Genomic DNA, 57,671 nt, shown 5'->3' on the forward strand with positions numbered 1-57,671 from the left:
AATTGGTCACTGACTTCCCACGGTTTGGTTCGGGCCATCTTGGTTTCTCCTTTGCTTGGGGGATTCGTGTTCCTTTCCTTGTTCTTGATTCTATCATCTCCTTCCACGTTTTCGGATAAGTTCTAAAGGGTGGCTCCTACTAAAAGTCCGAGAGTTCTATCCTCGGCCCATACTCAAGCGTATGAATTAAGAGAACAATAAAAATAATAGCAGTGTCATGTTTTTATAACATGCTTTCTATCAGGCCTGTTATAGTACAAAAAAAAGGGCGAAAGAGGCTCATTGATGCATACCAAAAGAACCCGAATCAATAGATTTTCGCAATTCATGCGCTCATTCCGAGTGATCCGGCTGCTCCTATGGACGCTCTGGGTAATTTATCGCGAGCGACGTCGAGTTGTCCGAGCCCGCGAACAAGGTAATTACGAGGTTCAACCAAATGTTGATGTATTGATTGAAGTATTAGTAGCATTCCGTCAGACAGCAATCAAGCTGGGCGTATTGATGATCAAACTCGGTCAATTCCTCAGTACGCGTGCCGATCTGCTGCCTGAACGTGCCCTGGCAGTGTTGACCTCCTTGCAAGATGAGGTGCCAGCAGAGCCTTTTGAGCACGTGGTGAGCGTGCTTGAACAAGAATATAAAAAGCCCATTATGGAGCTTTTTACGAGCATTGAGACTGACTGCACGGCGGCAGCTTCACTGGGACAGGTGCATAAAGCAGTGCTGGCTACCACCGGAGATACCGTCGCGGTCAAAGTTCAGCGACCAAATATTGATCAGCTTGTGCGAATGGACTTAAATAGTTTGAGATTTGTCATCTGGGTTATTACGAAATTTTTTCACTCCGATTTCATCGATATGTGGGGATTCTATCGCGAATTCCGCCGTACGGTAATCGAAGAGACGGATTTTGTTACCGAGGCAACCAACGCAAAACGCTTTCAGGAGATGTTTAAAGATAACCATGCTGTCTATATCCCCAAAGTCTATGAGGATTATATTACCCGCCGTGTACTGATTCTGGAGTGGATTGATGGTATCAAATTAAATGATTACGCGGCGCTTGATGCCGCCCATATGAACCGTTTAGAGATTGCCAATCGCACTGTCAGTGCCTATTTTTATCAATTCTTTGAAGCTGGCTTTTTCCATGCAGACCCTCATCCAGGGAACATCTTCGTGAAAAAAGATTCAAGCCCTGATAATCCTATTGTGACCTTTCTGGACTTTGGTATGGTTGGCTCAATCACCAGGGGCATGAAACGTTCCATGCGCGATATCTTCCTGGGCTTTATCACACGCGACGCTCATGCGATTGTTGTTGCGCTCACGCAATTAGGCTTTATTGGTGCGGGGGCCAATGCTGTCTCAATTGAGAAGGCAATTGTGCTGATTCTGGAACAATATCATGGGGTAACGCTGGGACAAATGCGCAATCTTGAGATGGGTGAGGTGACGCGAGATATTGTGAATCTGCTCTATGGACAACCCTTCCAGATTCCAGCCCAATTTGCCTTTACTGGCCGCGCGATTGGCACCCTGGTTGGCGTCGCGACCGGGCTGGCCCCTGATTTCAATTTCATTGAGGTTGCGATTCCTTATGCCCGTAACTTCCTGGGCATGGATACCAATTCAACCCGCGAAACAATCCAGGAGTTAACTACGAAATTACTTGAGAATGGGAAAGTTCTTTTGAGCTTACCACGCTCAGTAGAAAGTCTGATCACACGTATCGATGCGGGACAAATGGAAGTCAAACTTGCAAACCTTCCACAAATGAGAGGTCGCCGTGGGCGAAATGGTGGCAGTGGAGGAGTGCCAATTACGATTGGTGGTAATGGCCGTACCTCGCTGGTCTTGATGTTCCTGGCCTCAATGGGAGGGGGTATCTATCTTTCCAATATCCATCTCGCCGGTCCTGGCTGGTTCTGCCTGGGATTGGCTGGTATAACCGCCCTCGGAGCGCTTCTCAGACGCTAAAAGACACGTCTCCCCATAACATCTGGAAACTGGGGCTCGCTTGTAAGCTGACGCACACGAGCCTGCAACCGTTTTTAGTATGTCTTGCAGAAAAAAGTTCTGTGGAATTTTTTCTGCAAGACATACTAAAAACATTTTTAAGCACCTCAGGTGCAAAAACTCATACGCGAAGATCACGAAGGCCATGGGGATCTGGCACAATTGTCCAATGTTCATCATCTGGACTATGAGCTTTGCCTTCGCGTGCTAGTTTGAGGAGATGGGCTTTGACAGATTGTGCAGCCATAACATGCAAGCGAGGATCGATATCGGTGTAGATTTGCTGCACAATTGAGGAAAGATCATCTCCCTGGGGATGTGCCTGTAGGACGGCGATGATTTGTTGCTCACGTTGCTGACGGTGTTCGATATAGGTCCGCAGGCGCTGCTGAGGATCAGTGATGATGGGGCCGTGCGCGGGGACGATTTCTTTGATGGGTAATTGCTGGAAGCGCCGCAGCGAGTCAAGATAGTCCAGCATGTCTCCTTCGGGCGGTATGATGACGACAGTGCCACTGCCAGCAAGCAGGTCACCAGCAAAGAGGATGTGGCGTTGCTCAAGCCAGAAGCTGAGATGATCAAAACGATGGCCGGGCGTATGGATGGCGCGTAATTGGTCATTTCCGGCTGGAAAGATCGTGCCATCAGCGATCTCTCTGTCAGCGCAAGGGACTCCCTGTCGGCTAAAGGCAGAGATAGGCACAGCTAGCCTTTGTCGTAACTCCTCGGCACCGCCCAGATGATCAGGATGTCCATGCGTGATGAGGATATGCCGGATACCCCCACGTTGCTCGCCGGCGCGTATAATCGCAGCCAGATGCTCCTCTTGCTCATCCCCTGGATCAATTACTAGTGCCCCCGCTTCACCACCTCCCAGGACGATCGTGTTGGTGCCTGCGCCAGTCATTATCGAGGCATTGGGTGCCAGAATGAATGTATAAGCTGTTCCATTTTCAGACATATCTTTACTCCTTCTGAATGAGCAATCGAGTTCTTGCATCAAATCTCATACGACTTATGCCGATTCTTCTGGCAAGACAAAATTGGATCGTCTGACCATAAAAATCTCAAATCCAGCGGCGCTATCCCATAACAACATCACCGCCGCCGAGGGCCGGGGCTGCACCAACATCCTTAAACCTTCTGCCTATCCCTCTCTGCTTTACGGCAGAGAGATATCCACAAAAACGCTTCACACACCTGTATATTACAATAGCTAACAATTTACAGGAGTGCCAGGAAATACCAATCCCTCTTCTCTCTCCCCTGCCACAGGCGGTATAAAAAAGATATGGAAAGCTCTGAAGCTACCACCGTTTCTGTGTTACAAAGAAATGTTTTCTGTTATAATTTGGAAGAAATATTAGTCGGGCGAATACAAGATCGCCTTCAACATACGATAGAAATTGGTGTATTAATGTCTATTGAGATACAGACAGGAAGGCAACCCTCACCGCAATTGCGTGTCGGACTGATCGGCGATCCGGTAGGGCATTCCTTTTCACCACGTTTTCAACAGCCAGCCTTTGATGCATTAGGAATTCCGGCTCGCTACGAACTCTGGCACACACCGGCGAAACAACTCATTGAACGTATTCGCTCGCTCTGTGAGCCAGATTGCCTTGGCGCAAATGTGACAATTCCGCATAAAGAGGCTGTGTTACCATTGCTCGATAAGATTGATCCGCTGGCGACCCGTATCGGCGCGGTCAATACAATTGTCCATCACGATGATTATTTGTACGGATATAATACTGATGCCATGGGACTCCTGCACGCGTTACATGAGCAGGGATTGGGCACAAAAGAGCAGAACAAGATCTCACTGCGAGGCTATAATGCTCTTTTATTAGGCGCTGGTGGCGCGGCCCGCGCTGCCGCATTCGCACTGGTGGACGCCGGCGTTGAGCAACTTATCATCCTCAATCGCCATCTAGAACGTGCTCAACACCTTGCAACAGATATTCAACAACATTATGATCGCCCCGTCTTTAGCTTAAATGATCCCTCGTTCTTAATCCCACGCGCCTCATCACTCATTATCAATGCCACATCGGTGGGTCTGCACGAGGATATCAGCCCGTTGCCAGCCAAAATATTAGCCCATTATGATCCTGATACCTTTGTATATGATATGATTTATAATCCGACACAGACCTATCTTCTGTGTCAGGCACGCCTGATGAACTTCCGGACAGCTAACGGCCTTTCAATGCTGCTCCATCAGGGCGCGCAATCCTTTAGTCTGTGGACGAACCAACCCGCTCCAATCGAGATTATGCGTAGATCATTAATGTAGTTTGATCAAACAAGATTTCGGCATTTCTCCATACAGATGTGATAAAATGGGTACGCAAGAAGTATCCCCGCTATCTTTTGTGCTCACTATTTTTTAATGCCGTGTTGAATTTCATCGCTGCACCGGGAGTGTTGCATACAGAGTTGTTCGCAACCGTTCTACACGCAATGTACTTCTTGTTCATCCAATAGCTTGTATACGAGCACTATAGGAGAAAGGAAGAATCGTGCGTCTATTGACACTGTTCGTGCTGCCAAGCAGTTATGCTTTCTGCCGTCTCCATCCCGACGGACACATTCCACACTGGGCTTTGTTAGGCAATGAGTTTATCTCTTTAACACGTACCGATGAAGAACTTTCCGTTGTTTGTTTAGAAGAAAATGTACCGGAAGACGCACAAGCGGAACGTGGTTGGCGCTGCATTAAAGTCGAGGGACCATTTGATTTTTCTGTTTCAGGGGTACATGCCTCGCTGGCACTTCCATTAGCTGAAGCCAATATTAGCGTGATGGGCATCGCTACCTATCAGACCGACTATTTATTGATGAAAGAACAAGATCTCGAGCCAGCTATTGCAGTCCTGAGCAAGGCAGGTCATACGATACGCCGTAGCTAACCAGACTTCCCTGAACGCATTCAATTGCAAACATTTCCATACAAGGCAGATTTTGTAAGTTGAGGGTAGAGGCACACTATGTATGCCTCTACCCTCAACTTACCTCTGTCCCTAACAAAGCGTTTGTTTCCCATGCTCTCGACGGTCTCTGTGCATGAGTTTTCGCACCTGCGGTGCTCAAACATCTTTTTAGTGTGTGGTGCAGGAAAGGTGCACAGCACCTTTCCTGCACCACACACTAAAAAGGGCGCAGGCGCGCACGCGCCTGTCAGCAGGTGAGCAGCAAGATCCCGCTGGTGATGGGAATCAAACACTTTGTAAAAAGACCGAGCCGGAATATTGTAAGATAGATGTATCGCTTTCACAAAGGAGAGATATTCACGTGAAACTCGTTAGTTTTTTCAATCAAGCCGATACAAATATCCGACCCGGACTCGTACAACACGATACAGTTATTGACATTGGCCAGGCTGGCGCACTGCTATCACTTGCCATGCCAACTTCAATCCAGCAGATCATCGAAAACTATGCAACCATCAAGCTCCCCCTGCAAGACATTGCGACAGCCAGTGAACAGGGCAAGCTCGCCGCAGCCAGCTATCCTCTCAAGCAGGTTACTCTGGTTGCTCCTATCCCCCAACCTCGCAAAAACATTATGTGCCTGGCCGTCAACTATAGCGAACATGCACAAGAGACTGCAGCCCATCGCGAACATGGTGGAAAGCCACCCACACAGCCCATTATATTCACCAAAGCTCCTACCACGGTTAATGCACCCAATGGAAAAATTGTGATTGATCCCGCTGTGTCGAGCGAGATGGATTGGGAAGTGGAACTGGGTGTTATCATCGGCACGGCCGGGAAAAATATTCATGAGACTGACGCCATGCAACATGTCTTCGGCTATACCATCCTCAACGATGTCACGGCACGTGATCTACAATCTCGTCATAAACAGTTCTTCAAGGGAAAAAGTCTGGATGGTTCCTGTCCAATTGGACCCTGGATTGTGACTGCCGATGAGATCAGCGATCCACATCATTTATCACTGCAATTGCGCGTCAATGGGACAATCAAGCAGTCAGGGAACACCCGACAGATGATTTTCTCGATTCCCGATATGATCGCAGTTCTTTCACAGGGCATGACCCTGGAGGCTGGTGATATCATCGCAACTGGCACTCCAAGTGGGGTCGGTTTCACCCGTCAACCACCTGAGTTCCTCAAACCGGGCGATATCATGGAATCTGAGATCGAGCAGATTGGCACCTTGCGTAATCCTATTGTCGGTGTCTAAGACGAAATCACCGCACGAAAACGGGCCCGTGTATGCTTTGCAATTCATACATGGTGCCCGCTTTCGGTTAGATACTTTGTCGTGTCTGTCTTTTCGTTATAAGCCACCGGGAGGAGAGAACGCGCTCTCTGGCTATACCTGCACGCCCTCGCGTATCCAGGCAGGCAAGGGACCCCAGAGGTTGAGCGCCGTCGCTCGCGTATGCCAGAGGCGAGGAGGAGCTGTCACATCATGATCATAATATTGTTGGATGCCCGCTGATAGCTCAACATGAATACCATCTGGATCAGCAAAGCGCAGGAAGAGATCGCCGCTTGCTCCGTGGCGACCCGGTCCCCATACTAATGGTACCTGATGCTGGCTTAAATGGTCAGCCCAATGGAACAATTCAGGTCCATCGGCGATACCAAACCCGAGATGATCAATTCCGGCCTGACCTTGAATAAACATGATCGTATGATGATTCTGGTTGCAGCGCAGCCAGGCGCGCTCACGCAAAAGCCAATCAGAGATATCAAAGCCCAGGGCTTCAGTATAAAACTCGACCATAGCTTCCAGATGCGGCGTATACAGAGCAATATGTTGAAGTGTCTGAGGATGCCAGAGGGAGCGCCGTCCGCGCGGTGTTATCAGCAGATCATCAGCTCTGGCAGAAATCTCAATGCGATTGCCATCTGGATCATTAAACCAGAGCGTATCCCCCATATCAGGATCGCCATCGCGTGCTTCAAGCATGAGATCAATGCCCGCCATTTTGAGGCGAGCCGCCAGAGCAGCTAGCTCGGCATCCGAATCAACCTCAAAAGACAAGTGGTGGAGAGGAGACCGCTGCACTGGACGTCGTCCATTGGTTGCCACCAGACGCGTATCCTCAAACAAGCCTACACTATGAGACACTTCATCCAGGGCCAGGAATATATTAGCCTCATCATCATCCACATTCCCAACTGCCGCGCGCGCATCTAACCCAAGGACCTGATGGTAGAAATGTGCTTGCGCCGACACATCAGTCGTCCATAAACCAACATGTGCCAGGCGCTTAACCTTGACCTTCTGTATCTGCTGGTTGCTCATTGGAGCCTCCTCAATTACCTATCTGCTGCTATGTGCATGAAACCTGCCTGTTATCATACGTCTCTCGCACAATCAGGTCAACAAATCACCCGAAGGTCATAGAGCAGGTGCGCTTATTCAGGACGTATCATGTTTTGACGCCGCTCACGCTTTACAATATCCCTGCTAATCGTCAACGAAGCATGAGGTTTGGTATCCAAAAAATGCTTGATATTAGTAGATGACAAATCAATGGTTTCCAGGACACGTATTAAAGGTGTTGCGGGAACAGGCATCGGCGTTTCAGGAAAAGGAAATGTCGCCGGTATCTGCGTCTGTGGCACGAAAGATTGCTCTAACTCCTGCGTGGCGGACACCGCTCGAGTTGCGGTCTGAGATATATAGATGCTACGGGCGACCTGTCCCAGATGCGATACGGGAATACCGGCAAATGAGGTTGGCCCGGGCTGCAGGATATGCTGCCGCTCAACCTGCTCACGCTTACTATCAGACCAGAGATGCCTGATGATCACTGCCATCAAAGCAGCCAGGATCACAAGAAGCAAGATCGTCAACCAGTGATGCAGCACTATTCCTCCATCATACAGGGTAGCCAGAACAAACGCAGTCCCGATGATTAACAGGGCGAAACTGACCTGTATTATGCGCTGCAAGGATAGATATCGCGCGAAAAGTTGCCGACTATAGAGACGCCACACACCCAGTGTTGCGATCCATCTGCAGCTTTTCATAATGAAAAGCCGCCGTTGCTGTGCCGCCAGATTGGTATGGACACAACAGCGCATGTCAGTCGGCCAGATGGCCTTACTCGCACCAGACAACACCTGTTTACGCAGGACCTGTTGCATGCGAAGCTGTTTAGGATTTTGAATATCCCTACTCACCACCGTATACCTCGATAAAAAATGACTGAAGCATAATACTGTTCTCCCCCACAATCCTCAAACCCACAGAAACAGAAATCGTAGGTGCACTTCTACTATACCCCGTTCATACCAGTTTACCGCACTTTCTGGCTTCCGTATGGGATGAAGTTCCTACTTCCTTAGCACGATCACAATTTCAGCGCTTTAAACGCTCTCTTTTTGCGACTCGCAAGAAAGAAATCACCCATGTTATAGCACACAACGCACAACAAAAGATAGAAAGCAACGGTAAAGCACTCAATCAGATACGCTGTTTAACAATATGGTATCTATTATATACTAATAGCAAATTTAATAAAGCAAAAAGTATAAAAATACCATTAAGAAATCATAAATAGCCATGAAACACACAGAACAGTAAAAAAGCCACAAAAGAATAGAACAGCTAAAAACAGAGGATAGCTAGCGGAGAGAGCAAGACGTGGAGCATCCCATAGAGAGCTGCTTCCACGTAGCTATTGCAGTACAAAACGGTTATCCCAGATCATCAATGCTGTCGTCAACGTGTACAGTCCCATGGATTACGTTGTTATTCGGGGTATACGCAGGTGGGTCCCATTCAAAGGTCACCTTCTCGCGTCGAATAGGCATATTAGCCAGCAGCTTTTCAGCGCCACCTTCATGTGACAGATTCACCTGGACTTGATTTTCATCAATGGCAAGACGACGCGAGACAACCGAAAGAATTTCTTCTCGAATAATTTCAAGCAATTCTGGATTCAGTTTCAAACGATCATGTGCCAGTACGACCTTCAAACGCTCCTTGGCAACCTCGCCAGGAGTTGGTTTTTTCTTTCCGGCCATAAATTCAAAAACACCCATTAGAGCCCCCTCTTAGGAAGTTTGAGAGCGCACAGGCGGCTTCTCATTCAATGCAGAGCCAAATCCCATCAAGCGGCGTAATCGTTCGAGCAGGGAGGTAGATTCTACAACATCTTCGAGCGGTATATTTTCACCCAGGATTCGTTGAGATGCATGCATAAATCCGCGCCCCGAGCGCGTGCGCCGATCATAGACAGCGGGCTCGCCACGATTGGTGGCGACGATAATGGCTTCATCTTCAGGAATCACGCCCAGCAACTCGATTCCCAGTACCTCCAACACATCCGTGACATCCATCATATCACCACGCTTGACCATTTCGGGACGGAGACGATTAAGGATCAAACGTGGTTCCGGCTTGCCAGCAGCTTCAACCAATCCTATAATGCGATCCGCATCACGCACCGAAGCCATTTCTGGATTAGCCACAATCACAATTTCATTCGCTCCCACAATGGCATTGCGGAATCCTTGCTCAATACCAGCCGGTGAATCGATCAACACAAAATCGAATTCCTGCCGTAGCTGTTGACAAAGCTGCTCCATTTGTATACTATTGACGGCATTTTTATCTCGTGTCTGAGCTGCTGGTAACAAATAAAGCTCTGGCTGACGTTTATCCTTAATAAGCGCCTGGCGCAAGCGGCATTGTCCTTCAACGACATCAACCAGATCATAAACGATCCGATTCTCTAACCCCAGCACGGCATCAAGATTGCGCAAACCAATATCCCCATCTAGAACCACGACCTTCTTACCCTGCATTGCCAGCGCTGTGCCAAGGTTGGCGGTTGTTGTCGTCTTTCCCACACCACCCTTTCCTGACGTAATGGTGATTACCCGGCTATCCATGCTATACTCCCTCTGAAGATTTTTTCAGGCTGCTGTAGGAGAACATTCTGTTCCTGATCCATACAGTCTTCCAGTATATCACGAACGTTTCGTCGTAATAGATCTGCATTATCCAAGTTTACCAATGCAGGAACGCTCGTTATTTGCGGGGTGATCGCCCACTCACCCAGGTCTCAACAATAATTTGACCCTGGCGAATGGTAGCAACTTCGGGACGGGGTTGCGCTTCAAAACCTTCGGGAGGACGAGAGAGTAAATGTGCAATGCGCAACTGGACGGGTGCTAATTGTAACGAACAGACCATGGCATTATCATTATCTGGATATCCCGCATGGACCATACCCCGTAAGACACCCCAGACGATAATATCCCCACCGGCGACAATTTCGGCGCCAGGATTGACATCACCGAGCACCACAATATTGCTCTTGTGGTGGATGGCCTGCCCCGACCGAATGGTGCGACGCAGAAAGAGCGTATCTTCTGAATCTCTGACATCTCGCTGTGCTGGCCCGTTTTCGTTAGCCGGTGAGCCGCTCTCTACCATAACGCTCTCTGGCAACGCCAGGTTGATAGTTTTAGCCACACGACGCTTCTCAAGCGCGGACTCAACTGACGTGACAGACATATGATACTGTGTCAGCAAGTCTTCGAGTTGTCCGCGCTCATTGTTTAACAATGAACGACGCGTCGTATCCACCGTCAGCGAGGCTCCACGAAAAAAAGAAGGCGATTCCGCCAGACGGTCAGCTAATGCCGTCAATAATTCACTAAAGGCAGTTTCTGGTTCTAATGTGAGCAGTAATCCGTTGCGAGTCCCTTTAATAGCAATGTGTCCTGTCACAGACTGATGCTCCTCCCTATGCAGTCCGTCTGTATCTATATATGACCGTGCCGTCGACGCTTCTTTACCCGAATTATTTCCCATACCTTTTGTCCCCATATATTCCCGGAAGCTGGACGTATCTCTTGATACAGTAATAACGATGAATGTTGTACATATGTGTGCATAGATAAGTACCTAATATCATACAGTATAAACACATGACCTTCAAAACACAATAGGTCCTACTCCACAATAACCAGAACTTTTCATAACGGGAATAATAAACAATTACAGGAATACAAAGATCTAAAAATTCTAGAGAAAGTCTCTTGATTTATATAGCGATAGCCATCTACCATGCTGAGAAACTGCCTGGCCACCTGCGGTGGAGGGGGAGAAGAAGGAAGATGGGGACTGCTGTCTTCTTGCATCCTCGGCTGCTGATTGGGGAAGCTCTGACTTCGAACATGGATGACTTGCGGTTATCTCTGGATGTGCGTACAATGCCAGCGTAGTAACCGTTTCGTATTTACGTTGCCAGCCAATTATTATTCTATACATTTGACTGGCGATGTTTTCATAGTGGAGACTCGTAGTATGACTTCAACACAATTTCCTATGCAGGGCGAAATCGTGCTTACGCATGGAAAGACAACTATTGGCGTACGGCCAGATGGCAATCTGGTTTCTCATTTTCAGGTTGAGAACTGGCCCGTGTTGTATCGTGCCGTCACCGGTAATTTAAAGCGCTGGGGCATGCCATTGATGATTCCGAACTTTTCACAACTCAAAGGTGGGATATTTCAGGAAAAAGGAACAACCTTATCCTCTCACGGCTTCGGTCGCGATCTTCCCTGGTCTATCCTGCAACAGGATCAAGCCAGCATTACGCTTCAGCTCACCAGCAATGAACAGACACGTCCGCATTATCCTTATGAGTTTGTGTTTACCGCACACATCGAGGCTGGCGACGGAACACTGGCCTATACCCTGACCATCGAGAATCCTAACGATGTTACACTGCCGATTGCCCCTGGCTTTCATCCCTATTTTACGGTCGCGCAACAGGATAAAGCGGATATCACAGTTGAGGGATTACCAGAAGTAGATCCTAAAGCAATTCAATGGGACAGTCAGCCACCCAATAATCCATATTCCTTTCCCCATCGGGTGACGCTACAGATCCCACAGGGCGGCGTATTGACCATTGCGGAAGAACCATGGGAAGGGCAGTATTCGCTGGCAACTATGCAGGTCTGGAGCGAACCAGCCATTGCAGATGATCACAATTTTGTCTGCTTTGAGCCAGTCGTCACCAGCGAAGATGGACTCAATCGGCCCGCCGACCGCCTGAACATTCCCGCCCATAGTAGCCATCAGATCATTCTGCGCTTAAGCGCCAAACCATTTTAAAGCCCCTTTCGAACCTGCCCATAGTATGGAGACCGCATCTTCATGCTATGGGCGAGATGCTCATAATCGAAGAACGAGAATCATGAACAAAAACGTAGAGGCTGTGCCAGGGCCGCAGCCGAGGTGCGCTTTCCTCTTCATCGTACGATCTGCTCGCCCGTAGGCCCATCCGTACCGTAACCTCCATGCCAGGAGACGTCATAGAGCGTTGGGAGCGGGATGGTGGTACGTGAACGGGAAAGCGCACCTCAGTTGCGACCTCGGCACGCACCTACACTTCTCCATCATCATTTTCGTTCTTTGAGCAGTATTGCACGTCAAGGATGGCTGCTACAGGGCTGTCATATATAGACGCATACTATTGCGCACAGAATAGTATTATACTAGTATAGCGCAGACGTACCGTTATCCTGGCATTGCTTGACGAAGAACGTGCCTTTCGCTACTATAAAACTATGATACGACACAAGTGTAGCGGGGTCTGGGAAATAGGTGAGGAGGGGTTGGACTACGATGATACCATCAGAACATCAAGCAGCACCACATGGACAATTTGTCGGGCGGATATTACATGATGGTGAATATCAGGTGAAACAGCTATTTGCGCAGGGGCCAGCCCACACTATCTATCTGGCAACCCATACGACCCTGTCGCTCTCACTGATGCTCAAGCAGATTCGGGCCGATCAACCATTACCGGAAAGTGTGGTTGCAGAACTCGACTATATGCTGCATGGCGGCGATATGACCCGACGTACCTCCCATAAACAGACGCAAGACACAGTATTTCCTTCCAGCGGTGGCGCTTACACAGATCGATTCTTACGGGAAGCCCTCTTATTGGTACGCCTGCAACATCCAGTCTTACCAACCCTCTACGATTATTTTTCGGAAGATGGCTACTGGTATCTAGTCATCAACTATATTCCAGGCACAACCTTGCGTCATCAAATGCAACAATATGGCTATCTTTCTCCACATACAGCCCTGGGCTATGCCATCCAGATCTGTGATGTGCTTGACTATCTGCACCGTCAGCAGCCAGCAGTAATCTTTGGTGCATTACAGCCAGACACAGTGATGGTGACACCTAGTAGCTCGATTCTCTTGATCGATTTTGGCTGTGCTCACCATCTGGATGGCAAGGAGCTTCCTCCAGAGCTCTGTGCTGAAAGCTCCCCCTATACAGCACCTGAAGAGGCCGGGGGACAGGTAGATATACGCACGGATTTATATAGTCTGGGTGTTCTGGTGCGGGAAATGATCCATGAGCCGCTTCAGCAAGAGGCTGGACCAGCCATCCATCCATCCTCATCCATCATGCTCAGAGGAATACTCAATCTTGCCACCCAGGCAGAAAAAGAAGAGCGCTTTCAATCCGCGCATACCTTTTTTCTGGCACTTGAACGGGCCTATCGAATTGAAGAACGTCTCAGTTATCAACGTTTGCTGCTCAATGAAGCTCATACACAAGCCAGAGTACATCAGACAGCACCCCGGGCTATCATGTTCGCCAATAATCCTACCGAGGAACATCCCAGTGTTCTGGATCTGGAGCAACGTCATCTGGCACGTGAGTCATTGCAGCGCATACGCCTTGAACGCATGGAGCAAGAACAAATAGAACAACAACTGGCCTCCTTTGATGCTAATCTGCAAAGGCGGTCCAGTATGTCATTATCACAACTCTCGCTATATTCACCAGAAATGCCGTCTGCATCTGTGAACAATCCCACCCCACGACCTGCATATCTATTTCACCGCTTTATTCAAATAAGCTTTATTCTGGCTCTAACGCTCTTTATTGTGATGGCGTCATTACTCATCAATGCACGTGTTATTCAACCAGAGAGCCAGCGCGAACGCAATCATCTTACATCCGAGTCCCTTACCAGAACAGCCAGCGCATCCTCAAACGCACCACCCGCCAATAGCTGGCTCAAATTGAATTCGTTGCCTGAGGCAGAAGCGGATCATGCCAGCGTCTATGTAGAGATCCAGGGACGCGCCTATATCTATATGAATGGTGGCTATCGAGGAGGAAGTGGACATCGTTCCTATGATCATCATCTCTATCGCTATGATATCGCCGCGACGCGCTGGGAGACAGTGGCTGGCAATCAATTTCCGGGCATGGTCAATGATACGGTCGTGGTTACAGAAAAGCAAACTCTCTTTTTTAATGCTGGCTATTCATCCGATAGCTATAATCTGCCCTCGTTACTCTACAGCTATCAACCAGCTACAGAGCAACTCACAAAAATTGTACCTCCTGCGCCATTTCGGCTCGGTTTCGCGGGTGCGCTTTTCGCTGATCAGCAGGGACATCTCTATCTAACGCAGGGCTTTCTACACGCGGGCAAGCCAGATACGTATGCGGGAAGCGACTGGTATCGCTATGACATCGCCACCAATCGCTGGCAACGCCTGGCAGATCTCCCTCGCAGGCTTGGCTACGTCGTACTTTCCAATGATGAGCAGGGACATATCTTGCTCTTTGGCGGTTCTGCGGACGCCGGACAAAAACGACAAAGCGCGGCCATTTATCGCTATGACATTGCTACTAACCACTGGTCAACGCTGGCGCAGCATCTACCGCAAACAATCAGTGGCGCTTCTGGCTGTCTGATCACACCCACAAAGCTAGTCATCGTCGGCGGTTATGAGCAATCCCGTCATGCCGGTAAGGACACCGCCTGGCTTACCGATCTATCCACCCTGCACATTCAATCCCTTAATCCTTTTCCTGCTGGGGGATCAGTGCTCGGAGCGATTGCCTGCGATGGGCAAGGCCATGCCTACATGGCACGCGGAGCAGACAATCCAGGCAACCCCACACGGGATTTCTGGGAACTGTCACTACCAGCAACCAGTGCTCCATCTTCATGATACTTGAGCGCGATCAGGAAAGAGGGCTCAGGTGTTATGTTCCTCAAAAACCAGGACATTCAGAGTGTTCAATCCGATACGGCGAGAGAGTGCGTTTATCAGCAGCAACAGAAAAAGGCATACGCTGGCGTTCACTAAAGGTAAACACTACCTGCGCCAGTTACGTGTAGCCATCCTCCATGCCAAAGATGATATACTTAGGATATGTTTGGGCAATGAAGTAGCCTCAAACCATCTATTCTAAATGGGTAGGAGTTCTCATGACTGACACTGTAGCACTACAGTTATATACTGTACGAGATGAAACTGCGAAAGATTTTAAAGGGACGCTGCGTGCTGTAGCAGAGATTGGTTATAAGGGAGTCGAGTTCGCAGGGTATGGCAATTTTACAGCTCAGGAACTTGCAAGTGTGCTGGCTGAGTATAAATTACATACGGTCGGTAGCCACGTAAGTCTGGTCGCACTCGAAAAAGACGTAAAGCACGAAATCGCCTATTGCCAGGAAATCGGTAGCCCTTATGTGATTGTTCCACATCTCAATAAAGAGATTCTACGACAGCCAGATTCATTTAAAAAGTTCGCGGAACAACTCAATGAATATGGACGACTTTGTCAGGCTCAGGGTTTAACTCTGGCCTATCATAATCATGATTTTGAGTTTGAAAAGATTGGTGAAGAGACCTTACTGGATCGTCTGGTTGCGGCTACCGATCCTGCACTGGTCAAATTTGAGTTGGATACCTATTGGGCAGCATTTGCTGGTATTGATCCTATCGCATTTCTACATAAATATCGCGGACGGATCGCGACAATCCATCTTAAAGATATGACACCTGAACGGACCTTTACAGAGGTGGGTGAGGGTACGCTCGATATTGCTGGTTACATTGAGGCTGGACAGGCCGCCGGTGCGACTGCGTATATTGTCGAGAACGATCAGCCAACCATTCCATCGCTGGAGAGTGCTCGTATTTCATTGCAGAATTTGCATCGCAGCTTAACCTAACAATCCCTATCAGATCAGGGAACAGGGATAAGGTAACATTTTCTATACGTATTATGTTGCCTTATCCTCTCCCTTATCGAGCGAGAAGAGCGCCATACTTACAGGCTACGGCTGACTTATAGGGATGATTGGTGCGATAGGGATGTCACGCTGATTCAGATATGTCTACACCCATGAGGAGGAGAGCTTAGCATGACTGATCTGACATCTGTGCCTGAGTTTGATGAAGTCACGGCCTTTATCAAAGCACGTGTTGAAGCGATGCATACACCTGCCAGTCAATGGGCCGATCTCGCCAGACTGGCTATCCAGGGCCTACCCCACGATGCCTATCGCCTGGCAGAACTGGAAGCTCGCATCAATGCTATCCGTACCGAGTTACGTCGTGTCGTACTGGCCGCCTCAGAACATTTTTCAGAAGAACAACTGAACGATCTCCGTAAACGTGTTGGGATGAGTAAAACAGCCTGGCGCGCCGCCAAAACCAAACGTGCAGTCACGCTTAAGCATGGCTTTTCCCTGGTCATTTATTAGCGCAAACTATCTTCATAGCATTGAAAGCGCCGCTGGCGCGAGGAAACAACGGCATGGAAATCGATGTCGAACGACAACAAAAGGCCCGCGAGTATGCACGCGTGAGCCGCCGCTTCTCCTATATCAACATGGGTATCGGAGTGCTGATGATCTTGATTGTGCTGGGTGCTCGTCTGGATGTCTGGTTCCGCAACATACTCCAGGCCGCTGCAAAGACGCTGCCTTTTCTAAACTGGCAACCGCACGCTGGCTGGTTTCCCTGGCAAATCGTCGCTTACAGTATCCTGGCCTTTTTGCTCTATGAAATTATTACTTTCCCACTTTCCTACTATACAGGTTTTGTGCTGCCACATCGCTACGGCATTGCAGTCCAAAATCTGAAGGTCTGGTATCGCGATCTGGGAATTAGCCTGCTCTTGAATCTGATTCTGGAAGCTGTCTTTATCTCGCTCATCTTCGCCTTGCTGGCCTTTCAACCGCAATGGTGGTGGCTGTGGACCGCCTTGCTGATCCTCTTCTTTTCCGTGGTGATGGCAAATCTTGCCCCGATCCTACTCTATCCCATTTTCTATAAATTCACTCCCCTACCGGAAGGCGAGTTAACACAACGCCTGTTGGCCCTGGTGGAGCGGGCTCATACCAGAGTACGCGGTGTCTACTCGATGAAAATGAGTAATAAGACGACTGGCACTAATGCCGCCCTGATGGGATTAGGCAATACGCGTCGCATTGTATTAGGTGATACGATGACAGACCGTTTTACCGTGGATGAGATTGAGGTGGTACTGGCTCATGAGTTGGGACACCATGTCCATCATGATATCTGGAAGTTAATCGTCAGTCAGAGCATCATCATGCTGATAGGACTCTATCTTGTGAATCTTGTGCTCCATTGGGCGGTTGATCAACAGCAATATTATCGTGCCCTGACTGATCCGGCGATCCTGCCCTTCTTCTTTGCGCTCCTTGGTCTTTTCAGCTTTATCATCATGCCACTCAGCAATGGCTATACCCGTATCATTGAATATCAAGCAGACGAATATGCCTTACAATCCACGGGCAAGATAGAAGATTTTAAGAGTGCCATGCGGCGGCTGGCCAACCAGAATCTGGCCGAGATTGAGCCAGCGCCGCTGATAGAGTTTCTCTTCCACTCCCATCCATCCATCAAAAAACGTCTTCTGCATGCCGACGAGTTTGCGGCCCGTCAGCAACATACACCGTTAGATTATCCTTCCAGCGCCTCTTTGAGCGCGGATAACTGAGCCGCCGTTTCATCCAGTGAGCCTGCGGGCATGGTGAGCAATGGTTCATCAACGCCCGCAGCGACCCAGCGTTTGATTTTAGCCGCACACTCCTGAGCCGTTCCGATAATCGCCGTATCCTCTAGCAAACGGGGACTGACTGACGCAAGAGCTGTTTTCATGCCCTGCTCCCAACCATGCAGTACCGCCTGCACATCCTCGCCATAGCCGTTGCGCGTCAACATCTGCGCATAGTACACGCCCATCTTTCCGATGTAATAGGCCAGGGGTGAGGCTGCCTGTAGCTCAGCGGCACGTATCACTTCAGGACTGGCATCCTCGGATAGGATCACGGTAGTGATATAGGGAGCAATCACAGCACTATGGGGAGGACGGTTGGCACTCTGCAAACCAGCATCTAATTGTGAACGCAGTGCATCCCATTTCGTCGCGGGCCAGTAGACCGGCAACACGCCATCGGCAATCGCGCCCGTCTGCTGGATATTTTTCGGTCCCATGGCCGCCACATAAATGGGTAGATCAGCACGAAGCGGTTTAAAGCGCAATTTGAAGCCGCGTTCCAGTTGAAAAAATTCTCCCTGATACAGCAATTTATCGCCACGCAGGATCATACGAATGATATCGATATACTCGCGTGTCCGCTGCAGCGGCTTCTCAAAAGGAACGCCATGCCAATGCTCAATCACCTGCGCCGCCGAAGGACCCAGACCCAATTGGATGCGTCCACCGGAACGTTCATCCAGCGTGGCTACCGTACTGGCAAGCAATGCAGGCGTACGCGAATAGATATTTGCGATACCCGCGCCAATCTTAATGCGTTTTGTAGCTCGCACCAGATCAGACATTGACGTAAACAACTCATAACCCCAGGATTCCCCGAGCCAGACCGCATCAAAACCCAGCTCATCCGCCAGGCGTACCTTTTCCAGCACCAGATCCCAGGCCGCAGGAAAGTTCGGCGCATCCGCGACCAGACCAACACGGACCTCCCGGGTGAAGGATTTCTGTTCGGCATCATTGCCTGTATCACCAGTCATCGTCATATGCAGCGTCCGTCCTTTTTTATTGTCTCCATTTACATATAAAACACATATATCGTTGTTTATTATAACCTATTCATTAAACCTGTTTGAAGGGAAGAAAGTTGCACCTATCCTATCAGAGACTGGCATAAATGATGACTCTGGAGATATACTCTTTAAGGAGAAATTAAGCGAGCAATCAACTATGGATAGTAGCCAGGCTAGTAATTGCCAGCTACGTTAGTCTACAAATGGTTCTATCTGAATAGATAGAAATCCATATATAAAAGCAGTACGAGACGGGAATAGAGACAGCGATGTAGCTCATTAGCGCCATCACAAGCTACACAATAAAAAGTAAATTGACACTTAAAATGTCTGGAAATCAACGCTATTGATGAGGCTTAAAGAAAAACTATATGCTATACTGGCTTGTAGAAAACAGTTGGTTATGGACAACGTGCTATACTGCAAGTAGAAGCATTTAATGTCTATCTGGCAAACAGATAGTAGACACAGTACCGATAGTAACGAACAACGGACAGGCATCGCAGCGGTGGTGATTTCCCAGTTGGGATCTGCACATCCTGCCAACACATAGCTCAGTGTTCCAGACATTGCGTTCTGCTGGCCTACATGTTCAACAAAAGTGTCTATGTTTCCCTTCTCAAGAATTACTAATAAAGAATGAGGATGACTGATCATGATGAAATTGGACGGAGCAATTTCCCCGGCGAATACACTATTTGTCCTGCTCTGTTTTGAGGGGCCTGATGTCTACTCTACAGCGGGTGGTCTGGGCACTCGCGTTTCCGAACTTAGTGAAGCGCTCGCAACACAGGGATACACGACACACCTTATTTATATCGGCGACCCCTATAAACCCGCTGTTGAGCACCGCGTCGAAGGGCGCCTGATCCTCAAACGCTGGTCACAATGGGTGAGTAAATATTATCCAAATGGCGTCTATGACGGCGAGGAACAGAAGCTCTACGATTATAATGAGAGCGTTCCTTATCATATCTACCATGAGATTGTGCAGCCTGCGGTAGCAGAAGGCAAGACGGTGGTAATTCTAGGGGAAGATTGGCATACAGCAGAGGTGATGTGCCGTACATCTGATCTATTGAACTGGTTTGGCGTGCGTCAGAAGACGTTGTTACTGTGGAATCTGAACAGTTTGATGTCCCTTAACCGCATCAATTGGGAACGTTTGAATTTTGTGACCACCCTTTGTACAGTAAGCAAGTACATGAAACATAAGATGTGGGAACTGGGAGTTAATCCTCTGGTGATTCCAAATGGCATTCCAACACGTCATCTCAATCCAGTGGATGCGGATGCTGTCCAACGCCTGCGTAGTATCGCACGCCAGGGTAATCCAAATCGTTTGTTCCTGTTTAAGATCGGACGCTTCGATCCAGATAAACGCTGGATTATGGCTATTGAGGCTGCGGCACGTTTGAAGGACGCAGGCCATCCTGTCACGCTCTTTGTACGCGGTGGCATTGAACCCCATGGCGCTGATGTCTTCGGACATGCGTATCGGCGTGGTTTGAAGATTCAGGATGTGGTGGCACAGCGCCCAAATCTTGAGCAATGTCTGGATGCGATCGAAAACGCAGGACCTGCAGATATTTATAATCTGCGTTTCTTTTTGCCCGAAGAGTTTGTGCGCACAACATACGCCGCTGCCGACGCAACCCTGGCGAATAGCGGACATGAGCCATTTGGTCTGGTCGCGCTCGAAGTGATGGCGGCTGAAGGTATTGCCGTCACGGGTTCCACCGGTGAGGATTATGCGGTCTCCTTCGAAAATGCGATTGTGACCGAAACCGATGATCCAGATGAGATTGTGGGCTATCTGCTCTATCTGCGCCGCCATCCTGAAGAACAGAAGCGTATGCGTATTGCCAGCCAGTATACCGCCCGCCAGTTTTTGTGGGACCGCGTTATCGAAAATATGGTTGGGAAACTAGAATTTCTCGCACGCAAACAAAATATCGTCTTGCCTTCTAGTTCCATTGATGTGGTGGCTGACGCTCCTGTACGCGCCGATATTGCGCAAGAGGTGGGCGTCACAATGAAGGCCACGAGTACCAAGTAAAACAGTATTGTCTGGTATAGCACTACATTTTCCAGGCATTCACTATCTCACTATAAAATGAATGCTTGCTCGCTCTTTTATTCTTCTGCCGCACTGTGCTTTGTCAGGAAGAATAAAAGGCGAGGTGGGTGTGTATTGCCAAAACACAGGTCGGTTGCATATGCGTCATATGCCAACTGGCGACAAAACGTTTGGAATAGCACCGTATTCCCCTTTACTTGACGCGCTGAAGATGGACTGTATGCCAATAGGATGAGAGGATGACGAAGTATGGTTAAGGATCTGGCAGTCTACACTGTTGTTCACCAACCTCGGCGCTTGAAACTGCCTGCACAACCCATTCCCCGTGGCGCGACTCCGGAGGAGATTGCGCATTGTCTCTTCGACGAGCGCATGAATGAGCGCTATTTTCGAAAAGTTGCACAGTATAGCTATTATCCCGCTACCCAGATGTTTTTAGATCTGGTACGCAAGGGAATGAAACTATCGATTGGCTTCTCGCTTTCGTTTATACGGCAGGCGGCGGCCTGGGATGAGACGTTACTGGATTTGTTCCGTGAATTGGTGGCCCATGAAAACGTTGAGCTGATTGGCGTTGAACCCTATCATAGCTTCCTCTTTCTCTTTGATATGCCAGCCTTTGTCACCTGGATGCAGGAGATGGCGAGTGATCTCGAATTGATCTTTGGGAAGCGGCCCGTGGTGACCGATACCACGGAAATGTGTATGTCCGCGACGCTCTACAATGCGCTGGATCAGGCTGGCTTTCAAGGCGCGGTGATGGATGGCCGTCCCTGGGTGATGGGCTGGCGTGAGAGCACCCATCTCTATCACAATGGCGATGAGGCTCCCTATGCCTTACCACTCGAAGTCAAACGCCGCCGCCCAACGCGTAAAGATGGCCTGGAAATGCCCTCTCATAGTCCTTACTTGCTGACACGCCATCTGGAATTAAGCGATGATGTTGGCTACCGCTTCTCTAATCAAAGCTGGGATAGCTATCCTCTTTACGCTGATACCTATGCGAACTGGATTTCCCAGGCCAGAGGGGAGATGCTCTTGCTGGGATGGGATTTTGAGACCTTTGGAGAACATCATCGCCAGGATAGCGGTATCTTTGATTTTATGCGGTCCTTACCTGATGAACTGCGACATCGTGGCGTGGACACCTATACCGCCAGTCAACTGATCGCACGCCATCAACAGCAATCTCATTATCTCCCCCTGCCTGTTTATCCCACGACATGGGCGGGCAGCGGTGGCATGGAATTTTTCCTGGGCAATGATGCACAAAAAACAATTCTGCAATTGATGGGGTACGTCTATGGCATGGCTCAGCTTTCAAACCATGAGGATTTGATCGATCTCGCGATCTGGCTTACCCAATCAGATAATCTTCATTTAATTCAATGGTATGGCCGTAGCGGCCCCGAAGCAGAAGTTTCAGCCTACTTCACTCCTTCGGAATGGTGGGCATTGGGTCCCAATCGGGTCATTTATGAGCAGCAACAGGTCTATATCAATGCGCTCCGCGCAATGGAATCCTACTTACCGGCCCGTCAATGGCGACAGCCTGAGCGTAAAGGGACCCGGCGCAGTCGAGAATTCATGGCAGAACGCCTACCAGAACTTAGCTACGTTGCACGTCGCGCCTGATACTACCAGTTCCAGAATACTTCCTCATACATAAAAAAACGGTCAGAAGGTCTTAATCTTCTGGCCGTTTTCTGCATTCCAGGTTAAGACTTCATAAATCTTCTTCTATGACTTTTGGCCTACGTCGTGCGTAATGCATTGACGCCCCTCTGTTTATTTAGTTAGACTCAAAGCTAGTGAGAATAGTACAGTATACAAAAACTTGGAATATGAGGTAGGCGCATGCCACAGCTTAACCGTCCACGGTCGCTCAATAGACAGGACGCACCATTTACTGGAGAGCATAATTTTAACCCGGCAGATATAGATGCCGTAATGGGCACGGAGGCCCCTCCCGTAGGGCAAACTGATCCCATACCTAGGTTCTCGAATACAGCCTATTCACGAGCAGTGCAGGTCAAACAAACCGAGGGGCACCAACCTGTTGTGTTCCAGAATGCTCAGACAACTCAGTCGCTGATCTTAGCACTACACTCAACAATGCAGCCACCAGCTAAAGGGGTACGTGCACCAATTATCATTCCAGGGGATCGCAATCGACAACGTCAGCGTCAGACTGCTGCATTATCACTGCAAGGAGGCCGTCCTGGACTTCATCCCCATGTACGCCATGGTCTGGTAATCCTGGCCTCTTTCTGCGTACTCTTATTTACGATGTTTTCCTTGACCCCTGTCGGTAGTGGTCAGAGCGGCATTCCGATCTTCGATGGTGCCGTAAAATGGGTACAAACACAGCCACTGGCCTGGAATATCGTTGGAAGGATGGATCCAGCGCCGCAAACAAAAGCACCGGCACAAACGAACGCACCGGCACAAACCACAACGACTACTACAACAGCGAACGATACGAATTTGCCGCAGAGTCAATATGTAGCGATAGCGCAGGCCGATGCTACCAAATATGGAATCAGCCCGGTCTATTTTGTACGCCAGATCCAACAGGAAAGCGGCTTTAATCCCTACGCATACTCGCCCGTAGGTGCGGTCGGCATTGCACAATTCTTGCCCTCAACTGCGGCCGGTCTGGGTGTCAATCCTTATGATCCCATCAGTGCATTAGACGGCGCTGCCCGTATGATGGCAAATCTTTCAAACCAGTATGGTGGCAATTATGCCAAAGCGCTGGCCGGTTATAACGCTGGTTCTGGCGCGGTCGATAATGCTGTTGCCATTGGGGGTGCTAACTGGCTCTCTTATATGCCTGCTGAAACGCAAAACTACGTCGCCATTATTATGGGCTAATATCCTGGCGGTCATCGCCCCTTGATCCCACTCGTACTCTTCCCACTACGAGGCTGTGAAATTGTTTAGAACACAGCCTCGTTTTTGTGTGCGCACCCAAAGAATGAATGTACCATGAGTTATGCTTGAATTTATTCCAATATACGGCTATACTTACCTATATTCAGTAGTTGTTCTGAACGCTGTTGAACGAATCTGAGTGAGAATTGCCCTCTTTTTTATCTTTGCGCTATTGCAAAACAGGGTGGCAAATTCATGTGAAGGATAACATACTCCATGCCGGATCTTCATGTCCGTCAACGCAATGGCATACTCTGGCTCATTCTTGATACACACCCACGCAATCACTTAACCACTGCCATGCTTGAACAACTCTCAACATCCCTACACAAAGCATGCCAGAAGCCTCCTCGTCTGATCGTTCTTACGGGAACAGGCGAAGAAGCCTTCGCAACTGGTATCGATCAAGACTCTACCTCTGAACAGCAACACCAGCATATTGTCGAGGCTGCACATCAGATCGAAGAGTCATTGGCAACCCTGCGTGCGCAGAACATCCCTACCGTCGCCGTCATCAAGGGACTGGCCCAGGGGGCGGGTTGCGAATTGGCGGTACTTTGCGAGACGATCTTTGCACGTGAAGATGCTGTGTTACGCTTGCCTTCGGCCAGTGATAGTATCTTTCCCGGTACTTTACTCAGGATACTACCCGCACTGCCAGGGAAGGGAACTATGGAACGCCTCGTAGAAAGCGCTGAGACGCTCAATGCGCGGCAAGCGCTACAACTTGGTCTGGTACACCAGGTTCTGCCAACCAGGCGCTTTCTACAGGATACAGAGGAGCTATTGACGATGCTCGTTGCATAGACGAGGAACGCCCCAACTGGAACGCTCCTGTCGTTTCTATTGCTTTGCGCTTGCTTGAAATTGCTGAAGAAGTTGAATGAATAGTCCCTGCCGCTATAAATATCCTGCGTGTTTCCATCAACTGTACAGCCAGCCAGTAATACAGTCATAGTTAATAATATGCCCATACAGATAGACAGCCATACCACGTGTTTTCGCTGCCGTTGAGCAGGAATAGCCAAACCCCATCTCATAAAGACCATCCTTTGGACAATTTTCTCTTCCCCAGCGTATTGTGGAACTTACAGCAATAAAAAAACCTATAGTACCTCACGTCGATTATGGCACGGCTTTTTTAAATTTATGTTATAGATTGATTAAATATTTGCTACTATCTATTAAAAAGACACAATGATTAACAGTGGAATAGCAAGTCAATAATTTTACCGCTGGCTGCTTTTCTGGCATGAGTTTACGATGGGAACTTTTTAGGGATAAAGGGCGTCCTAGTAGGGAGTAGTGATTACTATGGGCTCGGTTGATGACTGAAAAGGAGTTCAAGATGAAGAAAATTCGGATCTTTTTCGCAAAAATATATATGATGTTGCCTATGACAATTCTGATGGTAATGTTAGCCGGTTGTGGGTTTCATAATGGCACGAGTACTACGACGAATGCTGGCAGTCCAGCACCGACCACAACAGCTACTACGGCGGTCAGTACGACAAAACCGGGTGGTACTGCCAGCATAATGACAGCCCAGGGTTGCCCTAGCAATACAATTATGGGCAATGCACCCAGGGCCAATGTCACCGTACGATTATCTGGGAACAGAGACCAAACTGTTTCTGCTACTAATGGCGACATCATAGAGTTACGTTTCCCATTCGGCAAGAAATGGAGCGGGCCGACCACTACAAGCGGTCCTTTACAACTACAAACACCTGCTGGTTATGCGCTCCAGAGCGATAAATCCTGTGTCTGGCGCTTTAATACCAGAGGAACAGGGACAACAGAGCTTCATTTTTCCGCTCGCCCGCTGTGTAAGATGGGACAGATGTGCGCGCTGTTTATCCAGGATGTTCCGGTTACCGTTATCGTGAAATAAAACATACTCCTTCTTCCGGGCTCATAAGAGGTTGTGTCCGCAGCTTCCTCGCCGTTTTCCCCCGAACGGTGTGTGAGACCTCTCTTATGAGCCTTTTTATCATTCCTCACTACTTTCTGAAAGTGCGCTGCCCCTCCTGATCTCCACCATGAATTTTCGCAACTCTGACGCTCAAAAAGGTTGTTATGTAGCGCAAAGAGAGTAGGCGCATCAGCACCGGTATACAAGCGAGCAATAAGATTACTATAGACAAAACAACTACTGTTTTATGGTAAATATCGCTATGCTGGAGCGAAATGGTGGTACGTGAACGGGAAAGCGCACCTCGGTTGTGACCTTGACAGTGCACTACGTTTTTCATCATCATTCCTTTTACTGGTATAGTCTATACTTTTCCACTTTTTCTATCCAACGCATATCCTTATCACCCATTTGGGAAGGTAAAGAGGGACTTCTAGTGGGCGGTTAGAAAAACCATCTCATTATAGTGATCACAACTATTGACAGCTAACTTCCTTGTGGCTACAATCATTCGTAACTACAGTTACTTATTCGTAAACAACAACAGTAACGCATTGATTTGGGAGTTAGAAAACGATGAACACAACACACCATCATTCCGGGCAGCCACCCACGCACAAGGCATCCTTATGCCCCGGCATATCTATTTCCAGTACACCTCTTCTCTTCAACATCCTCATCCCCATGCCCATGTCAATGTGTTGTCCTCACTGTCGATAAAATTCGCTGCACGCCACAGATAAAAATCACACTCGCACCGCTATAGAAGCGTACCGCAGTCTCCCTTCACCTGGATACGATCAACGCGCCAGTTGAAGTAGATGAATAAAAAAACAGGCAGACTGCCCTATCTATAAGAAAATGTGCTTCACATAATGATGGAGAGACAGTCTCTTTTTATCCATAAAAAGCGCTTGCTTGCTTAATTTTCTGTGTCGTAAATCTCAGCGCTACCTCATACAGTTTTATGCCACGAGCTTTTTAAATCTGATCAATCCGCCCTTGAGTGAGAATGGAGCATGTATCCAATGTTACAACATACCTTACCAGTAGCTGCACAGAAATTAACATCACTGACACACAACCATACCATCAAAGCAGGGATTGATTTGATGGTACTTCGACACATGGCTCGCCAGCTCCGCCTGCACCTGTTAACAATGGAGTCTGTAGATAAGCTTCAGCAACCGGTTATTTATGAGTTGGCTGAACGTCATAATAGCATCCATCGTATCGTCTTCTACCGGCCAGAAGCACTGTTTACCAACGAGACACTCTCGTTTGTTGGCTTTGTCAGTGGTCGTCAGGCCACGCTCGACGATGCCATCGATGCCGAATTAGGCCAGGCAGACAAAAATATGCTGGTCGAATTGATGAATATTCCTGGTTTGTTAACCTACTCCTCCATGGAACTACGCCCCAAACACTGGTATAATCTGGTCATGTTACACGATTTAGAGACAAAATCTGATCTCAAACAGATCCAGTTACACCAGCATGCCGCCTATAAACTGGCACCACGGGCATATGACTGGATACGTATTCATAGTGGCATTTTCCCCGGTGGTCTGGCGCAGAATGTGCCTCAGATAGTACGCACCAAACATTATTCGTTTGCGACAGAACAATATAACTTCCAGATGCATGAGGTTGTGCATCCACAACCCATCACACAAGGAGCGCCCCATTCATGAAAGCAGTTGAGCCACCAGTGATCCACTTTGCTAATTTCCTTTCGCCGCTACTCCAGGAAACCTATGATGAACTGGCGACTTATGTGGGCAATAAGCTTACCCTTCCGGTTACATCAGGGGTCAGCGCCAATCTGGCTGAGTTGCAGAGCGGTCAGGCCGATATCGGTTTCCTCTGTGGTCTGTTATATACCAGAATACAGGCCACAGGAGAGCATCCTGTGGAATTGTTGGCGGCCCCTGTGCTGCAAGGAGCACGCTATCAAGAGCGTCCTATCTACTTTTCTGATGTCATCGTGAACCGCACCAGCCCATTCAAAAACTGGGCAGACCTGCGCAGAAGCACCTGGGCCTACAACGAAGAAGCCTCACATTCCGGCTATAATCTGGTGCAATATAGTTTGCTTGAGCGACAAGAAGATAATCATTACTTTGGCAAAACTATCAAATCGGGCGCACATCTGCAATCCTTGCAGATGGTTCTCACCGGACAGGCCGATGCCACCGCAATTGACTCCCACATCCTGGACGTAGTTCTGCACCGCGATCCACAAATAGCGGCACAGATCCGCATCATCGACCAATTCGGACCATCCTCTATCCCTCCGGTCGTCGCGGCGCGCCATCTACCACTGGAAATCAAACAGGCCATCCAGAATCTGCTCAGCACTGCCCATGAAGAGCCACGATTAGCGCAAAGTTTACAGGCAGCCAACATCCAACGCTTTGTCCCGGTGCGGGATAGCCAATATGACGATATCCGGCATATGTATGCGCGTGTCCAGGGCAGCGGACACCCTGACCACGCCATCCAAACGATCTGAAGAGACAAAACAACGCGAGAGCCAGGAGATCATGGAATAAGCCAGTAAGTATAAATAGAACATGTAGAAAAGGAAAACGCGTCCTTAATTGTTAAGGACGCGTTTTCCTTTTCTAGAGCCGATGAATCCAGATATGGCGATTAACCGCTGGTCGTAATTGGAATACCTCCACTGCCATTGCCAGTCACACCACCGGTTGTCTTTATAGATGTCGATGTAGATGTCGCTTGCGGCGTGGGGGATGGTGTCGACGTGGGGGATGGCGTCGGCGTGGGTGTCGGTGCTGGCTGCGTCGGTGTTGCTGTTGGCACCAATGGTTTGCTAGTTGGCGTTGTTGCTGGCGTATTTTGAGCCGCTGGTGTCGAGTTCGTTCCTGGAGTTGAGCCAACAGGAGGAGTCGTTCCCAGATTCGTCACATACAGAGTAATGGTCTGGTTAGGGCCCACCTTCGCATTCGCAGCCGGGTCTGTACGCGTCACAGTATTGGCATCGTAGTTACTATCAATAACATCTTTATCATTTTGCCGAATTTTATATTTGATGCCCAGATTATTCAGGTCGGCTGTAGCCGTATCCAACGTATCGCCGATCAGATTTGGCATATTCAAGCTTTTGTCAGACGTCGTCAGAACCACATGAATGGTGGTACCAGGGCTGGCATAGCTCGTGGCATCAGGAGTTTGTCCCTTCACTATACCTGTCGTATCAGCGCCGTCGGTAGTGATCCTGAAGCCTTTACCCTCGGCGATTCGTTTTGCCTGCAGATAAGGCATATTCTTCAGATCAGGTACCTGCACAACCTGGGGGGTCGGAGTAGAAACTGGAGTATTGTCACCGAATGAGAACGGTAAGAATTTTAGTTCGCTGGCAAGATAAATACTAAAAATAAGCAATAATACCGTAGCGACCAATATGAGCACAGTGACAATACCAGTAACACGCGACGTGCGTCGTTCAGGAACAACACCTGCACGTCCCAGGGAATCACGTTGAAATGGACGAGTTGCGCCAGCTTCCATCTCCCCCATCGTGCTATAGGGCACAGGGCGTGGTTGATCCATTGCGGTAGTGACATTATTCATTGGATCAGCAGAGACAGGAGCAAAAGGTTGCTCAGAGCGCAGAGCAGTTGCCGCACCATTATCTGGTGAGCTGGTAGGACCCAACGTGGACGGTCCCATCTGATGATTTGCACCAGAGGTAGTTATCCCGGGTTGCCCTCCACTATTGGAGAAAGCATTCTCTGTCGGGAAAGCTGCTACAGGAGCCGACCCATTGCCAGGCGCAATATTGGCCGCCTGCACGGTGACACTATCTTCCTCCCCAAGCAGTTCAAGGGCGCGCGCCAGCGTACTACCATCCCGGAAACGCATTTCTGGAATTTTTTCCAGACAGCGCAAGATGATTTCTTCGAGGGCTGGTGGAATATTGGGATTCAACTGACTGGGAGGTATGGGAGCATCTTGAATATGCTGCATGGCTACCGCAACTGGAGTGTCGCCATCAAAGGGAGGTCGTCCTGTCAGCATTTCATACATGACAATGCCCAGAGCATAAACATCAGCGGCGGGATTCACAATCTCACCCTGCGCTTGCTCTGGCGCATAGTATTGCACAGTACCCAGTGTCATGCCGGTTGTCGTGAGACGTTCGGCATTAATATCTTTATACACACTGGCGATACCAAAATCAACTAATTTGATAGACCCATCACGACCAACCAGAATATTCTGCGGCTTCACATCACGATGCACGATACTTCGACGATGGGCTGCTCCTAATCCAAGGGCAACGTCATGCGCAATAATGACAGCCCGGTCTATCGCGAGGACACCCCGTGAGCGCAAATAGCGACGTAAGTCAGTGCCTTCGATTAGCTCCATGACGATGAAATAATTACCATCGCTCTGACCGTAATCATAGACCTGCACAATATTGGGATGCTGCAATGCAGATGCAGCCTTCGCCTCTCGCTGAAAGCGCGTCACAAACTTTGGGTCGGTGCTATAAACTTCGCGCAGAACCTTAATAGCTACCGTTCGGTCCATCCGCATATCACGGCCCCGATAAATTGTAGCCATACCACCGCGGCCAATGGGATCTTGTAATTGATATCGCTCACCCAAAACTTCGATTTGCATAGCACTCCGCACTGTTGGGCGACTGTTGACAGTGCCCTTTCCTTGCCTGTTAGACAATCATTGTCACAGCATCTCGTCTATGGCCTGATCAGCTTACAGGATACCATACATAGATGCAGACTCAATTTCACCCCTGTCACAGTAACAAGCAAAGATCTTCTACGTCTATCTTTTGCCGAGACGCAACGTGACTCGCCAGCACTAGATTTATAGTAAATCTTCATGAGCAGAAGAGTGAGGGCAAAACGCATTGCGCCACTATTGTAACTTATTCTGTCTTAGAATGGAACACTCTACTGGAAAGTAGGAGTTCTTGTAACCGATACAAGCGTTTTGCCTCTACTTTCTATTTTCTACTCTCTACACTCGACCAACCTGCATAAAAGGATGACCTTGCTGCAAAGTTTGCCGCTTCCCTCTATGCATAACGTTGCGCCATGTTTGTGTTGAGTTGTACTGGATATATTAATGATGTACTAATGTACGTTCATCGCCCGAACGCCGAGTGATGTGCAGCATATCCATATGTTCAAGTAGAGGCACTATATATTTTCGTGTTGTTCCCAAAACATCGCGCGCTTCCGCAGCGGTTATTTTGCCATTTTCCTGCAGAAAGGCCACGAGTCTGGCAAGTGCTTCGGTATAAGTAACGCGCAAAAACAGGATACCATCACCCAGTTTCACCAGCGTTCCTTGCTCAAGCAAGGCATTCACTACTTCAGAACCGGCCACAGCATCAGCTTCACTTAAGACAGGAGGAACATATGGACTGGCTTGAAAAAGCTCTAGTAGCCGCGTCACCTGCTGCTGTTGAGCAGCTGTAAATTGCGCTTGGAAACCAGGTATCCGAATCAATCCACCACTGCGCATCTGTCCCGAGCCAGGTACGATTGGTGCCGCCTCTATTTGCTCCAGTTTACCAGTAGCCTGTAAAACTGAAAACACTTCAGCAGCCAATTTAGGAGTGAGATGCAGGCGTGTGCGCCATTCCTCCTTAGAGAGTCCACTGCGCAACGGATACAATTGGTGCCAGTCCTGTACCAGACGGAGAGCCTCATCAGCCAGCGTATCCCAGGCGGCCTGTGTAAACCAAAACACCCCAACCTTACACACCCTTCCTTCTGATAACAACGTCTCTAGTGTCTGTTGCGTCACATCATGAGCCAAATTAGACTGCTTCACTACTTCTTCAAGCGTATAGCCCACCAGTCCATGCGGCGTTTTCGCACTTCCTGTCCATTTTACCACCTGACGACGATCCAATGCAGCCAGGATAAACTCTTCAGGAGTTCCATGCATCAGACGCTCTAATGATTCTATTATAGGTTTTTGACGGCGACGATGATAACGTGGAGAAATATCAACCACTTCACCACCGCCGATGGTCAAACTGGGTGAAGGAATGCGAATAATAAAGCGGTCACGTCGCGTAACCACCGCCGGTTTTTGCAGGCGCAATTGCACCCAGGCACTTTGTCCCGGTTGTACTTCGTCACTCTCCAGCAAACGGACTTGAGCGGAAATTTCCTGAGAACCACTATAGAAATCCACGAACGTATTATGAGTCAGTGGATTGGTCGCCTCAGCAAGCACTTGTAAACGCGCATCAAGCAGCATAGTTGTGTGTAACTGTCCAGGCAAAGCCACAACGTTACCACGCACGAGATCCGAGCGTGCCACATTCGCCAGGTTCAATGCCACTCGACTTCCTGGCTGCGAACTGGCAACCTGTTGCTTATGCGTTTGTATGCCACGAATACGCGTCTTGAGTCCCTGCGGCAAAACCTCGACATCCAATCCTACCTTGAGCACTCCATCCAAGAGCGTCCCGGTCACAATTGTTCCAAAACCAGCCAGAGAAAAAACGCGATCAACTGGTAAACGAGGACGTGCGATATTTTTTTGTGCAGAGACATGCTGTAACAGATCATCCAGGGCGCTTAACAGTTCGAGAAGTCCCTGTCCCGTATATGCAGAAACCGGCACAATCGGGGCTTCGGCCAGGGTCGTTGGTTTGAGATATTTCGCGACCTCTTCACGCACCAGATTCAGCCACTCCTCATCCACCAGATCAACCTTGGTCAGGGCAACTACGCCACGTGACACCCGTAACAGATCCAGAATCGCCAGATGTTCACGGGTTTGAGGCATGATACCCTCATCCGCCGCAATCACCAACAGGGCTGCATCGATGCCCCCGACACCAGCCAGCATGTTTTTGATAAAGCTCTCATGCCCGGGGACATCTACCAGACTCACCTCGCGCCCACCCGGCAATGTCAGCCAGGCAAACCCCAGGTCAATCGTCATGCCGCGCTCTTTTTCTTCTGTCAGGCGATCTGGATCAATCCCGGTGAGCGCCTTCACCAGGGTGGATTTCCCATGATCCACATGCCCTGCCGTTCCAATGCAACTCATAGTTCTCAATTAATCGCTAAACTTTGTTGGATCACAATACTTTCAGTATACTCTACATCCACGGTTCTGGCTATAAAGAGGGGATAGCCACAGCAATTATCCTATTCAGAGTAGTGATCGGTTAAACGAATATCCCATCGACATGCACTTCACAAGGCAGTATAATAAAAGCAAAGAACGGCTCCAGAAGACATATACAGCTTGTTTCGCAAGGTTTTTTATAGATGAATGACAAAATCCAGTCCGTCCTGAACTCTCTCCCACATAAGCCTGGCATCTATCTGATGAAGGATGCTGAAGGAACGATTATCTATGTCGGGAAAGCTATCTCTCTCTTTAATCGCGTGCGCTCCTACTTCCAGGAATCAACGGATCATAGCCCGAAAAATCGGAGTATGGTCGCGAAAATTGATGATATCGAGTTCCTCGTGGTGCAAAATGAGGTTGAGGCACTGGTACTGGAAAGTAACTACATCAAACAGTATCGTCCCAAATATAATGTGCTGCTCCGCGACGATAAAAACTATCCCTATATCAAGGTCGCACTGACCGAGGATTTTCCACGCGTCTATCGCGTGCGCAGCTTTCATCATGACGGCAATCGCTATTTTGGTCCCTATACAAACTCTGGCGCAGTAGACGCAACGTTGGATGTACTGAATAAGTTGTTTGCGTTCCGCACCTGTCGCTATGATGCTAGCGCCTGGGCACCACCAGAGAAGGGCGAAACGCCCGCAAACTGGAAATTGAAGCTTCTATCCCGTCCCTGTACCCAATACTATATTCATCGCTGCACGGCCCCTTGTGTCGCGTATACGACACGCGCGGAATACAATGCCGTCATCCAACAGGTTATTTTGTTTCTCGAAGGCAAACACGATGAAGTTTTGAAGGGCCTGCAAGCACAAATGGAACAGGCAGCCGAGGAACTGCATTTTGAGGAGGCTGCACGGCTCCGGGACCGCATCCAGGCGGTCGAACGTATTTTAGAGAAACAACGCATCATCAATACCGAAGGACAGGATGATCAGGATGTGATTGCTCTGGCTCAGGGGGATGATGAGACGTGTGCGCAGGTCTTTTTCTTCCGCATGGGCAAACTGGTGGGACGCGAGTATTTTATTCTTCAGGGCACCCGCGATAGCAGTCCTGGCGAGATTATGAGCTCGTTTATGCAACAATTCTATGAAAGCTCGCCCCTGGTTCCTTCCGAAATCGTGGTAGAGGTTGAACCGGATGATCGCTCAATGCTGCAAAACTGGCTCAAGGAGAAACGCAAAGGTACGGCAACAATCGGTAATTCGACGGCAGTCACGATTACGGCTCCCAGGCGGGGTGATAAAGTACGTCTGGTTGAAATGGTGAAGCAGAACGCGCAGCAAGTCCTCGAACAACAACGCATCAAATGGCTTACCGATACTCAGAAAACACAACTGGCCTTGCAGGAAATCCAGGAAGCACTCCATCTGGCAGAATCCCCTAAACGCATCGAATGCTACGACATTTCTAATACTCAGGGCACCAATTCTGTAGGCGCAATGGTCGTCTTTGAAGGTGGCCGCCCCCAGAATAGCGAATATCGGCGCTTTCAGATCAAACAGGTAGAGGGTCCCAACGATTACGCCAGCCATCAAGAGGTACTGCGACGACGCTTCCGCAAGGCAGCGGCAGCCAATCAAACCTCTCTTTCCAGCGCACCTGATGAGGATATCAGCGCCCCCATCGGTGAAAGTGTCGCGGAAATTATGCGGGATGGAGAGATAGAAGAGATAGAAGGGACTGAAACTACGGCACAGGCTGCGCTGCACCACGATTGGGCCATGCCTGATCTGGTTATTATCGATGGTGGAAAAGGACAACTAAACGCAGCCCTCGCGGTTATGCAAGAATTGCGTATCGAGATCCCCACGATTGGTATCTCTAAAGAGGAAGGCTCACACACCAAACTCAGTACCGCCGAAGAAATCTGGCTTCCTGGCGCAGCGGAGCCGATCATGCTCCCTCGGAACTCACAGGGACTCTATATGCTGCAACGCATCCGGGATGAGGCCCATCGCTTCAGTATCAGCTACCATCGCAAATTGCGCTCCAATCGTACCTTCAAATCTGTGCTTGACGAGATCCCAGGAATTGGTCCCAAGCGTAAACAGGCACTTCTTAAACACTTTGGTTCGGTACGCGCTATCAGTAACGCCAGCCTCGAAGATCTCTCTGCTCTGGAAGGCATGACACGCGATGCCGCAGAAAAGGTGAAAGAATATATCGGCCGCATGGAATAATGTCCTGGTTACCTTCTGTTTATATCAGTAGAGCATATTTCAAAGTGAGTGCTAGCAGTCTCTCTGTGCGATTGACAACCCAGCAAATTCACGATACTATATTAACTGAACGGCTGCAATCAGGTCGTTCGGGCTCTATTATGGCTAATTAAAATGTGCATCATAACAAATACGGGCAGCCGTCTGTACCGCGGGTGAGCGGAAAAGCACCTCACCTGAGCATCTACAAATGTGTTGACCGGGATGATTGCGTTTAACTTAATCTAAGAGGTGATTGGTATATGCCTACGTACGAGTATCTTTGTCAAACCTGTAGCCACCGCTTCGAAACGTGGCAGAAAATGACCGATGAGCCTTTGACAGTCTGTCCAGAATGCGGTAACCACATCCGCCGCGTGCTCTTCCCCGCTGGAGTCGTCTTTAAAGGCTCAGGCTTCTACAAAACCGACCATAGTGGTAGCAGTATGCTTCCTCCCACCAATGGCGAGAAAAAAACCGAAAGCACGTCTGAAAGCGCACCAGCCAGTAGCTCATCAGAGAGCAGCAAAGCCGCTGATAGCACAGCTAGCGCAACTTCAACTACAACCCCGGCAGCCAGCAAGTAACCCGGGCAGGGATGCAGGGTGATGAAACCTTTAAAAGACAAAACCGTTTCTTTCCCTTCTGGAGAATTGAAATTATGGAAGAGTCAGGCATAGCCGCCCTGCAACGGCAGCAAATTGAGATTACCATTGGTGAACTCCTGCTCACCTCAGACTATTATATGCGTCAAGAAACCATTGAGCGCATTCGACATCTTATATCTCATGCCGACTATTCGCTGGACATCACCCGCTTCAGCGACATGGCACGCGAAGAATTATCAGAGCTCGGTCTCTTGCAATAGACGAAATGATACCCTCATAACGAAGGCCCGATCCTTGCGGTCGGGCTCTCTTGTTCGTGCCCTCAATTCCCCTTCAACACTCCTTCATTCATTCTCTGATACTGATGCGCAAACAGTAGTGACAAGTCAGTTGAAAGAAAGGAAAATCCAGCTTTTAAGCAGGGGAGTATCAAAACCTTTGTAAGGATAACAGGCTATTCTACAAAAAGAGGAGCGAATACGCATGTATAGCCCCAAAAGTCATAACTAACTTACCCAATATTCCTATCGGCTGGTCATTCGCAGTCATATGCACGTCGTACGAGTGTATACTGGTATTACACAATCCCTAAGAATGGCTAGAATTATGCCAGTTGCAAGGAGAATGGGGTCATGCAGCTTCAAAGCAAAAAAGCACAAGAACAGACACAAGAGCAGATTATAGAAGAACTACAGCGGCAGGTAGATGATTTAAAGGCGGAAAACCTTCTCTTGCACGATCAGCTGGCACAGAAAGAGCAAGCGACTGCGATGATCGCTCACGATCTCCGTGGACCACTTTCACCAATTATCAATTATGCGCAGATGATCAATCGACATACACAACCACCAAAAGAGGGTAGTCGCATATCTGGTAAGCAGGTTATGAAAAAATATACTGCGATTCAGCGCAATACCACTATTATTATCAGTCAGGCCAAACGTCTCAGCCGTCTTGTCAACGACCTGCTGGACTCATCCCATCTGGCATCCGGCAAATTCAAAATCCTGCGTGAAGACTGTAATATTACCCGGCTTGTTTGTGAGATGGTAGAACAGCTGCGTCCCGTAGCCCCCTACCATACACTGGTCGTCGCGGCTCCTGAGCAGCCTATTATCGGACAATGGGATAATGGACGCCTGCAACAGGCATTGGGAAATCTACTCGACAATGCCATCAAATATTCTGATGAGAATACAACGATCACAGTCACCATCAGTACATCCGAAAAAAATGTTCGTGTCAGTGTACACAATGAAGGTGCAGGTATCCCACCGGCTGAGATCAGTCAACTGTTCCATCCCTACACGCGTCTGGCTGCGGCCAACAACCGCCATGGCTCTGGACTGGGATTATTTATTACCAAATCGATCATTGAAGCCCATCAAGGTACCTTACAGCTTGAACCACATGGGGAAAACACACAAGAAGAAATCAAAGGGACTACCTTTAGCTTTGAGCTCCCGTTAGCTGCCTGATCCCATCGAGATTATACTGATTGCCCGCAGGCAGGAGCGTCAGCGCCTGCCTGCGGGCAATCAGTCCTTCCGGGTGTCTATGAGGGTGAAAGCGGGATGCAGGGTCTGCATCCCGCTTTCACCCTCATAGACACCCTCTAGAACTCTTCTAGAGCCGTCAGAAAGCCCGGTAGAGACTCAACGCTGTGGACAAGTACATCCGCACCGCGCTGGCGGTAGATATCGATCTCATCCTCTTTTACCACCATGGCAGCTACAAATATTGGCTCATCCGCGCTTTTGGTAGCTTTATAGCGACGCACCAGATCCAGATCATCCGCAGTATCCCCAATATAGAGTCCCCCCTGTGCTCCAACCCGGGCAATCGCGTAGCGGAGCGCCTGGGGATCAGGCTTGGTGTAGAGGGTTGATGACACAACGACATCCCACCAACGACCACCACAATATTTCTCCAGGCGCTCCAGGGCACTATCTACCTCAGGTCCGACGCGCCCGGTGATCATCCCCAGGCGCGTGATACCCGCCTGTTGCAGATCTGAGAAGAAATCCGGCTCGAATAACATCTTCTCATTATGGACAAAACCGGTAGCGTCAGGAAGATAGCGTGGCTCACGACCAAAGCGCCGCTGCAACTCCTCCACGCCCCAATAGCTCTCATTAAAAATATTCACAATCGTCTCATAATCCGTGCAGGCACTGGCGGGAAACGTTGCTTCAACCCAGGGCCGACCACCTTGTCCCTGTTCGGCAGCCTCATGTGCCAGTGCTCCCCATTCAACGGTACTGCGTTGAGCCAGCGAAGTGCCGCGCCATTCGCGCAAACGAGCGGTCTCCAGGGTGCTCAACAAATAACACATATCCCAATCATTATTGAAGCCGCCCGCTTGCTTAAAAATCCCAATATCCTCTAACGTGACCAGCTGGGCGCGTTCATTCTGACGCCACTCTAACTGATTCAATGTGCCAACTATATATTCAGTTACAGCAATATTTGCCGCACGAAACGATTTGCTAGTTTCAATCAAAACGCCATCCACATCAAAAAAAATGGTATCAAATGGATGAGGTAATGAGAGGTCTGGGTGTTGCCAGATTACTGGACTACGCATAAATAGAAAGTGCCTTTCAAAAGCATACAATAATAATCACAAAAGAACAGCTAATTGTTCCTCTGCTATTGTATATCAAAAGCACGCCATCTGGAGATCTGAGGGGAGGGGGGAGCGCCAAACATTCGCCAGCTTTTGGGGAACCGCAAATGAAGCCCCCCTCTTACCTACACGTTTAGTACAGACCCAGAGGAGACCTCATATACCCTTTTTATATCTGGCGCAGATAATTTTGCGCCAGATATAAAAAGGGTATATGAGTTTTTTTATGAGTTTTCGCACGCGAGGTGCTCAAGATATTTTTGTTATGTGGTGCAGACAAGGTGCTGCGCACCTTGTCTGCACCACATAACAAAAAATAATAATAAGGGGCAAAAATAAAAAATAGGTGCAAGTGCGGGGGGGAAGTGCGCGAGGGAATTAGGATGCGGGGGGGTGAGGAAAAAAGGCGCAGGCGCGTGAGCGCCTGCTTGCGAGCGGACAGTGGGATTGAGATTTCAGTCTGGCACTTGCTATAAGACGCGGCTCAAGAAGCTACGGGTACGTTCGTTCTGAGCTTCATTGAAGATCTGTTGTGGCGAGCCCTGTTCTACGATTTGTGCTTTGTCCATAAAAATGACATGGTCGGCTACGTCGCGTGCAAAGCCCATTTCATGCGTTACGACGACCATAGTCATGCCTTCTTCTGCGAGCTGACGCATCACTTTCAGGACTTCTCCGACCAGTTCGGGATCAAGGGCTGAAGTGGCTTCATCAAAAAGCATCAATTTGGGATTCATAGCCAGGGCGCGGGCGATGGCGACGCGTTGCTGTTGTCCACCTGAGAGGCGATGGGGATAGGCATCTTCTTTATTCGCCAAACCAACTTTATCCAGCAGCACGCGGGCACGCTCGATGACCTCATCTTTCGGCTGTCGCAATACATGTATGGGGGCTTCGATAATATTTTCGAGGGCGGTCATGTGCGCAAAAAGATTGAAGCGCTGGAAGACAAATCCTACCTGCGCACGCATACGTGCGATATTCTTCTCGCTGTCCTCGACAATTTTCCCGTTTTGCTCGCGATAGCCAACCATCTGTCCATCGATAAAGATACGACCGCTATCAATCTTCTCCAGATGGTTGATGCAGCGCAGGAGCGTTGTCTTGCCAGAGCCGCTGGGACCAATGATCACAACCGTCTGGCCGCGATCCACCGTGAAATCTACACCATTTAATACCAGATTGGAACCAAAGCGCTTGACCAGTTGCTCGGTACGGACCATGGGACCATTGCTGGCATTCTGAGGACTGTTATCTAATTTTTCAAGAGTCAATTTCTATTCCTCCTCACCATTAACTAGCGGATTTAACCACCAAAGCCAGCTACACGCTGTGAAAAGCTCTTTTGCATCACTTCATCCACCGCAACATTGGTCCGACCTGGATCAAAACGCCTCTCAATCCAGCGCTGTATAAATTCCCAAATGGTTGTTAACAAGAGATAGTAGACTGTCGCGACAATTAATAACTCGAATGTGATAAAAATTTGCGCTCCATACACCTGGGCCGTACCGGCTAACTCCATCAGGCCAATCACTGAAGCAATCGATGTTGTCTTCATCATATTATTAAATTCATTGCCCAAGGGTGGAATAATCACACGCATGGCTTGAGGAATGATAATACGACGCATCGCCAGACCATAAGGCATACCGAGGGCTTTGGCAGCTTCCATCTGTCCAGAATCGACAGAACCCAGGGCGGCGCGGATAATTTCAGACATATAGGCTCCCTCGTTTAAAGAGAAAGCGATCAACACACAGGCCCATTGTGGTAATAATGCCATGGGAATAACCTTGGGCAATCCTGTCCATAGCAACAGAACCTGCACCAGTAGCGGGCTACCACGAAAAAACCATGTATAGGCACCAGCAATCCATCTGAATGGAGAAAACTTCGCGGTACGCATCAGCGCCAGTATGAGTCCCAGAACCACACCAATGGCTTGCGCCACCACTGAAATCCAGAGTGTAATCCAGGCTGCCTGCAGAAACGTGAAGTTGGGATCTTGAAAAAGATAATACCAGACCTGGTCCCAACGGAACATAGTCAACCTCCTAATAGTATAAGACATATGCGAGTTGCCCTTGCTCGTCGATAAACAAGGGCAACCCTGCGCGTCATGTCGTACACAGTAACGGCTGGCACCGTGGCGCATCCACAGCACAATCTTTACGCTACTGCCTATCCAAAACAGTCAATACTAGAAACTATGACTGCTTTTGCTGTGCTGAGAAATTCCATGTCTTAAAGAGGTTATCATAAGTACCGTCAGCTTTAACAGCTGCAAATGCTTTCTGCATAGCAGTCAACATCGCCGTATCGCCTTTGCGCACCGCAATACCGTAGGGTGCGCTGTTCACCACTGAACCACCTACCTCAAACTGTCCGGGATTGATCTTATTGTAGTAGTCGGTAACGGGGGAATCCTGATAGGTTGCCACAACACGATTTGTTGCCAATAACTGTACCACATCTGTCTGAGATTGCAAAACTGTCTCGTTGATGGCCGACTTACCAGCGGCTTTACAGGCCTTGCTGCCAGTATCCAGGTCGCTTTTTTCCACGGTACCAGTCTGGACACCAACGTTGAGACCACACAGATCGCTCACGCTCTTCAGATTCTTTGGATTGCCCTTCTGTACCAGCAGAGACTCACCTGCATTAAAATACGGCACGAAGTCTAGAACTTTCTTACGGTCATCATTGATGGTGACAGAAGAGATAACCACATCAAAGCGTTTGTTCCTCAGGTCATCAAAAATAGTGTCGAAACCCGTCTTCTGGATCTCCGCTTTCAGGCCCATATGCGCTGCCATGGCTGTGATCAAATCAACATCAAAGCCTATATAATTGCTGGATTTGGTATCCACAAATTCCATCGGGGTATAGGTGGTGTCGCTACCAATAACCAGAGTTCCAGCTTTCATAATATCGCCAGGGGCTGTGACATTAGGAGTTGCTTTCGTGGTGGGAATTCCAGTGGATGGGGTGCTAACCGGTGCATTGCCACAGGCAGAGATGAAAAGAGAGAAAAGTGCTGCGATCAAAAGGCCCTGGAAGGGAAGGCGTTTGATGCGCTCGATAATAAGGGATGTCTTCAACTAGAAACCTCCGTGCTGTAATATGCTTGTGTCACACAAATGCAATCTGGACAGTTTCAACCGTTATGCCACACGTCTCGTAGCGGCGCTGCTGGATGAGGAACGAGAGATCTCGCACTATCGAGTGAGAGCCTCAGCAAAAGGCGAATTTATCCGTATCACTTACTCTACGTCCTATTTCGCTGAAAATCTCACAAACAAGCAAACCATATTTTATTCTGGCATACCTTGAAGCACTATGAAGCACTCTTGCGACGGAGAAAGAGTGTCAATCCCTCTCATTGACATACACGGTAATTATCGATGTATCATACCCCATAAACTAAGCCATTGCTATACAGGTGTCCCCCAAATAACAGCATGAGAAGGAAACTTACCAGGAGGCGAGGCGATTGACGGTCGGGATAATCCAGTTTTCGGGATAGATGATGTAAGCGGTACCAGCGGAGGCGGCGAGCCAGACATGTTGCAGGTTGGCACGCCAATAAATAATCTGGACATCCACATTGTTGGCGGCGGCTGGATCATTGGTAATCACATCGCCGGTCCTGGTGAAACCGCGAATGACGAGGAGGTGTCCATCTGAGCTTGGAATAGGTGAGTTGAGCAATTCACCACGCCCATAGGCAATACTGATGATGATCGGCACACCGGCTTTAATCCACGGCTCGATCTGGCTCAATGAATACATTCTGGTCACAAAGGACTTCAAGCCGTAGCTGCCAGCATGGGCAGTATTAAAAGGCCAGTTGCCTGTCCCCTCATAGGTATAATCGTATGTGCTGCGAGCGGTGTAGGGCACGGTCTGATTGAGCGCGGGGCTCTTGAGAATAGTGGACCAGTAGTCCATGACCATGCTGGTAGAGGTAGGACTGCACCAGGCTTCACCACCGCCGCCAAATCCCAGACCCCTATAGGCTGGGAGCATCTGTGAGCGTTGTGGCACCGCCAGTTGGCTTCCCCAGGCAGCGCGATCAGCTCGGATAACGGGTATATGATCCCCATCAGTATCATAGGATGCAATAGCGCTGAAGCGCTTGAGATGGGCGCTGATGCTGGCAGTGGTACTGAAAAGGGTCATACTGAACTGATAGGCGGTGGCTGGCTTGCCCCGGGTGCGAAAGGTATCCGTATCGACGTTGCCGGTCGCGTCATCCTGTCCCGCGATACTATGGCGAGTAATCGTCTGATTGGAACTGGCCCAGATGGGTAAGGCATACCAGTGTGTCCAGTTCACATCCCGGCGAACACGGATATGGATCTCCAGCCAGGTGCCGACTGGCGTAGAGGCATTCCAGGAAGCAATCAAAGCCGTGACTGGTCGTTTGGGGATATGAACGGGCGAGACCAGGGTTCCAAAGTAGAAGGAGCCACCATTGTAGTAATTGAGCTTCCCGTGATACATGTGTGCCTTATAGGGATCTCTGCCAGCACAGAGCCGTACCAGGCGCGCATAACTGGCCTCTCCGCCGTCAATATCGGTTACAGAACAGTTTAATTTGTTGGCAGGCTCAAGTTGTACATTCACATGCGTGCCCCAATTTTGCACCTGTACACCGTTGAGAAACCAGCGCTGAAAATCCTGACGGCTCTGCTGCTGCCAGAATTCATCATATTGCTGACTGGCACTGGCATGCATATGGACCGGAGAAGGTTGCGTGTACATGTGGATAAAGAGAAGTGTCAGAATGACAAGACAGCCGGAGGTAACACGCCAGGCACTGGAATGGTGTTGTCTGGAGAACAAGCATGTCATAAAAGGTCTCCTCTTCAGCAGTAAACCCTTGCAATTGAAAACAGTATTTTGAAATAAAAAATAAATATATTATGTAAGCAGCTTAAGAGATAAAAATCGGACAGAGAAATTTCTTCTGATTTTTCACAATCTCTTACACTAATTATAAAAATAAGGGCAAAATATACTATTCAACAGATGAGTTATTGGTGCGGGGTGGTAGACTGTGCTTGTTGTCTTGTGAGGATAAGGATATGTTGATGATGGTCCATCAACACTAGCAAGCAAACAAGGGGGTATGTACCACATGAAGAATATATCTGCGCACGATGCGCAGCGCATTGTGTTGCCAGAACGAACATTGATTGTACTCTGCGGTCCTGCCGGGGCAGGCAAGAGCACCTTTGCACGCACCACAATTGATCAACAAAAACAGCAAGGATATCGCGCTACCGGGATTGTCTCTTCTGATTATTGCCGGGCTTTAGTCTGTGACGATGAGACCAATCAGCAAGCCAATAAAGACGCCTTTGATCTTTTCTATTACATTATCCATAAACGGATGTTTCAAGGCCGTTTGACGATTGCGGATAGCACGGCCTTGCAGGCTGATGCCCGCAAAAAACTCCGTGAACTGGCGTCACGCCATCAGTATTTTACCTGCCTGTTCCTCTTCAATATGTCATTAGAAACCTGCTTACGCTATGATCAACATCAGGCCCGCGGCCGCATTGTAGGTGAGCAGGTCATCCAATATCATCTCAATCTGTTCCAGTTGGCGATGAAAGATGTGGAGCATGAAGCCTGGAACGTTATCCATGTCCTGGATGAGCAACATCCTTATCCTGAGATTACACTCAAAACAACGCCAGCATAACCTTCTCTCCAGTCACAAACTTATCTATATATTTGGATAACTATCTCCTCCAGGCAGGGCCAGATCTATTTCTGAGCCCCTTTTTCAGTTACCATCAGAACTCACTGTGACAAGATGCTCGTGCGCGACGTGGAAGTAAGCAGACAGTGTCTCGTTTTTAGTGGAGGTCAGTAACGTATGCTCAAGGTACGCGCAAGTAAAATCCGAGGCCGAATCAGTTATCTTTTGTGTATAGTAGCCCTGCTTTGTTCGGCTTGTGGTGGTTCAACATCGGATAACAGTGCCAGCACATTGCCAACGCCTGCCGCTACAGTGGCCGCGCCAACCCACTTGGTCTCCAGCGGTACCCTGACGGTTGGGACCGATCCATCCTATATTCCAATGGAATATGTCAATACTGCGACCAATCACTTCAACGGCTTTGATATTGATCTGGCTACGACCCTGGCACAGCACATGGGACTCAAGGTAAATATCCAACGCACCGGCTTTGATACCCTGCTCGATGATCTTGCCAATAAACGCTTTGATATTGTACTGGCGGCCGTCACGATTGATGATGCCCGCAAAGCTAAATTTGACTTTGTTCCCTATTTCCGGGCCGGGGAATCCTTACTGGTGCCTAAAGGTAATCCACTCAACTTGAAAAGCACCGCCGATCTGTGTGGACGTAGAGTAGGCGTCCAGACCGGGACCGTCGAAAATCAAAGCCTTAATACCGCCAGCGTCACCTGTCAACAGAATGGCAAGCCAGCGATTATCCAGACTGTCTTACAATCACAAACGGATGTCATTCAATTGCTTGTCAATCGGCGCGTCGATGCCACATTCCAGGATTCACCAGTCACCGATTACTACAACAAGATTAATCCAGGCCAATTTGAGATTGGTGGTTCAATTACCAATTCTGTCCCTTATGGTATCGTGATCCGCAAAGGCGATAGCAATACCTTACAAGCCGTCCAGAACGCCTTCCAGGTCATCAAAAGGGATGGGATCTATGACAAGTTGTTCACGAAATGGGGTTTTTCGAGTCAACAAAAGATATCGTGAACACAGATCGTTTCCCTACCACTTGAAAAAAATTAGTCGAACGCATCATAGGCATCCATTAAAGATGATGCAGCGTAACGCTCGCCTTTACGATAAGGGAACCCGTGACGCGTACTGCCAGAATATCGCGAGAAAAGTACTGCTTTGCACGCTTTCGTGACTATACGCAACACACGTGCGTTATTATAAAATGTAGAACATGTGAAACCGCTGCAATACTGTAGACATTTTGGCCCATAAATTGATATACTAGCCTGTGTATAGCGCTCGGAGGATTACGCTCAGATGTATCCCCTTTTTTCAGTAAAGATCCATCTATGAACCCGTTCAGCCATCACGGATACAATGCTCATAGAGCGCATAAAAGTATACATAACCTATGGAATGCTATCCTTAAACACATTCCATTCATCATATACCCATTACCGAGGAGGATGCTGTGTCTGTTGATACGACCCTGACAGGAACCGAAATACGAGCGCGTTTCCTGGACTTTTACGCCAGTAAAGGCCATGTGAAGGTACCAAGTTCATCGCTCGTGCCGCATAATGACCCGACTGTATTGTTGACCACCGCTGGTATGCAGCAGATGATCCCGTACTTCCTGGGTCGTGAGACAGCACCTGCGGCACGCATGACCTCTTCACAAAAATGTTTCCGCACGACGGATATCGATAAAGTTGGCAATCAGCGCACCCTGACATTCTTTGAGATGTTAGGCAATTTTTCGGTTGGCGATTACTTTAAACGCGAGGCGATTACCTTCGCCTGGGAGTTCCTGACCAAGGTTGTGAATCTTCCGCCAGAGCGCCTGCATCCGACTGTTCATCCTGAGGATGATGAGGCTCCCCGCTACTGGCAAGAGATTGCTGGTTATGCCGATGAGGCTATTGTACGTCTGGATGAGAACTGGTGGGGACCTCCGGGAGCCTCTGGCCCTTGCGGTCCTGACTCTGAGATCTACTATGATCGTGGCGTTGAATATGGCTGCGGTGAGGCTGATTGCAAGCCTGGCTGCGAATGCGAGCGCTTCTTAGAGATCTGGAATCTGGTCTTTATGCAGTTCTTCCAGGATCTCCAGGGAGTACGTACCCCGCTCCCACGCCGCAATATCGATACCGGCATGGGCCTGGAGCGCCTGACGATGGTGTTGCAGGGCAAAGAGTCTGTCTTTGAGACCGATCTGCTACGTACCATCATTGATCGCTTCGCCCTGATTACCAATACGCCCTATGGTCAGAATAACAAAAGCGATACGTCATTGCGCGTGATCGCTGATCATGGTCGCGCCCTGGTCTTCCTGGCGGCGGATGGCGTGCTGCCCAGCAATGAAGGTCGTGGCTATATCTTCCGCCGTATCCTGCGTCGGGCAGTTCGCCATGGCAAGCTGCTTGGTCTGGACAAACCATTCCTGGCTGAGGCTGCCAATACAGTTATTGATCTGATGGGCGGCTACTATAGCGAACTGGAAACGCAGCGTGAGCGCATTATTGAAGTGTTGAGCCTGGAAGAGAAGAAGTTCAGTCAGACGCTCGATACTGGTTTGAGCCTGCTGAATGAGTTACTGCTGGATTTAAAACAAAAACAACAGACTACCATTCCTGGCGCTGAGGTGTTCCGCCTCTATGATACCCATGGCTTTCCTGTTGAGTTGACGCAAGAGATTGCCAGCGAGCAAGGCTTTAAGATTGATGACGCCGGGTTTGAGGAAGCGATGCAACGCCAGCAGGAGCGCAGCCGCGCCGGGGCCAGTAACACGTTTGCGCAGGCGGCAGATGATGTTGCCCTGACGGAGATTCTGAAGCGCGAGGGCACTACCATGTTCCTGGGCTATAGCGGCCTGACAGGATCTGGTAAGGTGGTCGCGCTGGTGGTAGATGGTAATGAAGTGGAGAGCATCAGTGCTCCACAACAGGCCCTGGTTATCCTTGATCAGACACCATTCTATGCCGAGAGTGGCGGTCAGATCGGCGATCATGGCGATATCATCGGTCCCATGGGAATTTTCCAGGTACAGGATACCCGCAAACCCATCAAGGGACAGTATGTCCACTATGGTCATCTGACCGAGGGACATCTGCGTGTCGGTGATGCAATTCAGGCGACTGTAATTGAGAATCGCCGTGCCGATACCATGCGTAACCATAGCGCCACCCATCTGCTGCATAAAGCTTTGCGCGATCTGCTTGGCCCACAGGTTCAACAGCGTGGCTCATTAGTCGAGCCAGAACGCTTGCGTTTCGACTTCGCCAGTCCTCGGCCACTCACCAGCGCGGATCTGGCACAGATTGATGCCCAGATTAACCGTTGGATTCGTGCGGATTATCCCGTCAAGACAACTCTCATGCCGATTCAGGAGGCGCTGCAAACAGGAGCCATGGCTCTGTTCGGCGAGAAATATGATGACACGGTACGGGTAGTTTCCATGGGACAGAGTGTTGAACTTTGTGGTGGTACGCACTGCGCGACCACCGGTCAAATTGGTAGCTATATTACGATTCAGGAGACCAGTGTCGCCGCCGGTATTCGCCGTATCGAAGCCCTGACCGGACGCGCCGCTGAAGCATATTTGCGCCAGCGTCGTGAGGTGGTTGATCGTATTGCCTCGACGCTGCAAGTTCAGACAGACCAGGTCGAGTCCCGCATTGAACAACTGGTTCAGGAACTCGCGGCTGCTCGGCGCCAAATTGTCCAATATCAGCGCAATGAGGCTCAAGCACAGGTGCAACAACTTGTCCTGGCCGCGGAAGAGATTGCTGGCGTGCCAGTTGTAGCGGCCAGCGTCCAGGCCCCTGATGCCAAACTCTTACGCGATATGGGCGAGAATATTCGTACCCATTTAAAGCAAGGTGTCGTGGTTCTGGCCAGTGATCTGGGCGAACGCATCGCCCTCCAGGTCAATATTGACCCGGCATTAACCAAACGTGGGCTGCATGCTGGCAAACTTGCTGGCGCGGTCGGAGAGCGTTTGGGGGGCAAAGGTGGTGGTCGCCCTGACGCCGCGCAGGGTGGAGGCAAGGACAAAACGGCTATACAACCGGCTCTGGAACTTGCAAAAGCCTTCGTTCGTGATAATCTCAAGTAGGCTTGCTGCCGCAGCGGAGGCGATGGGTGTCATCGCCTCCCCTCTCGCTCTGAGCGCGACAGGCTTTTCACTGCAAAGTTAAAAGACATTTCTTTATTCTTAATCTGTCTTATCACTTACATAAAAAATAAGGACGAATTGTACGCAGTTCATCGGAGCGTTCATTATTGACGATTGAGCGGTACTTTGATTTCCTTCAGGTGACGCGGAATGAGTACGGGCACGCTGCTGTTTCCTGATATGACAGCTTGATGGGCAAGCCGACAATCATTTCCACGGGTTTCTCTACAAAAGTCGCATCAGTCTATTTTGAAAGAAACCATTTTTGCCAATAATGCAATTTTTGTGCTATAAAATAACAGATGCAGTTGATGGCCCAATACACGAGGAAGCTGCTCAAGTAGAGCTGGCAGAGAGTGGAGCAATAATTTTGGGATGGATACATGAAAAATCTCTTGCAACGTCTGTTTGATCGTTTAAGAGGGTCAAATGCAGATGGATACTATCCTGACCTGGATCATGGCTATGACTATGAAGATGATGAATACGAAAATGAGAATGAGAATCCAGAGGACATAGACAGCCAGCGTCAGCTCTTCACCGCACTCGATATTGGTACTGCCTTTGCCAAAGCAATGATTGTTGAAGTGCGCGGCGATCATGCCGAAGTTTTGGGCGTGGGGCGTCATCCGCAGAGTTATGCGCATATGTCGGATGGCATTGTTACGGATATCCCTGGCGTCATCGCCAATTGCAATGAGGCCCTGCTTAAAGCTGAACAGGCGGCAGGCGGCGTGATTGCGCCTTCAGCCGTGATTGGTATCGCGGGCGAACTGGTTAAAGGGAGCTCAACCACGGTCAGTAAACAACGCGCACAACCAACCAAACAGATTACGGCAGAAGAATTAGAGTCCTTGATTACTGCCGCTCAAGAACGTCTGCTGAAAATGGCGAAAGAGCGCATCGCGGCAGAGACGGGTTATGGCAATATCGATGTTCGTTTAACCAACGCCGCCGTGATCTCCGTGCGTATTGATGGACAACTGGTGACGAATCCGATTGGATTTCGAGGCCGCCATTTTGCCCTGACACTCTTTAGTGCGTTCGCGCCCCTGACACAACTAGGAGCGATTGAGACAGTTGCCCAGGGGCTCGATCTGACCCTGGTGACGATTGTGGCAGAGCCTTATGCGCTGGCCCGCTGTCTGAGTAGTAATGCCAGCGCCGATAGTGGAGCAATCTTTATCGATGTAGGCGGTGGTACCACCGATATTGCTCTGGTTCGTCAGGGCGGCATTGAGGAGACACGCGTTTTCGCCCTGGGCGGCCGTGCTTTTACACGCCGCATTGCCACCAGTAAGGGTATCCCGATTAAAGAGGCAGAACGGCTCAAAATCAATTATAGTACCGGGGAGCTATCTGGTAGCGCGCAGGATGAGATACAGAGTATTCTGGCTCCCGAGTGCCAGACCTGGATGGATAGCGTTGAATTGCTCATCGAAGAGCTCTCTAAGGGTGAGTTGTTGCCACCGGCCATCTATATCGTCGGTGGCGGATCGGCCCTGATTGATCTCCATCAACGTCTGGAGGCTTTTCCCTGGACTGAGCGCCTGCCATTCTCACGCCAACCGATCATTCGCGCCGTCCAACCAGAAATGGTTGGCAGTATCCTGGATACTGAAGGACAACTGGTGAGTGGGCAAGACATTACTCCTATGGCTCTCGCTTATCAGGCGGTAGAGTTAAATAATGATAATAATGTTTTGGAAAGAGCTCTTGATCGCGTTATTAATGCTATGCATATTTAAAAATCCTCTCCGTTTCATAGCGGAGACAAAATTTGCAGTGCTTTGTTGATTATCTCCAGCAAGCACGAAAAATAGAACCAGGATAACACCACACCTGAAAAAAATATACGTTGACCAATACAACAGGCAAGTAAATGGTACACAATCAGTAACGCCGCGCAAACACGCGGCGACTGATTGTTGATCAGAATTAACGCGCACAAACTGGCCTGTCAAGCGTCTAACGTGCAAAAGCATGATGCCATGAGGGGGAAACAGGGCTTATGAGTGATGAACAAACAATTTATATTAGCCCGGAAGATGATCTGACGACCGTGCGTGAGCGTTTGGAGCAGCTTCAAACACGTAAAGTGACTCTGGTAATACCAGCCCATACACAGCTGCGCAGTCATGTAGCCTGGAAATTACTCTATGCTCGTGCGCGCGAATTAGGGAAGGACGTCCTGATTGTGAGCTCGGACCCCCAGGTACGTTCTGTGGCCCATGCCGTAAAATTTAATGTGGCCCATTCACTTGAGTCTTCACAACAGGGACGCTCACGACCAACCGCGCCAGCACGTCCTGCGCGTAGTGTACCCACAAACCGGCCTCGCTCCACCAATCTCAGTCAACGCAGCACATCGACACGCACAAACACGACCCGTAGCACAAACAACCTGCGTCCACGCCCGCAGGAGATACGCTCCTGGCAGGGATCATCCGCCGAGGCCAACAAAGAGGCAGACCAACGCGAACAGCATGGTTATCAAGATGCTGACGCTCACATTGACGAAGTGCCCGATAATCGATTAGCATCAACCTTTCAATTACCGGAACAGGATTACTCGACACGATCCTACGATTACCAGATTAACGCGACGCCACCGATTCGTCCTCTTTCATCCGATCAAATTGAAGATCCAGATCTTTTATTTGAGGATTATAATCAGGCTCGCGTTATCCGGCAGGCCGCTGAAGAAAAACCAGAGCCATCCAAACAACAGCCAGCGCCACCTGCCACGCCACGTATCACGTCCGAAAAGAAATCCCGCACACCCAGATCACATGCCCCATACGAACCACTCGATGTGGATGAAGAAGATCCATTCACCTATATGGAAGATAAGCAATTTTCTGCATCAATCGAGCAACACGGCAATGCGCTATTAGATGAGGATGATCACTATGAGCATGTAATCCAGGATGTCGCAGATGCACCAACCAGCATTATTGGTCAGCACACTATCTATGGGGATGATCAGGACGAACTGAACTCGCCAGCACCAGCACCCCGAACAGGACGTGGCAACAACAAAAACGCTTCCTATCCTGATCCTGATACAGCCAGAGCACGCAAACGTGAGAACACACAAACAAAAAGCCAGCGTCCAGCGTCACGGCGTTCAGGACAGATCGGTCCCCGATCCGCATCGACCATTTCGCCCATCTCGCGCCTACGTCAAGAGGATCTCGATGATGCGGATCTGTTGCCGGTAGAAGACCGCCCGACCCGTGTGCAGCAGCACAACGAAATTATTGAAGAGCAGCCCTCACGCTCCAATCGCCGGGACCCAGAGGCAGTACCGCTGGCATGGAGCGGACAAAATAGACCAAATCCGCGCCATAGTCCCACCCAGCGCCCAACAGCGCAGGTTCAGACAGGTGCAGGAAGCCGTGGCACAGGCTCGTTACGACCATCAACTGCAACGCTACGGGGAGAGCGAGCATCCCAGGACTTGCGCCAACGCAAACCTACGCCATTGCCAGTTAAACGCAATGCAGGCCAGAAGCGCAGTCGGCGTGGTATGTGGATCGCGTTAGTAATAATTGTGTGTTTGCTGATTGGACTGGTCTTTGGTATCTATGCCATTCCGCAGACAACAGTCAAACTGACCTTTTCCACACGCAACTATACGCATCCCGTCAGCCTGACCGCCAGCCCGAACGCACAGGCAGGAACGGTTCCAGCGCAACTGGTGGAGCATACTTTTTCACAAACTGGCAATGGGAAAGCAACTGGTAGCCGCGAAGTCGGGACCGCGAAAGCCCTGGGAGAGGTCTGCTTTAGCAATGCCAGCAATATAGTCGTCACCGTGCCCACAGGCAGCATTGTCACTGCCGCAGGTGGGAATGGGACCCAATTTATCACCACAGCGGAAGTCTCGCTGGATAAACAGTCATCCTGCGCCAATAATCCGCCAGTTCCGGTTCAGGCCGTCAATCCCGGCGAGAGCGGCAACCTGCTCGCCCAGAGCGTTACCGTCGTTCCGCCCAGCACGCTGGATACTATTGCCAAATACAATAACACAACCGCAGCCCAACTCAAACTGACAGTCAGGAATAATGCTCCGATGAGTGGGGGCGGCATGCAGCCTGTACCCGCAATCACAGCAAACGATCTGACAAATGTGAAAACGGCGCTGCAAGGCCAGCTAAAAAACGCCATCACAGCCTGGACCAAAAGTCTGCCCCAGGACGGCGTTTACGGAAATTTGAACACGACTGATACACTGATTAATACACCTGCGGTAAACTCCACTATCACAACCGGCCAGACATTCCCGGCCGAGTTACAGGTCAAGGCGACCCTTATCTATGTCAAAAACAGTACCATCCAACAGGCAGCCAAAACACAGTTAAATACGGCCCTCAAGCTGGATAAAGCCTTCGCCAATGATGTGATCTTGAATGATACACCGCAGCCGATTACCATCACAAAGCTCAAACAAACGAATACCGTAGCCAACATACTCAAACTGGATTTCACAGCCACCGCTCACACGGCTGGCACCTTTGATCCTGATAAAATCAAAAGTGAGATTATCGGTCACTCGCCTGCGGACGCCCAGCATATCCTGGAAACACAGATCGTCGGCCTCAAACAGGTCAACATTCATCCTGATTTCTTTCCCTGGGTAAGCTGGAACAAGGATAACATTACAATCACTGTGGTTTCAGATACAGCCATAGCAACCAGATAATGCTACCTTAGCAGTACTAACTGGACAGAATAAACAGTGCTTCGCTACAATGCACTATGTTGGTGCAATATATATACCAACAGAGTGTATGCAAAAAGCATGCACAATATCATTAGAAAGAAATAGTATCTATCGATGAGAGGCCTATAACAGGGAATAGGGAATGTGGAGGGCCGCAATCCCTCTGCGGGGTGTGGGGCCATCCCATACTTTTTCTCTTCTCTTTCCTGCCAAAGGCGACAAAAGAGAAGGCCTCTCTGTTGCCCATCAAAGATAAAACACTACAGGTCAGGAAATAGGAATTTATATGGCTCGCTTGATAGCATTGGATGTAGGGGATGCACGCATTGGAGTAGCATCCTGCGATTCAACAGGTTTTTTGGCCTCACCGCATAGCACCATCCACGTCACACGCAACGAACAACAAACCTGGGAGTCGATCCAAGCCGTCATCGAAGACATTGAGGCTGAAGGGATGATCGTGGGGTTGCCAATCAGTCTGGATGGGCAGATTCATGGGCAAGGGCAAAAGGTTCAAGCCTTTGTGGAACGCTTAAAAGCCCATATCTCTATTCCCGTCACCTTCTGGGATGAGCGCCTCTCAACAGTTGAAGCCCAACGCCTTCTTTCACAACGCACCCAGGGTAAAGGGGAGAAACATGCCCAACGCGGTGGTCGGCAACGCGCCCAGGGGAAAAAACGTCGCAGTAGTCAGGAAATTGATGCGCTGGCCGCAGCAGTGATTCTGCAAGACTACCTGGATCATCTGGGAAATTAACACATAAGGGATAATGACGCATGAGACGACGACCTAATTCACGAGCAGCTATTCTCTCAGTCCTGGTTGTAGGATTGATTGTTTTTATTGGAGTCATTCAGGTCTGGAATATTGCTTCGGATATTTTTCAACCCGCCAGTTCGAACGCCAAAAATGTCTCTATCAATATCCGGCCTGGAGAGACCACGACCGAAATCGCCAATGATCTGCAACAAAAAGGGATCATTCGCAACGCTCTCGCCTTTACAATCTGGACACGCATTAAGGGCACTAACCTGGAAGCGGGCGTCTATAAAAAGATCAATGCCAGCATGACCATCAGCAATATTATCGATACCCTGCAAAATGGACAGCCTGATGAGCTATTGGTAACGATACCCGAAGGTAAGCGGCTGGAAGAAATTGCCAGGATTGCGGCTGCTTCAAATCTGCCAAATTTCAAAAAGGCAGACTTTTTGAACTATACCCGCAATATCAAAAACTTTCCCGATGCCAGTAAGTATCCTTTGCTTCTCAGCAGCGTGCCCGCTGGCAAAAGCATGGAAGGACTGCTCTTCCCCGATACCTATGAATTGTTACCCACAACGACTGCACGCGGCCTCATCAACGTCATGCTGACAGAGATGACAACCAGTATTACTACCAATCATCTTGCCCAGCAAGCTAAACAGCACAATATGGATCTGTATAGTTTCTTGACGCTGGCCTCAATCGTGGAGCGTGAAGCAGGCAAGCACGACGATAAAACAAAAATTGCCAGTGTCTATTGGAATCGACTCTATACTGATGTAGGACAAGCAGCAACCAGAAATCTTCTTCAGGCTGATCCAACTGTGCAATATGCCCGTGACACAGAAAGTCCTCCCACTGGCGCATACTGGCAACCGTTAGCGAATTCCGGTGGCAATATTGCAAAGGATAGTCCCTGGAATACCTATGTTGCAACAGGACTGCCCCCGACCCCCATCTGTAGCCCTGGCCTTAAGAGCTTAATGGGTGCCGCAGATCCTGCGCCAACTCATGATCTCTATTTCTTTGCCGCCAATGATGATGGGAAAACCTATTACTTCTCGGACCTGAATGCTTTCAACGCAGCTTTGCATCAACATGGCAACAACTAAGAGCACTCGATCAAATATTAAAGAGAGAAACATAGAATGGACTTAATGAAAATCATCCAGACGCTGGTGCTGGCACTCCTGCAAGGGGTGACCGAGCTCTTTCCCATTAGTAGTCTGGGTCACACGGTGATTCTACCTGACTTAATCGGTTGGGGTGATTTGACGGGGGGTACGGCCTGCGGCGGAAAAAGTTGTTTCTTGCCGGTGGTCGTGGCCCTGCATCTGGGCACCAGCATCGCGCTGATCATCTATTTCTGGCGCGACTGGCTTCAGGTCATCAGGACTTTACTCACGACTGCACGCACACGCAAGGTTAGCAAAGGGACCAATGAGTGGGTCAGTTGGATGATCATTATCGGTACCCTGCCCGCTGGCATCTTGGGAGTACTGCTCAAAAGCAAGCTTGAGGCGTTATTTTCCTCACCCCTGCTTGTTTCTGCCTTCCTGATCATGAATGGCTCGCTTCTCTTCATTGGCGAGGCCCTGCGCCGGCGTGCTGAAGCCAACTTGCTTACGTTTTCAGCCAAAGAGCGCGAATCAAAATTCCGTTCACTCTCCTCACTCTCAATTAAAGAGGCTTTACTGATCGGTCTGGCCCAATCAGTAGCCTTGATTCCTGGCTTCTCACGCTCCGGCTCAACGATTGTGGCTGGCCTGGCTGTCCGTCTGACACATGAGGATGCTGCTCGCTACTCATTCTTGTTAGGCACACCGATCATTTTGGCTGCCGCCGTACTCGAAGTGCCCGCTCTCTTTCATCAGACCGCATTTCCATTCTGGCTGATCATCCTGGGTATGGTCGTTTCGGGCATTGCAGCCTATGTGAGTACCGCTTTCCTGACCAAATATTTTGAGAAGGGACGCCTCGATCCATTCGCATACTACTGCTGGATCGCCGGTATTATTTCCATCGTTCTCTTCCTGACAGTACGTGCTTAATTACTAGCTTCCGATCCTCCAAAAGACCAGGAAGGCCATCAATGCATGATCACATTGATGGCCTTCCTGGTCTTTTCACCTATTTGAATACTCTAGCTATGAAAATTTCTGCTAGGGTTGAAACCCTATTCCAGAACATCGCCGACAATCTGGCCGTGCCCGCGCAGAAACTCTTCGGCATTGAGCGCCTTTTTGCCTTCGAGTTGGAGCTGCTTGATGAGCAAAACCCCTGAGCCGGTGGCGACGGATAGATAGCGATGCCCACCATCTTCACGTGCCCCGGTTGAGCCGGGTCGAATCGAGGCATCCAACTCGACGCTCAGGGGACGCGCCGCGATGATCTTGAGCAATTTGCCGCGCCAGTGGGTATAGGTTCCAGGCCAGGGCTGGTAGGCACGCACTTTACGGGCCAGCACCGCCGCCGGGCGCGACCAATCAATGATGCCATCCTCTTTATGGAGCATATGAGTGTGAGTAGCGCTGCCATCTTCCTGAGGCTCCGGGGTAATCTTGCCGGCAATCCACTGTGGTATGGTTTCGACCAGGGCCTGCGCGCCTAGCTCAGCCAGTTTGACGGTCAGGGTACCAGTCGTGTCATCAGGAGTGATGGGAATGCTCTTGCGCGCCAGCACAGGGCCAGTATCAATCCCTGCATCCAGTAGCATAATCGAGACGCCCGTCTCGCGGTTCCCCTGCACAATGGACTCGGTGATAGGATCTGGCCCACGATATTTGGGTAGCAGTGAAGCATGAATATTCAAGGTACCATAGCGCGGCTGATCCAGGACTTTTTGTGGCAAGATTTGTCCAAAGGCGGCCACAATATACAGATCGGCTTGATAGGCGGCCAGGGCATCGCTATTCTCAGCCTTCTTGAGTGAGCCCGGCTGCCAGACTGGTATACCATGCTCAAGTGCTACTTGCTTTACAGGCGCAAAGGCCACACCGCGGCCACGGCCAGAGGGCTTATCCGGGCGCGTAATCACAGTTACAATTTCATATCCCGCAGGCACGATAGCCCCTGGTGCAGCCCCATCAATTAAGGCCTTTAAAGCCGGCACCGCAAACTGCGGCGTTCCCATATAAATAATCCGTAACATACGCTATCCCCTCAACTTCAATAGACATCTCTACAAAAAGGCTCAACTTACACTAGCACTTTCTGGCTATTTTATCACCTCAAGCCATAATTCGGTTATGCTATAGTTGCATTTATCTGTTTATCAGAAGGAGTTTCTTATGCAGCGGGGGGATCAACCAGGCAATCACTCTGCCGAGCCAATCGCGAGCTCACAAGCAACACCATTACCCTTGGCACAGGGCAATACAAGTGGCGTCAACAACTACAACAATAATTACAATACCCATAGTGCTTATAATACATACAACACGGTTCTTTCGCCAACGCCCATAGCAGTTGAGCCAGCGCGGGATCAATCAGCTCGGGTTGCTTTTGGTATTAACGCGACAACGCCACCGCTGGCGAACCCCCAGACGACAATGCAGCGTGCTGATGAGATTAATACAATTCAAAGGATGTTTGGAGATGTCCATACGAGCGCGGTCTTCTTGATTGGCACGCCGGGCACCGGCAAGTCAACGCTCGCCGCGTTACTCTATCAACGTTTACAGCTAGCAAAACGTACCGGTATGTCCGCGCCAAAGTATATGGTCTGGCTGACCATCGGAACCTATACAACCCTACCAGATATTATCGCGGCCATTCTCGAAGGGCTGGGCGTACCAGATAATGGACTCT

At 49.4% G+C, this 57,671-nt stretch carries 44 protein-coding genes (1 of these 44 running past the window's edge); 29 read left to right on the forward strand and 15 right to left on the reverse strand.

Annotation, left to right across the window (positions count from 1 at the left end; genetic code table 11):
- Positions 1-285: 285 nt before the first annotated feature.
- Positions 286-1,983, forward strand: a complete 1,698-nt coding sequence (locus F1593_RS04905; protein WP_149400435.1) for an ABC1 kinase family protein — start codon at positions 286-288, stop codon at positions 1,981-1,983.
- Between the two features lie 160 nt (positions 1,984-2,143).
- On the opposite strand, the gene F1593_RS04910 is transcribed toward F1593_RS04905, so the two are convergent.
- Entirely contained in the window at positions 2,144-2,983 is an 840-nt protein-coding gene (locus F1593_RS04910) for an MBL fold metallo-hydrolase (protein WP_172631867.1), read from the reverse strand.
- 456 nt (positions 2,984-3,439) lie between these two features.
- On the opposite strand from F1593_RS04910, the gene aroE reads away from it, so the two are divergent.
- From aroE to F1593_RS04925, 3 genes are all read left to right on the forward strand, one after another.
- Positions 3,440-4,321, forward strand: coding sequence for a shikimate dehydrogenase (aroE, locus tag F1593_RS04915; protein ID WP_216368782.1), 882 nt, complete (start codon positions 3,440-3,442; stop codon positions 4,319-4,321).
- A 226-nt stretch (positions 4,322-4,547) separates the two neighbouring features.
- Complete coding sequence (locus F1593_RS04920; RefSeq protein WP_235932489.1) at positions 4,548-4,937, forward strand: ACT domain-containing protein; 390 nt, start codon at positions 4,548-4,550, stop codon at positions 4,935-4,937.
- A gap of 382 nt (positions 4,938-5,319) precedes the next feature.
- Positions 5,320-6,234 (forward strand): fumarylacetoacetate hydrolase family protein, encoded by a 915-nt coding sequence (locus F1593_RS04925; protein WP_235932490.1) that lies wholly within the window; start codon positions 5,320-5,322, stop codon positions 6,232-6,234.
- Between the two features lie 132 nt (positions 6,235-6,366).
- Here F1593_RS04925 and F1593_RS04930 read toward each other — a convergent pair whose 3' ends face one another.
- The 5 genes from F1593_RS04930 to minC form a co-directional block, all read right to left on the reverse strand.
- Entirely contained in the window at positions 6,367-7,308 is a 942-nt protein-coding gene (locus tag F1593_RS04930) for a VOC family protein (RefSeq protein ID WP_149400437.1), read from the reverse strand.
- A 113-nt stretch (positions 7,309-7,421) separates the two neighbouring features.
- Entirely contained in the window at positions 7,422-8,192 is a 771-nt protein-coding gene (locus F1593_RS04935; RefSeq protein ID WP_149400438.1) for a hypothetical protein, read from the reverse strand.
- Positions 8,193-8,708: 516 nt separating this feature from the next.
- A complete protein-coding gene (gene minE / locus F1593_RS04940; RefSeq protein WP_149400439.1) occupies positions 8,709-9,056 on the reverse strand; it encodes a cell division topological specificity factor MinE in 348 nt (115 codons plus the stop codon).
- A 12-nt stretch (positions 9,057-9,068) separates the two neighbouring features.
- Entirely contained in the window at positions 9,069-9,908 is an 840-nt protein-coding gene (gene minD / locus F1593_RS04945; RefSeq protein WP_149400440.1) for a septum site-determining protein MinD, read from the reverse strand.
- Between the two features lie 139 nt (positions 9,909-10,047).
- Positions 10,048-10,752 (reverse strand): septum site-determining protein MinC, encoded by a 705-nt coding sequence (minC, locus tag F1593_RS04950; protein WP_172631868.1) that lies wholly within the window; start codon positions 10,750-10,752, stop codon positions 10,048-10,050.
- A gap of 579 nt (positions 10,753-11,331) precedes the next feature.
- On the opposite strand from minC, the gene F1593_RS04955 reads away from it, so the two are divergent.
- The 5 genes from F1593_RS04955 (at position 11,332) to F1593_RS04975 (ending at position 17,842) form a co-directional block, all read left to right on the forward strand.
- Positions 11,332-12,147, forward strand: a complete 816-nt coding sequence (locus F1593_RS04955; protein WP_172631869.1) for an aldose epimerase family protein — start codon at positions 11,332-11,334, stop codon at positions 12,145-12,147.
- Positions 12,148-12,660: 513 nt separating this feature from the next.
- On the forward strand, positions 12,661-15,036 hold the full coding sequence (locus tag F1593_RS04960) for a protein kinase domain-containing protein (RefSeq protein WP_149400443.1): 2,376 nt from the start codon (positions 12,661-12,663) through the stop codon (positions 15,034-15,036).
- Positions 15,037-15,296: 260 nt separating this feature from the next.
- The gene (locus F1593_RS04965) at positions 15,297-16,043 is read left to right on the forward strand and encodes a sugar phosphate isomerase/epimerase family protein (protein WP_149400444.1); all 747 of its coding nucleotides are present in this window, start codon (positions 15,297-15,299) and stop codon (positions 16,041-16,043) included.
- A gap of 192 nt (positions 16,044-16,235) precedes the next feature.
- On the forward strand, positions 16,236-16,577 hold the full coding sequence (locus tag F1593_RS04970) for a hypothetical protein (RefSeq protein WP_149400445.1): 342 nt from the start codon (positions 16,236-16,238) through the stop codon (positions 16,575-16,577).
- Between the two features lie 53 nt (positions 16,578-16,630).
- Positions 16,631-17,842 carry a M48 family metallopeptidase gene (locus F1593_RS04975; protein ID WP_149400446.1) on the forward strand — a complete coding sequence of 404 codons (1,212 nt, stop codon included), beginning with the start codon at positions 16,631-16,633 and terminating at the stop codon, positions 17,840-17,842.
- On the opposite strand, the gene F1593_RS04980 is transcribed toward F1593_RS04975, so the two are convergent.
- Positions 17,806-18,885: an LLM class flavin-dependent oxidoreductase gene (locus tag F1593_RS04980; RefSeq protein ID WP_149400447.1), complete on the reverse strand. Its 1,080-nt coding sequence runs from the start codon at positions 18,883-18,885 to the stop codon at positions 17,806-17,808. The two genes, F1593_RS04975 and F1593_RS04980, sit on opposite strands and share 37 nt — an antisense overlap.
- Before the next feature lie 682 nt (positions 18,886-19,567).
- On the opposite strand from F1593_RS04980, the gene F1593_RS04985 reads away from it, so the two are divergent.
- From F1593_RS04985 to F1593_RS05015, 7 genes are all read left to right on the forward strand, one after another.
- Complete coding sequence (locus tag F1593_RS04985) at positions 19,568-20,971, forward strand: glycosyltransferase family 4 protein (RefSeq protein WP_149400448.1); 1,404 nt, start codon at positions 19,568-19,570, stop codon at positions 20,969-20,971.
- Positions 20,972-21,241: 270 nt separating this feature from the next.
- Positions 21,242-22,627: a polysaccharide deacetylase family protein gene (locus tag F1593_RS04990; protein WP_149400449.1), complete on the forward strand. Its 1,386-nt coding sequence runs from the start codon at positions 21,242-21,244 to the stop codon at positions 22,625-22,627.
- Between the two features lie 222 nt (positions 22,628-22,849).
- On the forward strand, positions 22,850-23,869 hold the full coding sequence (locus tag F1593_RS04995; protein WP_216368783.1) for a lytic transglycosylase domain-containing protein: 1,020 nt from the start codon (positions 22,850-22,852) through the stop codon (positions 23,867-23,869).
- A 276-nt stretch (positions 23,870-24,145) separates the two neighbouring features.
- The gene (locus F1593_RS05000) at positions 24,146-24,736 is read left to right on the forward strand and encodes an enoyl-CoA hydratase/isomerase family protein (RefSeq protein ID WP_149400450.1); all 591 of its coding nucleotides are present in this window, start codon (positions 24,146-24,148) and stop codon (positions 24,734-24,736) included.
- A gap of 541 nt (positions 24,737-25,277) precedes the next feature.
- Complete coding sequence (locus tag F1593_RS05005; protein WP_149400451.1) at positions 25,278-25,823, forward strand: hypothetical protein; 546 nt, start codon at positions 25,278-25,280, stop codon at positions 25,821-25,823.
- Positions 25,824-26,872: 1,049 nt separating this feature from the next.
- Complete coding sequence (locus tag F1593_RS05010) at positions 26,873-27,538, forward strand: hypothetical protein (protein ID WP_149400452.1); 666 nt, start codon at positions 26,873-26,875, stop codon at positions 27,536-27,538.
- Positions 27,535-28,359 carry a PhnD/SsuA/transferrin family substrate-binding protein gene (locus F1593_RS05015; protein WP_149400453.1) on the forward strand — a complete coding sequence of 275 codons (825 nt, stop codon included), beginning with the start codon at positions 27,535-27,537 and terminating at the stop codon, positions 28,357-28,359. The genes F1593_RS05010 and F1593_RS05015 overlap by 4 nt, the downstream gene beginning before the upstream one ends.
- A 140-nt stretch (positions 28,360-28,499) precedes the next feature.
- Here the strand turns inward: F1593_RS05015 and F1593_RS05020 are convergent, their stop codons facing one another.
- Together F1593_RS05020 and selB are read right to left on the reverse strand one after the other, a co-directional pair.
- Positions 28,500-30,500, reverse strand: a complete 2,001-nt coding sequence (locus F1593_RS05020) for a protein kinase domain-containing protein (RefSeq protein WP_149400454.1) — start codon at positions 30,498-30,500, stop codon at positions 28,500-28,502.
- Between the two features lie 465 nt (positions 30,501-30,965).
- Positions 30,966-32,918, reverse strand: a complete 1,953-nt coding sequence (gene selB, locus F1593_RS05025) for a selenocysteine-specific translation elongation factor (RefSeq protein ID WP_149400455.1) — start codon at positions 32,916-32,918, stop codon at positions 30,966-30,968.
- A 224-nt stretch (positions 32,919-33,142) separates the two neighbouring features.
- Between selB and uvrC the strand changes: the two genes are divergently transcribed.
- The 4 genes from uvrC (at position 33,143) to F1593_RS05045 (ending at position 37,301) form a co-directional block, all read left to right on the forward strand.
- Positions 33,143-35,197, forward strand: coding sequence for an excinuclease ABC subunit UvrC (uvrC, locus tag F1593_RS05030; protein WP_149400456.1), 2,055 nt, complete (start codon positions 33,143-33,145; stop codon positions 35,195-35,197).
- Positions 35,198-35,478: 281 nt separating this feature from the next.
- Positions 35,479-35,802 carry an FmdB family zinc ribbon protein gene (locus tag F1593_RS05035; protein WP_149400457.1) on the forward strand — a complete coding sequence of 108 codons (324 nt, stop codon included), beginning with the start codon at positions 35,479-35,481 and terminating at the stop codon, positions 35,800-35,802.
- 74 nt (positions 35,803-35,876) lie between these two features.
- Entirely contained in the window at positions 35,877-36,083 is a 207-nt protein-coding gene (locus tag F1593_RS05040; RefSeq protein ID WP_149400458.1) for a hypothetical protein, read from the forward strand.
- 372 nt (positions 36,084-36,455) lie between these two features.
- On the forward strand, positions 36,456-37,301 hold the full coding sequence (locus tag F1593_RS05045) for a sensor histidine kinase (RefSeq protein WP_149400459.1): 846 nt from the start codon (positions 36,456-36,458) through the stop codon (positions 37,299-37,301).
- A gap of 137 nt (positions 37,302-37,438) precedes the next feature.
- Here the strand turns inward: F1593_RS05045 and F1593_RS05050 are convergent, their stop codons facing one another.
- The 5 genes from F1593_RS05050 to F1593_RS05070 form a co-directional block, all read right to left on the reverse strand.
- Positions 37,439-38,410 (reverse strand): HAD family hydrolase, encoded by a 972-nt coding sequence (locus tag F1593_RS05050; protein ID WP_149400460.1) that lies wholly within the window; start codon positions 38,408-38,410, stop codon positions 37,439-37,441.
- Positions 38,411-38,922: 512 nt separating this feature from the next.
- A complete protein-coding gene (locus tag F1593_RS05055; protein ID WP_149400518.1) occupies positions 38,923-39,675 on the reverse strand; it encodes an amino acid ABC transporter ATP-binding protein in 753 nt (250 codons plus the stop codon).
- Between the two features lie 83 nt (positions 39,676-39,758).
- A complete protein-coding gene (locus F1593_RS05060; RefSeq protein ID WP_172631870.1) occupies positions 39,759-40,499 on the reverse strand; it encodes an amino acid ABC transporter permease in 741 nt (246 codons plus the stop codon).
- A gap of 163 nt (positions 40,500-40,662) precedes the next feature.
- The gene (locus tag F1593_RS05065; protein ID WP_235932491.1) at positions 40,663-41,556 is read right to left on the reverse strand and encodes an ABC transporter substrate-binding protein; all 894 of its coding nucleotides are present in this window, start codon (positions 41,554-41,556) and stop codon (positions 40,663-40,665) included.
- A gap of 373 nt (positions 41,557-41,929) precedes the next feature.
- A complete protein-coding gene (locus F1593_RS05070) occupies positions 41,930-43,312 on the reverse strand; it encodes a C39 family peptidase (RefSeq protein WP_235932492.1) in 1,383 nt (460 codons plus the stop codon).
- Positions 43,313-43,598: 286 nt separating this feature from the next.
- On the opposite strand from F1593_RS05070, the gene F1593_RS05075 reads away from it, so the two are divergent.
- The 8 genes from F1593_RS05075 to F1593_RS05110 all read left to right on the forward strand — a co-directional run bounded on the left by F1593_RS05075 (position 43,599) and on the right by F1593_RS05110 (position 55,912).
- Entirely contained in the window at positions 43,599-44,168 is a 570-nt protein-coding gene (locus F1593_RS05075) for an AAA family ATPase (RefSeq protein WP_172631871.1), read from the forward strand.
- 177 nt (positions 44,169-44,345) lie between these two features.
- A complete protein-coding gene (locus tag F1593_RS05080; RefSeq protein ID WP_149400463.1) occupies positions 44,346-45,221 on the forward strand; it encodes an ABC transporter substrate-binding protein in 876 nt (291 codons plus the stop codon).
- A gap of 439 nt (positions 45,222-45,660) precedes the next feature.
- Positions 45,661-48,306 (forward strand): alanine--tRNA ligase, encoded by a 2,646-nt coding sequence (gene alaS, locus F1593_RS05085; RefSeq protein WP_149400464.1) that lies wholly within the window; start codon positions 45,661-45,663, stop codon positions 48,304-48,306.
- 443 nt (positions 48,307-48,749) lie between these two features.
- Positions 48,750-50,114 (forward strand): cell division FtsA domain-containing protein, encoded by a 1,365-nt coding sequence (locus F1593_RS05090; protein ID WP_149400465.1) that lies wholly within the window; start codon positions 48,750-48,752, stop codon positions 50,112-50,114.
- 263 nt (positions 50,115-50,377) lie between these two features.
- Positions 50,378-53,074: a baseplate J/gp47 family protein gene (locus F1593_RS05095; RefSeq protein ID WP_149400466.1), complete on the forward strand. Its 2,697-nt coding sequence runs from the start codon at positions 50,378-50,380 to the stop codon at positions 53,072-53,074.
- Between the two features lie 307 nt (positions 53,075-53,381).
- Complete coding sequence (gene ruvX / locus F1593_RS05100) at positions 53,382-53,852, forward strand: Holliday junction resolvase RuvX (RefSeq protein WP_149400467.1); 471 nt, start codon at positions 53,382-53,384, stop codon at positions 53,850-53,852.
- A 20-nt stretch (positions 53,853-53,872) separates the two neighbouring features.
- Positions 53,873-54,973, forward strand: a complete 1,101-nt coding sequence (gene mltG / locus F1593_RS05105; RefSeq protein WP_149400468.1) for an endolytic transglycosylase MltG — start codon at positions 53,873-53,875, stop codon at positions 54,971-54,973.
- A gap of 36 nt (positions 54,974-55,009) precedes the next feature.
- Positions 55,010-55,912: an undecaprenyl-diphosphate phosphatase gene (locus F1593_RS05110; protein WP_149400469.1), complete on the forward strand. Its 903-nt coding sequence runs from the start codon at positions 55,010-55,012 to the stop codon at positions 55,910-55,912.
- Positions 55,913-56,037: 125 nt separating this feature from the next.
- On the opposite strand, the gene fmt is transcribed toward F1593_RS05110, so the two are convergent.
- Complete coding sequence (fmt, locus tag F1593_RS05115; RefSeq protein ID WP_149400470.1) at positions 56,038-57,012, reverse strand: methionyl-tRNA formyltransferase; 975 nt, start codon at positions 57,010-57,012, stop codon at positions 56,038-56,040.
- A 139-nt stretch (positions 57,013-57,151) separates the two neighbouring features.
- Here fmt and F1593_RS05120 point away from each other — a divergent pair, with 139 nt between their 5' ends.
- Positions 57,152-57,671 carry the 5' portion of a tetratricopeptide repeat protein gene (locus F1593_RS05120; protein ID WP_149400471.1) on the forward strand. It continues 1,745 nt past the right edge of the window, so only the first 520 of its 2,265 coding nucleotides appear in the window; its start codon is at positions 57,152-57,154; its stop codon lies beyond the right edge, outside the window.

It is taken from the genome of Dictyobacter arantiisoli (genome assembly GCF_008326305.1).
Lineage (GTDB): Bacteria > Chloroflexota > Ktedonobacteria > Ktedonobacterales > Ktedonobacteraceae > Dictyobacter > Dictyobacter arantiisoli.

What these genes read in the sequence shown, in the direction of transcription:
- F1593_RS04995 (WP_216368783.1), top strand. Translation starts at nt 22,850, where the DNA reads ATGCCACAGCTTAACCGTCCACGGTCGCTCAATAGACAGGACGCACCA.
- F1593_RS05035 (WP_149400457.1), top strand. Translation starts at nt 35,479, where the DNA reads ATGCCTACGTACGAGTATCTTTGTCAAACCTGTAGCCACCGCTTCGAA.
- F1593_RS05045 (WP_149400459.1), top strand. Translation starts at nt 36,456, where the DNA reads ATGCAGCTTCAAAGCAAAAAAGCACAAGAACAGACACAAGAGCAGATT.
- F1593_RS05075 (WP_172631871.1), top strand. Translation starts at nt 43,599, where the DNA reads ATGAAGAATATATCTGCGCACGATGCGCAGCGCATTGTGTTGCCAGAA.
- F1593_RS04910 (WP_172631867.1), bottom strand. Translation starts at nt 2,983, where the DNA reads ATGTCTGAAAATGGAACAGCTTATACATTCATTCTGGCACCCAATGCC.
- F1593_RS05110 (WP_149400469.1), top strand. Translation starts at nt 55,010, where the DNA reads ATGGACTTAATGAAAATCATCCAGACGCTGGTGCTGGCACTCCTGCAA.
- F1593_RS05055 (WP_149400518.1), bottom strand. Translation starts at nt 39,675, where the DNA reads ATGGTCCGTACCGAGCAACTGGTCAAGCGCTTTGGTTCCAATCTGGTA.
- F1593_RS05020 (WP_149400454.1), bottom strand. Translation starts at nt 30,500, where the DNA reads ATGCAAATCGAAGTTTTGGGTGAGCGATATCAATTACAAGATCCCATT.
- F1593_RS05040 (WP_149400458.1), top strand. Translation starts at nt 35,877, where the DNA reads ATGGAAGAGTCAGGCATAGCCGCCCTGCAACGGCAGCAAATTGAGATT.
- F1593_RS05095 (WP_149400466.1), top strand. Translation starts at nt 50,378, where the DNA reads ATGAGTGATGAACAAACAATTTATATTAGCCCGGAAGATGATCTGACG.
- fmt (WP_149400470.1), bottom strand. Translation starts at nt 57,012, where the DNA reads ATGTTACGGATTATTTATATGGGAACGCCGCAGTTTGCGGTGCCGGCT.
- F1593_RS05090 (WP_149400465.1), top strand. Translation starts at nt 48,750, where the DNA reads ATGAAAAATCTCTTGCAACGTCTGTTTGATCGTTTAAGAGGGTCAAAT.
- F1593_RS04975 (WP_149400446.1), top strand. Translation starts at nt 16,631, where the DNA reads ATGGAAATCGATGTCGAACGACAACAAAAGGCCCGCGAGTATGCACGC.
- aroE (WP_216368782.1), top strand. Translation starts at nt 3,440, where the DNA reads ATGTCTATTGAGATACAGACAGGAAGGCAACCCTCACCGCAATTGCGT.
- F1593_RS04985 (WP_149400448.1), top strand. Translation starts at nt 19,568, where the DNA reads ATGATGAAATTGGACGGAGCAATTTCCCCGGCGAATACACTATTTGTC.
- F1593_RS04960 (WP_149400443.1), top strand. Translation starts at nt 12,661, where the DNA reads ATGATACCATCAGAACATCAAGCAGCACCACATGGACAATTTGTCGGG.
- uvrC (WP_149400456.1), top strand. Translation starts at nt 33,143, where the DNA reads ATGAATGACAAAATCCAGTCCGTCCTGAACTCTCTCCCACATAAGCCT.
- F1593_RS05000 (WP_149400450.1), top strand. Translation starts at nt 24,146, where the DNA reads ATGCCGGATCTTCATGTCCGTCAACGCAATGGCATACTCTGGCTCATT.
- minD (WP_149400440.1), bottom strand. Translation starts at nt 9,908, where the DNA reads ATGGATAGCCGGGTAATCACCATTACGTCAGGAAAGGGTGGTGTGGGA.
- F1593_RS04955 (WP_172631869.1), top strand. Translation starts at nt 11,332, where the DNA reads ATGACTTCAACACAATTTCCTATGCAGGGCGAAATCGTGCTTACGCAT.
- F1593_RS04990 (WP_149400449.1), top strand. Translation starts at nt 21,242, where the DNA reads ATGGTTAAGGATCTGGCAGTCTACACTGTTGTTCACCAACCTCGGCGC.
- F1593_RS04965 (WP_149400444.1), top strand. Translation starts at nt 15,297, where the DNA reads ATGACTGACACTGTAGCACTACAGTTATATACTGTACGAGATGAAACT.
- mltG (WP_149400468.1), top strand. Translation starts at nt 53,873, where the DNA reads ATGAGACGACGACCTAATTCACGAGCAGCTATTCTCTCAGTCCTGGTT.
- F1593_RS05070 (WP_235932492.1), bottom strand. Translation starts at nt 43,312, where the DNA reads ATGACATGCTTGTTCTCCAGACAACACCATTCCAGTGCCTGGCGTGTT.
- F1593_RS04930 (WP_149400437.1), bottom strand. Translation starts at nt 7,308, where the DNA reads ATGAGCAACCAGCAGATACAGAAGGTCAAGGTTAAGCGCCTGGCACAT.
- F1593_RS04970 (WP_149400445.1), top strand. Translation starts at nt 16,236, where the DNA reads ATGACTGATCTGACATCTGTGCCTGAGTTTGATGAAGTCACGGCCTTT.
- F1593_RS05010 (WP_149400452.1), top strand. Translation starts at nt 26,873, where the DNA reads ATGTTACAACATACCTTACCAGTAGCTGCACAGAAATTAACATCACTG.
- selB (WP_149400455.1), bottom strand. Translation starts at nt 32,918, where the DNA reads ATGAGTTGCATTGGAACGGCAGGGCATGTGGATCATGGGAAATCCACC.
- F1593_RS05050 (WP_149400460.1), bottom strand. Translation starts at nt 38,410, where the DNA reads ATGCGTAGTCCAGTAATCTGGCAACACCCAGACCTCTCATTACCTCAT.
- F1593_RS05005 (WP_149400451.1), top strand. Translation starts at nt 25,278, where the DNA reads ATGAAGAAAATTCGGATCTTTTTCGCAAAAATATATATGATGTTGCCT.
- F1593_RS04905 (WP_149400435.1), top strand. Translation starts at nt 286, where the DNA reads ATGCATACCAAAAGAACCCGAATCAATAGATTTTCGCAATTCATGCGC.
- minE (WP_149400439.1), bottom strand. Translation starts at nt 9,056, where the DNA reads ATGGGTGTTTTTGAATTTATGGCCGGAAAGAAAAAACCAACTCCTGGC.
- ruvX (WP_149400467.1), top strand. Translation starts at nt 53,382, where the DNA reads ATGGCTCGCTTGATAGCATTGGATGTAGGGGATGCACGCATTGGAGTA.
- F1593_RS05060 (WP_172631870.1), bottom strand. Translation starts at nt 40,499, where the DNA reads ATGTTCCGTTGGGACCAGGTCTGGTATTATCTTTTTCAAGATCCCAAC.
- F1593_RS05015 (WP_149400453.1), top strand. Translation starts at nt 27,535, where the DNA reads ATGAAAGCAGTTGAGCCACCAGTGATCCACTTTGCTAATTTCCTTTCG.
- F1593_RS05080 (WP_149400463.1), top strand. Translation starts at nt 44,346, where the DNA reads ATGCTCAAGGTACGCGCAAGTAAAATCCGAGGCCGAATCAGTTATCTT.
- F1593_RS04980 (WP_149400447.1), bottom strand. Translation starts at nt 18,885, where the DNA reads ATGACGATGACTGGTGATACAGGCAATGATGCCGAACAGAAATCCTTC.